The organism is Dyella terrae (genome assembly GCF_022394535.1).
Lineage (GTDB): Bacteria > Pseudomonadota > Gammaproteobacteria > Xanthomonadales > Rhodanobacteraceae > Dyella.
In genome coordinates, this window is sequence record NZ_CP089414.1 from 459,458 (window position 1) to 517,128 (window position 57,671).

43 protein-coding genes, 1 other RNA gene and 2 pseudogenes (2 of these 46 running past the window's edge) are annotated in these 57,671 nt (G+C 63.0%); 29 read left to right on the forward strand and 17 right to left on the reverse strand.

The window, feature by feature from the left end:
* Together DYST_RS23920 and asnB are read left to right on the forward strand one after the other, a co-directional pair.
* A protein-coding gene (locus tag DYST_RS23920; protein WP_275666913.1) for a hypothetical protein crosses the window boundary here: on the forward strand, window positions 1-11 show its 3' portion. 118 nt of this gene lie to the left of the window's left edge; the window shows 11 of its 129 coding nt (coding positions 119-129); its start codon lies off the left edge, out of view; the stop codon is at window positions 9-11.
* A gap of 94 nt (window positions 12-105) precedes the next feature.
* Entirely contained in the window at window positions 106-1,779 is a 1,674-nt protein-coding gene (gene asnB / locus DYST_RS01795; protein WP_239949584.1) for an asparagine synthase B, read from the forward strand.
* A gap of 47 nt (window positions 1,780-1,826) precedes the next feature.
* Here asnB and DYST_RS01800 read toward each other — a convergent pair whose 3' ends face one another.
* The 4 genes from DYST_RS01800 to DYST_RS01815 form a co-directional block, all read right to left on the reverse strand.
* Window positions 1,827-4,322, reverse strand: a complete 2,496-nt coding sequence (locus DYST_RS01800) for a PEP/pyruvate-binding domain-containing protein (protein ID WP_239949586.1) — start codon at window positions 4,320-4,322, stop codon at window positions 1,827-1,829.
* Window positions 4,319-5,176: a phosphatase PAP2 family protein gene (locus tag DYST_RS01805; RefSeq protein ID WP_239949589.1), complete on the reverse strand. Its 858-nt coding sequence runs from the start codon at window positions 5,174-5,176 to the stop codon at window positions 4,319-4,321. The genes DYST_RS01800 and DYST_RS01805 overlap by 4 nt, the downstream gene beginning before the upstream one ends.
* 113 nt (window positions 5,177-5,289) lie before the next feature.
* Window positions 5,290-6,237 carry a 1-acyl-sn-glycerol-3-phosphate acyltransferase gene (locus DYST_RS01810; protein ID WP_239949590.1) on the reverse strand — a complete coding sequence of 316 codons (948 nt, stop codon included), beginning with the start codon at window positions 6,235-6,237 and terminating at the stop codon, window positions 5,290-5,292.
* 155 nt (window positions 6,238-6,392) lie between these two features.
* Window positions 6,393-7,700 carry a retropepsin-like aspartic protease gene (locus DYST_RS01815; protein WP_239949592.1) on the reverse strand — a complete coding sequence of 436 codons (1,308 nt, stop codon included), beginning with the start codon at window positions 7,698-7,700 and terminating at the stop codon, window positions 6,393-6,395.
* A gap of 143 nt (window positions 7,701-7,843) precedes the next feature.
* Between DYST_RS01815 and prfB the strand changes: the two genes are divergently transcribed.
* The 13 genes from prfB to DYST_RS01880 all read left to right on the forward strand — a co-directional run bounded on the left by prfB (window position 7,844) and on the right by DYST_RS01880 (window position 23,398).
* Window positions 7,844-8,969 (forward strand): peptide chain release factor 2 gene (prfB, locus tag DYST_RS01820; protein ID WP_102304725.1). Its coding sequence is split into 2 segments (ribosomal slippage): window positions 7,844-7,918 and window positions 7,920-8,969, totalling 1,125 coding nucleotides; the frame shifts between segments, so codons are not numbered across the junction.
* 69 nt (window positions 8,970-9,038) lie between these two features.
* The gene (locus tag DYST_RS01825; protein ID WP_239949594.1) at window positions 9,039-10,160 is read left to right on the forward strand and encodes a hypothetical protein; all 1,122 of its coding nucleotides are present in this window, start codon (window positions 9,039-9,041) and stop codon (window positions 10,158-10,160) included.
* Window positions 10,161-10,211: 51 nt separating this feature from the next.
* Entirely contained in the window at window positions 10,212-11,732 is a 1,521-nt protein-coding gene (gene lysS / locus DYST_RS01830) for a lysine--tRNA ligase (RefSeq protein WP_239949595.1), read from the forward strand.
* A gap of 4 nt (window positions 11,733-11,736) precedes the next feature.
* Window positions 11,737-12,204: a hypothetical protein gene (locus tag DYST_RS01835; protein ID WP_239949596.1), complete on the forward strand. Its 468-nt coding sequence runs from the start codon at window positions 11,737-11,739 to the stop codon at window positions 12,202-12,204.
* A 61-nt stretch (window positions 12,205-12,265) separates the two neighbouring features.
* A non-coding RNA gene (locus DYST_RS01840) (sX9 sRNA) lies at window positions 12,266-12,341 on the forward strand.
* An 84-nt stretch (window positions 12,342-12,425) separates the two neighbouring features.
* Window positions 12,426-13,691, forward strand: coding sequence for a WD40/YVTN/BNR-like repeat-containing protein (locus DYST_RS01845; RefSeq protein ID WP_239949598.1), 1,266 nt, complete (start codon window positions 12,426-12,428; stop codon window positions 13,689-13,691).
* A gap of 83 nt (window positions 13,692-13,774) precedes the next feature.
* Window positions 13,775-14,080, forward strand: a complete 306-nt coding sequence (locus DYST_RS01850) for a YciI family protein (protein ID WP_102304720.1) — start codon at window positions 13,775-13,777, stop codon at window positions 14,078-14,080.
* Window positions 14,077-14,340, forward strand: coding sequence for a BolA family protein (locus DYST_RS01855; protein ID WP_239949599.1), 264 nt, complete (start codon window positions 14,077-14,079; stop codon window positions 14,338-14,340). The genes DYST_RS01850 and DYST_RS01855 overlap by 4 nt, the downstream gene beginning before the upstream one ends.
* A 256-nt stretch (window positions 14,341-14,596) precedes the next feature.
* The gene (smc, locus tag DYST_RS01860; protein ID WP_239949601.1) at window positions 14,597-18,106 is read left to right on the forward strand and encodes a chromosome segregation protein SMC; all 3,510 of its coding nucleotides are present in this window, start codon (window positions 14,597-14,599) and stop codon (window positions 18,104-18,106) included.
* A gap of 9 nt (window positions 18,107-18,115) precedes the next feature.
* Window positions 18,116-19,162, forward strand: a complete 1,047-nt coding sequence (gene zipA / locus DYST_RS01865; RefSeq protein ID WP_428993951.1) for a cell division protein ZipA — start codon at window positions 18,116-18,118, stop codon at window positions 19,160-19,162.
* Between the two features lie 274 nt (window positions 19,163-19,436).
* Window positions 19,437-21,008, forward strand: coding sequence for a phospholipase D family protein (locus DYST_RS01870; protein WP_239949603.1), 1,572 nt, complete (start codon window positions 19,437-19,439; stop codon window positions 21,006-21,008).
* A 126-nt stretch (window positions 21,009-21,134) separates the two neighbouring features.
* A complete protein-coding gene (locus DYST_RS01875) occupies window positions 21,135-22,796 on the forward strand; it encodes a lipase family alpha/beta hydrolase (RefSeq protein ID WP_239949605.1) in 1,662 nt (553 codons plus the stop codon).
* A gap of 284 nt (window positions 22,797-23,080) precedes the next feature.
* Window positions 23,081-23,398: an antitoxin Xre/MbcA/ParS toxin-binding domain-containing protein gene (locus DYST_RS01880; RefSeq protein ID WP_239949606.1), complete on the forward strand. Its 318-nt coding sequence runs from the start codon at window positions 23,081-23,083 to the stop codon at window positions 23,396-23,398.
* Window positions 23,399-23,418: 20 nt separating this feature from the next.
* Here the strand turns inward: DYST_RS01880 and DYST_RS01885 are convergent, their stop codons facing one another.
* The 4 genes from DYST_RS01885 to DYST_RS01900 all read right to left on the reverse strand — a co-directional run bounded on the left by DYST_RS01885 (window position 23,419) and on the right by DYST_RS01900 (window position 26,848).
* Window positions 23,419-24,990: a PepSY-associated TM helix domain-containing protein gene (locus tag DYST_RS01885; RefSeq protein WP_239949608.1), complete on the reverse strand. Its 1,572-nt coding sequence runs from the start codon at window positions 24,988-24,990 to the stop codon at window positions 23,419-23,421.
* Window positions 24,990-25,262 carry a hypothetical protein gene (locus DYST_RS01890; RefSeq protein WP_239949609.1) on the reverse strand — a complete coding sequence of 91 codons (273 nt, stop codon included), beginning with the start codon at window positions 25,260-25,262 and terminating at the stop codon, window positions 24,990-24,992. The genes DYST_RS01885 and DYST_RS01890 overlap by 1 nt, the downstream gene beginning before the upstream one ends.
* A complete protein-coding gene (locus DYST_RS01895; RefSeq protein ID WP_239949611.1) occupies window positions 25,259-25,528 on the reverse strand; it encodes a hypothetical protein in 270 nt (89 codons plus the stop codon). Before DYST_RS01895 ends, DYST_RS01890 begins: the two co-directional genes overlap by 4 nt.
* A gap of 129 nt (window positions 25,529-25,657) precedes the next feature.
* Entirely contained in the window at window positions 25,658-26,848 is a 1,191-nt protein-coding gene (locus tag DYST_RS01900) for an OprO/OprP family phosphate-selective porin (RefSeq protein WP_239949613.1), read from the reverse strand.
* A gap of 387 nt (window positions 26,849-27,235) precedes the next feature.
* Here DYST_RS01900 and fabV point away from each other — a divergent pair, with 387 nt between their 5' ends.
* The gene (gene fabV, locus DYST_RS01905) at window positions 27,236-28,441 is read left to right on the forward strand and encodes an enoyl-ACP reductase FabV (RefSeq protein WP_239949615.1); all 1,206 of its coding nucleotides are present in this window, start codon (window positions 27,236-27,238) and stop codon (window positions 28,439-28,441) included.
* An 89-nt stretch (window positions 28,442-28,530) separates the two neighbouring features.
* Window positions 28,531-29,946 carry a cryptochrome/photolyase family protein gene (locus tag DYST_RS01910; RefSeq protein WP_239949617.1) on the forward strand — a complete coding sequence of 472 codons (1,416 nt, stop codon included), beginning with the start codon at window positions 28,531-28,533 and terminating at the stop codon, window positions 29,944-29,946.
* 2 nt (window positions 29,947-29,948) lie between these two features.
* Here the strand turns inward: DYST_RS01910 and DYST_RS01915 are convergent, their stop codons facing one another.
* On the reverse strand, window positions 29,949-31,145 hold the full coding sequence (locus tag DYST_RS01915) for a cation:proton antiporter (protein WP_239949619.1): 1,197 nt from the start codon (window positions 31,143-31,145) through the stop codon (window positions 29,949-29,951).
* An 80-nt stretch (window positions 31,146-31,225) separates the two neighbouring features.
* Window positions 31,226-32,701, reverse strand: coding sequence for an MFS transporter (locus DYST_RS01920; RefSeq protein WP_239949621.1), 1,476 nt, complete (start codon window positions 32,699-32,701; stop codon window positions 31,226-31,228).
* A gap of 241 nt (window positions 32,702-32,942) precedes the next feature.
* Here DYST_RS01920 and rnk point away from each other — a divergent pair, with 241 nt between their 5' ends.
* The 4 genes and pseudogenes from rnk to gloA2 all read left to right on the forward strand — a co-directional run bounded on the left by rnk (window position 32,943) and on the right by gloA2 (window position 37,207).
* On the forward strand, window positions 32,943-33,353 hold the full coding sequence (gene rnk / locus DYST_RS01925; protein ID WP_239949622.1) for a nucleoside diphosphate kinase regulator: 411 nt from the start codon (window positions 32,943-32,945) through the stop codon (window positions 33,351-33,353).
* 109 nt (window positions 33,354-33,462) lie between these two features.
* Window positions 33,463-35,854 (forward strand): annotated as a pseudogene (ligA, locus tag DYST_RS01930) (NAD-dependent DNA ligase LigA).
* Complete coding sequence (epmA, locus tag DYST_RS01935) at window positions 35,851-36,807, forward strand: EF-P lysine aminoacylase EpmA (RefSeq protein WP_239949624.1); 957 nt, start codon at window positions 35,851-35,853, stop codon at window positions 36,805-36,807. The pseudogene ligA and the gene epmA overlap by 4 nt, the downstream one beginning before the upstream one ends.
* Window positions 36,808-36,811: 4 nt before the next feature.
* Window positions 36,812-37,207, forward strand: a complete 396-nt coding sequence (gene gloA2, locus DYST_RS01940; protein ID WP_199179067.1) for an SMU1112c/YaeR family gloxylase I-like metalloprotein — start codon at window positions 36,812-36,814, stop codon at window positions 37,205-37,207.
* Window positions 37,208-37,289: 82 nt separating this feature from the next.
* Here gloA2 and aqpZ read toward each other — a convergent pair whose 3' ends face one another.
* The gene (gene aqpZ / locus DYST_RS01945; protein ID WP_239949626.1) at window positions 37,290-38,024 is read right to left on the reverse strand and encodes an aquaporin Z; all 735 of its coding nucleotides are present in this window, start codon (window positions 38,022-38,024) and stop codon (window positions 37,290-37,292) included.
* A 239-nt stretch (window positions 38,025-38,263) separates the two neighbouring features.
* Between aqpZ and DYST_RS01950 the strand changes: the two genes are divergently transcribed.
* Window positions 38,264-39,586, forward strand: coding sequence for an MFS transporter (locus tag DYST_RS01950; protein ID WP_239949628.1), 1,323 nt, complete (start codon window positions 38,264-38,266; stop codon window positions 39,584-39,586).
* A gap of 30 nt (window positions 39,587-39,616) precedes the next feature.
* Here DYST_RS01950 and hflD read toward each other — a convergent pair whose 3' ends face one another.
* From hflD to DYST_RS01965, 3 genes are read right to left on the reverse strand one after another with little or no spacing between them, the layout of a single operon-like run.
* Window positions 39,617-40,240: a high frequency lysogenization protein HflD gene (gene hflD, locus DYST_RS01955; protein WP_239949630.1), complete on the reverse strand. Its 624-nt coding sequence runs from the start codon at window positions 40,238-40,240 to the stop codon at window positions 39,617-39,619.
* Between the two features lie 10 nt (window positions 40,241-40,250).
* Complete coding sequence (mnmA, locus tag DYST_RS01960) at window positions 40,251-41,390, reverse strand: tRNA 2-thiouridine(34) synthase MnmA (RefSeq protein WP_275666914.1); 1,140 nt, start codon at window positions 41,388-41,390, stop codon at window positions 40,251-40,253.
* Window positions 41,387-41,878 carry an NUDIX hydrolase gene (locus tag DYST_RS01965; protein ID WP_239949632.1) on the reverse strand — a complete coding sequence of 164 codons (492 nt, stop codon included), beginning with the start codon at window positions 41,876-41,878 and terminating at the stop codon, window positions 41,387-41,389. The genes mnmA and DYST_RS01965 overlap by 4 nt, the downstream gene beginning before the upstream one ends.
* Before the next feature lie 131 nt (window positions 41,879-42,009).
* On the opposite strand from DYST_RS01965, the gene clpS reads away from it, so the two are divergent.
* The 4 genes and pseudogenes from clpS to DYST_RS01985 all read left to right on the forward strand — a co-directional run.
* Complete coding sequence (gene clpS, locus DYST_RS01970; RefSeq protein ID WP_102304699.1) at window positions 42,010-42,336, forward strand: ATP-dependent Clp protease adapter ClpS; 327 nt, start codon at window positions 42,010-42,012, stop codon at window positions 42,334-42,336.
* Window positions 42,337-42,397: 61 nt separating this feature from the next.
* Entirely contained in the window at window positions 42,398-44,665 is a 2,268-nt protein-coding gene (gene clpA, locus DYST_RS01975; protein WP_239949634.1) for an ATP-dependent Clp protease ATP-binding subunit ClpA, read from the forward strand.
* Between the two features lie 347 nt (window positions 44,666-45,012).
* Window positions 45,013-49,038, forward strand: coding sequence for an ESPR-type extended signal peptide-containing protein (locus tag DYST_RS01980; RefSeq protein ID WP_239949636.1), 4,026 nt, complete (start codon window positions 45,013-45,015; stop codon window positions 49,036-49,038).
* Window positions 49,037-52,063: pseudogene (locus tag DYST_RS01985) on the forward strand (YadA-like family protein); the annotation flags it as partial. The gene DYST_RS01980 and the pseudogene DYST_RS01985, both read left to right, overlap by 2 nt.
* A 268-nt stretch (window positions 52,064-52,331) precedes the next feature.
* Here the strand turns inward: DYST_RS01985 and DYST_RS01990 are convergent.
* Window positions 52,332-53,255: a LysR substrate-binding domain-containing protein gene (locus DYST_RS01990; RefSeq protein WP_239949640.1), complete on the reverse strand. Its 924-nt coding sequence runs from the start codon at window positions 53,253-53,255 to the stop codon at window positions 52,332-52,334.
* 282 nt (window positions 53,256-53,537) lie between these two features.
* Between DYST_RS01990 and DYST_RS01995 the strand changes: the two genes are divergently transcribed.
* Window positions 53,538-54,167, forward strand: coding sequence for a response regulator transcription factor (locus DYST_RS01995; protein WP_239949642.1), 630 nt, complete (start codon window positions 53,538-53,540; stop codon window positions 54,165-54,167).
* An 826-nt stretch (window positions 54,168-54,993) separates the two neighbouring features.
* Here DYST_RS01995 and infA read toward each other — a convergent pair.
* Window positions 54,994-55,212, reverse strand: a complete 219-nt coding sequence (infA, locus tag DYST_RS02000; protein WP_019466733.1) for a translation initiation factor IF-1 — start codon at window positions 55,210-55,212, stop codon at window positions 54,994-54,996.
* Between the two features lie 291 nt (window positions 55,213-55,503).
* Window positions 55,504-55,779, reverse strand: coding sequence for a polyhydroxyalkanoic acid system family protein (locus DYST_RS02005; protein ID WP_239949644.1), 276 nt, complete (start codon window positions 55,777-55,779; stop codon window positions 55,504-55,506).
* A 141-nt stretch (window positions 55,780-55,920) separates the two neighbouring features.
* On the opposite strand from DYST_RS02005, the gene DYST_RS02010 reads away from it, so the two are divergent.
* Both DYST_RS02010 and serC read left to right on the forward strand, forming a co-directional pair.
* A complete protein-coding gene (locus DYST_RS02010) occupies window positions 55,921-56,688 on the forward strand; it encodes an FHA domain-containing protein (RefSeq protein WP_239949645.1) in 768 nt (255 codons plus the stop codon).
* A 99-nt stretch (window positions 56,689-56,787) separates the two neighbouring features.
* A protein-coding gene (serC, locus tag DYST_RS02015; RefSeq protein ID WP_239949647.1) for a 3-phosphoserine/phosphohydroxythreonine transaminase crosses the window boundary here: on the forward strand, window positions 56,788-57,671 show its 5' portion. The gene runs 202 nt beyond the window's last position; 884 of the gene's 1,086 nt are visible here — the first part of the coding sequence; the start codon lies at window positions 56,788-56,790; its stop codon lies beyond the right edge, outside the window.

Below are 57,671 nucleotides of genomic sequence, written 5' to 3' on the forward strand. Positions count from 1 at the left end.
CCGGCGTGTAAGCAGAAGCAACACACATACACACGCAAAAAGGCCCGCTCCCAGCGGGCCTTTTTGTTTTTCAGCCACGCGAAAAATCATCAGGAAATCCAAGTCATGTGCTCGATCTTCGGCATGTTCGATCTGCAACCCGGCGATGATCTGGCGGCCTTGCGCCAGCAGGCGCTGGAACTGTCCCAGCGGCAGCGCCATCGCGGCCCGGACTGGAGTGGCGTCTTCGTCGATGCAGGGGTGATCCTTGTGCACGAACGCCTCGCCATTGTCGATCCCGCCAGCGGCGCGCAGCCCTTGCGTTCGCGCGATGGTGTACTGGCGCTGGCGGTGAACGGCGAGATCTACAACCACCGCGAGCTTCGAGCGGCCAGCGACTACGACTTCACCACGGGTTCCGATTGCGAGGTGATCAACGCGCTGCATCAGGATGGCGCGACGCCTGCCGAATGGGTGTCCAGCCTCAACGGGATCTTTGCCTTCGCGCTGTGGGACAGCGCGGCGTCGCGTTACGTCATTGCGCGCGATCCCATCGGCGTGTGCCCGCTCTATTGGGGACACGATGGCGATGGGCGTCTGTGCGTCGCCTCGGAGATGAAGTCGCTGGTGGGCCTGTGCCATGACGTTGCGCCGTTTCCACCGGGACATATTTACGACAGCGCGGACGGCCAACTACGCTGCTACTACGTGAAACCATGGCGCGACTACGCGGCTACCCAGGGACATGATGTGTCGTTGCCGGCGCTGCGCGAGGCGTTCGAGCAGGCGGTGCACCGTCAGCTGATGACCGACGTGCCCTATGGCGTGCTGCTTTCCGGTGGCCTGGATTCTTCACTGGTGGCCGCCTGCGCCGCGCGCTTCGCGCGTCATCGCGTGGAAGACAATGACCGTGCGGAAGCCTGGTGGCCACGCCTGCATTCGTTCGCGATCGGGCTGGAAGGCTCACCGGATCTCGCCGCCGCACAGATTGCGGCCGACGCGTTGGGTACGGTGCATCACGGCTTTGTCTATACCTTCTGGGAAGGGCTGGATGCGTTGCCGGAGGTGATCCGCCATGTCGAAACCTACGACGTGACTACTATCCGCGCCTCCACACCCATGTACTTGCTGGCACGCCGCATCAAGGCCATGGGCGTGAAGATGGTGCTGTCGGGCGAAGGTTCGGACGAGATCTTTGGTGGCTACCTGTATTTCCACAAGGCGCCTTCTGCAGAAGCTTTCCATGAGGAGACCGTGCGCAAGCTCGACGCACTGCACAGCTACGACTGCCTGCGTGCCAACAAATCGATGATGGCGTGGGGTGTGGAGGCACGTGTGCCGTTTCTTGACCTGGAATTTCTCGACGTGGCGATGGGCATGGATGCACGCCACAAGATGGCGGGGCAGGGACGCATCGAGAAAGCCGTGTTGCGCGAGGCGTTCCAGGGCGCATTGCCGGATGACATTCTCTGGCGGCAGAAGGAGCAGTTCAGCGATGGCGTGGGCTATGGCTGGATCGATGGCCTGAAGGCCCATGCGGAGCAGGCCGTGAGCGATCGCGAGTTCGCCGCAGCGACGACACGCTTCCCGCATAACCCGCCGGCTACCAAGGAGGCGTATCTGTATCGGCGCATCTTTGAGCGCTTCTATCCAGGGCCGGCTTGTGCAGAGACGGTACCGGGAGGCAAATCCATTGCCTGCTCTTCACCTGCGGCGCTGGCGTGGGATCCGGCGTTCGCCGCAGCTGCCGATCCGTCGGGGCGGGCTGTACGTGGCGTGCACCAGCAGGCGCTGGCGTAAGGCTGCGGCGCCACGCTGCCCCGGAGGACGGCGTGGCGCCAGCACATTCAGACGTCCAGACGCACTACCTGGCCGTTGCGCCCATCCACGCGTACACGCTCGCCATTGCGCAGCAAGCGAGTCACGTTGCGCACGCTCATGACCGCCGGTAGCCCCAGTTCGCGGGCCGTCACGGCGCCGTGCGACAACGGCCCACCGCTTTCCGTGATGATGCCGATGGCCTGGTAGAACAAAGGTGTCCAGGCCGGGTTGGTGGTGCGCGCGACGAGGATGGTGTCCTTGGGGAAGCGGGCGAAATCCTCGGGGCCGTTCACCACGAACACGTCCCCTTCGATCACACCGGGGCTGCCGCCCAGGCCTTTCAGGGCATTGCTATCGGTGTCGGGTTCTTCGTGCTCGCCGTGGACCCAGTCGGGTATGCGTTGCCCTGCGGCTTCGTAGCCTTGCTTGTGTTCGGCCACGGCGGCGGGGATGGCTTCCAGATGCTGCTCGCGCATGGCCACATCCAGGATGCGCAGCGGGATGAAGTAGATGTCGGAAGCATCAGTGAGCACACCCGCCTGCACCAGTCGCTCGCCGATGGCGCGCAGGCCACGACGGAGCGGCAAGGTGAGTCGCGTGGTCTGGTAATGCTCCAGATCATCCAGTGCGGTATAGACGCGTGCGAGGCGAATGACCTCGTGCACCAGATAGCGCAGTTCTTCTGGGGCCTCGCTGAGCACGCGATGTTCCATGTCCGCCTGGGCGATCTTCTGTCGTCGTTCGGTGGCGGCGCGATCTTCGTCCGTCCGCTGGCACAGGATTTTCAGCTGATCCAGCACGATGTGCGGTGCTTCGATCCAGGTCGGGTGGTACGCATCGAAATCCAGCTCGCGGTGGCCATGCCGTTGCAGGAATGTCGCGAACTCGCGCGCAAAGGTGGGGTGCGAAGGCAGGAGCTGGACCAGCTCATGCCCGGAAAGGGTTTCCATTGCCTGCGCGAGCGTGGCGTCGGCCCGCGCCAGTCGCGACAGCGCCCACAACTCTGCGTTGACTTGTCCGGTCTTGGTGTCGGTGACAGCGAGCAGGCGGTCGAATACTTCCTGTGCCTGCTCGGGCGGGAGGGCCAGCTTGAGCATTTGCAGCAGACCGGTATACAAGGTGCGCTGGGTGAGTGAGATGGCGATGTTGGGCAGGAAGTAGCGGGTGCCGAGCGCATTGATGCGCATGACGTAATCCCATAGCGCCGGCAGCGGCAGTCCTTCGAGCGACTCGCGCATCAGTGAGCCGATCTCGATGAGATAGGTGTCCAGGTCGCGCATCCATGTCACCGGCAGCTCCTGCACCCAGGCGAACTGGCTGGCGATCTGCGGCAGCGCGGCGCGCACGCTTTCCACGTCCTTGAGCATGCGCGTGGGTGTGCGCCCACTGTAAAGGCGTACGGCGTTCTGGTTGCCGTAGATGTAGTAGTCGCGCATGACAAACCATTTGTCGCCGAACGGCGGCAAGCCCATCAGGCGAAAGCTGTGGTTGAGCGACGCGTGGAAGCCTTCTTCGCACAGGTCCCAGGTGAGTGGCGTCATCGGGTTGGGAAACCGCTCCGCCGATTCGTCACGCGTCCAGCGTGCAGGAACACGGGTGATGGCGCGTGACTGCAGCAGGTACAGCGAACCGTCTTGCCAGGCCCATTCGATATCTTGCGGAAAACCGAAGTGCGCCTCTGCCGCGACCGCAAGACGCGCGACGGCTTGGCGTTGCGATTCGTCCAGCGATGCGCGCTGGCGTTGTTCTGCGGGCAGTTCGACGTGTCGTGTTCCGTTGGCCTCATCGGCTATCAATGCATGGGTCTTCTCGGCGACAGAGGCTTCCGTATCGCCGAAGTCGCTACGGTGCTGGCGGAATTCGTCGACGGGCGACTCGCCCGCGACTACGGTTTCACCTAGGCCGAAGGACGCGTTGATCAGTACCTGATCGAGTTCGCCGCGCACCGGGTCGATGGAGAACGCAACGCCGGCGGCCTCATCCACGCCGACCTGCACTAGCGATTGCACCACCACGGCCATCGCTGCATCCAGGTGGTTCAGTCCCATCCGTTCGCGGTAGGGAAGCACATGCGCGTTCCACAGCGAGGCGTAGCACGCGCGAATGGCCTCGGCGATGGCGGCTGTACCGCGTACACCGAGGAAGGTGTCGTGTTGCCCGGCGAAGGCGGCGCCCGGAAGATCCTCCATGGTGCCGGAGGAACGCACGGCTACCGGGCCATGCAGCCCGGCGTCGTCGATAGCGGTGGCTAACGCTTGTTCCAGACCTGCCGGCAGGGGATGGGCGAGCAGCAGGGCGCGAATGCGCTGGCTGCGCGCGTCGTGATCCAGCTTGTCGTCACACAGTATCCCGGCCAGGTCGTCGCGCAACGGTGCAACGAACGCTCGATAGACATCGCTGGAGACCACGATGCCGGGTGGCACCGGCAGGTGTTGGGCCGCCTGCGCCAGGCTCGCGCCCTTGCCCCCGCTACGTGCGACATCAGTAGCCCGGGGATCGGTGAGGGCGAACAGGTACGTCATACAGAGCACTCCTTGCGATAACGCTGGACGAAGGTGAGCACCACGGCGGCCAGCGTCAGGCCGCACAACACGTCGATGCCGTAGTGATAGCGCAGATAAACCGTGGCAATGACCAACGCCGTCACCACTGGGGCCAGCACTACCGCGATGCGTCGGTAGCCGCCCAATGCGAAGAAGCCAAGAACATAGGTGCCGATGCCGGCATGCAGGCTGGGAAATACATCCATGCCGGTGATACCGTTCTTTACGACGGACACCAGGAACGCTGTGATAGGACCGCCCTGCGGTGGATACGGAAATGTCTGCGGGAAAGCCAGGTACGGCCCACCTGCCGGCACAAGCACATAACCCACGAAGCCCAGCAGGTACATCAGCGTGAGCCCGATGAAGAACGCCTTCGCTTCATTGCTGCGGCGACGCATGCTGAAACCGATAACCGGTAAAAGCACTACGAAGTAGAACAGGAAATAACCCGTGCTGAGGATTTCCGAGAGCCATGCGTGCTCCCAGCCCAGGATGTGTTCGGGCAAGCTGGCGCCGCCCCATAGCCGACGATCCAGTGCGAGTAGTGCGGCGTCCGCCGGATGTGTGATGTAGACCGCGCGGATGGCTTTGAACAACGGGAAGATCAACCAGCATGCGGCGAACTGGAGCGTGCCGCGCCACTGGCGCATGAGCGAGGTGTCGTTTCCTCGCAGAGTCGTCGCCGCCACCAGCCATGCGGCGGCACCCACCACGACCGTGGCGTGCAACATGCGGTCGTCGAGCTGCCACGCGGCGAATCCGCCCGCGAGCAGAAGCAGCAGTAACTCGATTTGAAACAGTATGCCGATCCATCGGCCCCAACGTTCCATCGTCACTTTGTATTACTCCTGAGGAAACATGTGCGGATAGCGCCACCAGCCGATCGCGGCCAGTGCGATCAATGTCAGCGCGGGTAGTGGATGCCAAATCGTTAGCGCCACGATCATCGGCAACCAGATGAGCCCGGCGAAGAACCCCCCCCGGCCATGCGGAAGAACGTCACCGTGTTGCGGGCATCGGCCTTGCTCCCCGTCACTGCTGCCGCCAACGCGATCGGGAGGCAGGTCAGGATCAGGCTGGCGAGCGGCAATGCATCCCAGAGCCAATGCACGTGACTGGACCGTGCTGCTGGCGGAGCAGGTGCGAGTTCTGGCTTTGCCTGTGCGGTAAGCAAGGCTTCCGCATAGGATTCGCCAGCGGCAAGGCGGTGGCGCGCCCACGCTTCGGCGCTGGCGAACTGGGCTTCATCGCGACAGTTCACCGAGATGGCATCCAGTGCGTGGCCGATGGCTTCATGCGCGCGGTTCTCCCACGAGCGCAGGGCTTCACCGTCTTCGCGTGCAGGCAGAGTGATCGCTGGACCCCGCATGATTTCCACGTGCGAGCGAAAGCCGTCCGGTCGCACGTAGTGCAGGCCGACGGGCAGTACCGAGACGGGCGTGCCCTCCACCAACAAACGGCACGCCATGCGGGCGGCGCCGCGTTGATAGGGCAGGGGGCGATGGCCCCATTCGCTGCTGCCTTCGGGAAAAACCACCAGGTCGCCGCCGGCGCGCAGGTGCGCGCAGCCGGCATCTACGGGGTCGTCGAAGGCAGAACGTTGGATGCCATAGCGTTCGCGATCCTTGTCGCGCACTACGGGAATGCCCGTGAACATCCAACGCAGCAAGCGACTGCGCAACAACTGGACGGATATCAGGAACTGGGCGCGTGGAAACGCCCGGAGCACGGTGTAGCCGTCGATGGCGCCGTTGCGGTGGCTGCTGACCACCAGGCGGGCTTTGTTGGCTGGTTGAGCCGCACCAACCACATCGATGCGCCCGAAATAGAGGCTGCGCAACAGCCAGGCGACCAGACGATAACGCAAGGGCAGCGACGCTCCGGTCGCCATGGGGACGGTCTTCCTTGACTTGGTCATTCGGATCCACGAAGCGGCGACGCCGGCATCATGCCCAGAAGCCCGGGGGCGGTTGTAAAGAAATTGCTGGGACGGAATCGCGAGGTGGCCAGTACGCCGGTACTGGCCGGAATCAGGCGCTGGCTTTGTCAGTGAAGGTTATGGTGCACGAGCACGCAGGTGTGCTGCTTCTCGAAATCGATATAGAAGTCCATATCGCCGAGGGCGCCGCTGCCCAGGATATAGCTCCACGCGAGATCCGCATCCGGGAATACGCCAAAGGTCATCTGGATGGGTTGACCGGAAACGATCACATCGGCGCTCGCCTGTTTGACGCGAGCGACATGCTCCGCGCCGATATCGCGGATGCGCATGCTCTTGTGCGCGCTGGCTTGTACTTCATCCATCGCCGCCTGGTTGCCGCTGAGGTAGAACGCACTGCCAGTATCGAGCAGCGTCGTCCGCAAGCTGCCGTTGATGGAAAGCGCTACCACCGGGCGCACGGTGTTACCCCACATGTCCGAGGAGACGAGCATCGGCTCGTTGCAAGCCGGACGGTCGCCGCCCTTGCCATAAACCTGGAGTTCGCGCTGGGTGAAGCGGAACGCGCCGAGCTGACGCAGGATGTCCAAGCCGATCAGGCGACGATTGTTCGGCACGATCTCCACGGGCGCGTTTTCCAGCGTGATCGAGCCGAAGTGAGCCTGTTCCAGAATGCCGTGCGTCACGGGCACGTTCTTGGACAGCAGGCCCCGCGTTTTGCCATCGGTGCCTAGCGAGCGGACGCCGAGTTTCACAGCGGTGTCCATATCCATGATGATCGGGCCGGCTCCCGTATCCAGCGTCATGCGCACGGAAGCGCCGTTAGCGGCTTCCAACATCACCGCGCCGCGCTGGTCATAAGCGGCCTTCAGGAGGGCAAGGGTGAAATCGCCTTCAGGTTTGCCGAGGTGGAAGGGTGGAATGTCGCGTTGCGTGGCCGCGTAGCTGGTCATGCGGTCGAGCTCACTCTGGGGAACGCGGCCCGCGAAGCGCTTGACGATGTCCAGTTCCTCCGCGTCCGCTGCCTTGCCGCCCCGCGCGAGGCGCATGTTGCCGCTGGCGAAGCGGGCGCAGTACAGCGCCACCATGGGCTGCGTGGCGATTAGCTCCTTCTCGCACAGGCGTGCGTCTTCGGTGGCCTTGTCCAGGTTGTAGTGGATGCGCTCCAGCGCCATGGCCGCCAGCACGTGGGCTGCCGGGTCGGGATTCTGCTGGTACATGGCGGCCATGGCCGGTACATCAGCCTTCGCGATGGCGGCGTTGACGGCTCGCACGGCTTGCTCGGCCGTCAGGGTGGCCGGATCAGGGGTGGCGGTCGAGGTGGCCGGTGCCGGCGTAGCGTTCGTCGCGGCCTGCGATGTCCCCATCGTGGCCGTGGCCAGAGCAGCCAGGCCAAGCAGTGCCCAAGACTTCATCCGATGCATCCATGCGGGGTGAGAAGGCCGGAGTATAGGGATTCCCCTATGTCGGTTTCATGCAGCGCCAGGGGTGGAGCCTAGGTCCTGACAGGCCGGGGCTCTGCTATCATTGGCGACCGTTTTCCCATGATTTCCCATCCATGATCGAAACTAATCCGATCCTTGCGCAGATCGCGGACCTGAAGGGCCGCGTCGAGTCGCTTAGGGGGTATCTTTGACTACGCTACCAAGCGTGAGCGTCTCGAAGAAGTAAGCCGCGAGCTGGAAAGCCCCACAGTGTGGGACGATCCGCCGCGCGCACAGGAACTGGGCCGCGAACGCGCCCGCCTGGACACCATCGTCAACGGCATCGATTCGCTGACGGCCGGCCTCATCGATGCCGGCGAATTGCTGGACATGGCTGCCGCCGACAGCGACGAGGACACCATCCAGTCCGTCGTGACCGATCTGGCCGGCCTTGAGGCCAAGGTGGCTAAGCTGGAATTCCAGCGCATGTTCTCCGGCAAGATGGACGCCAACAACGCCTTCGTGGACATCCAGGCCGGTGCCGGTGGTACCGAGGCGCAGGACTGGGCGGAAATTCTGCTCCGCATGTACCTGCGCTGGGCCGAATCGCGCGGCTGGAAGGCTGAGCTGATGGAAGTCAGCGGCGGCGAAGTGGCTGGCATCAAGTCCGCCACGTTCCGCGTCGAAGGCGACTACGCCTATGGCTGGCTGAAGACCGAAATCGGCGTGCACCGTTTGGTGCGCAAGAGCCCGTTCGACTCCGACAACCGTCGCCACACCAGTTTCACCTCGGTGTTCGTGTCGCCGGAAGTGGATGACGACATCGATATCGACATCAACCCGGCCGATCTGCGTACGGACGTGTACCGTTCGTCCGGCGCCGGTGGTCAGCACGTGAATAAAACCGAATCGGCGGTGCGTATCACGCATATTCCGACCAATACGGTGGTGGCCTGCCAGACCGAGCGCAGCCAGCACGCCAACCGCGATCGCGCCATGAAAATGCTGGCGGCGAAGCTGTATGAGTTGGAGGTGCAGAAGCGCAATGCCGAGAAGGATGCGCTGGAAGCTACCAAGTCCGACATCGGCTGGGGTAGCCAGATCCGCAACTACGTGCTGGACCAGAGCCGCATCAAGGATCTGCGCACCGGTATCGAGCGGTCGGATACACAGAAGGTGCTCGACGGTGACCTGGACGAATTCGTCGAGGCCAGTCTGAAGTCGGGCCTGGACGCCGGCGCCAAGCGCATCGATGCCTGATCGCCGGCATGGGATGTAACACGCAGGCAGCCGACGCGTTCTCCGCTCGGCTGCTTTAAAGGACAGGCCATGAGAGCAGCGTCGCGTTCGTTTTTCCTGCTGGCGATTGGCTTGCTTGCTGGCGGCCTGCACGCGGAATCGCTGCTGCTGCGTGGCAGCGTGGGCAAGTACCCGGTCGTGATGAAACTGGACGCGGATGACGGCACGGCGTCCGGCTCGTATTTCTATGAGAAGTACAAGCAGGACATTTCATTGCGCGGGAAGGTCGACGGGCAGAGTTACGCGCTGAGCTCGGCGATCTTCGACGCCGATGACAAGAACGCCGACCACTTCGCGCTGACCCGCACCAAGGACATCGTGAAAGGCACGTTCACGGGCGGCAACGGCAAGTCGTTGCCGGTGGAGCTGCATATCGTTCAACCCGGATCGGTACCGGAACCCAAGTCCGGGCTGCATTTTTCCCGTGAGTTGGGCGACTACGAAAAGCTGCAACTGGCAGACCTGACCTTCGTGCCTGGCAAGAAGGAAACCGTTGGCGGCAAGTACGTCATCCAGTGGTACACGGAGCCGCACTCCAAGGTTTCGATGTTCCGCGTGGTGAGTGGCTACCCGGAACCGGTCATCGCGTCCATCAACACCGTGATCGACAGCGACTTCTACGGGAATCTCAGCGGCTATTTCGGTTGCTCCGACGAGACCGGCAAGCCAGGTACGGACACGATGCAGGTCTCGGACTATTTCCTGAACGACCGCTTCGTGAGCTACGCCGTTTCAAGCAGCTGGTTTTGTGCGGGTGCGGCGCATCCGGATTTCGCGACGGGCGGCACCACCATCGACGCGCAGACCGGCAAGCAGCTGACGCAGGAAGACCTGTACTGGCTCGGCACGGGTGCTAAGCCCGCCCCGAATTCAGATGCTTGGATGAAGTATCACGACAAGGTGTTCGGCCCCGCCATGGTGAAGCTGCTCGGGCGGCTCTACCCGCAAGAGATGAAGCCGGTTGGCGATGAGGACGGTTGCAACTATGCCGATCCGGACGTCTGGAAGTTCGGGTCGTGGTACCTGACTGCCAAGGGCATGTATGTCGGGGCGTATTTCGCACGGGTCCAGAAAGCCTGCGACAATCCCGAGTGGTCGTTCATCCCCTATGGCATCCTGAAAAAGAACAACCCAGCGCTGTTTGGCAACTGAGTCGTCCAGACACGCGGTGCCTTCGCCGGCACCTCCACCCACGGAATTATCATGAGCGAATCGAACGAAACCCTGCCCATCGACGAGAACAAGCTGATCGCCGAGCGTCGCGAGAAACTGAAGGCACTGCGTTCGCAGGGCGTGGCCTTTCCGAACGACTACAAGATCGATGCGTTCACCGGTGACTTGCAGGCCGAGTTCGCCGATGCCGAGAAGTGGACGGCGGAAGCCATCGAAGCGCTGGGTCGTCACGTAAAAGTCGCCGGCCGCGTGATGCTCAAGCGTGACCAGGGCAAGGTTGCCTTCGTGCAGATGCAGGACGTCAACGGCCGCATCCAGCTGTTCATCCACCAGGGCACCGTGGGCGAGGACACCTACAAGGCGTTCAAGACCTGGGACATGGGCGATATCGTGGGCGCTGAAGGTGTGCTCATGCGCACGCGCACCGGCGAGCTGTCGGTGAAGGTGGAGAAGCTGCGTCTGCTTACCAAGAGCCTGCGCCCGCTGCCGGACAAGCACCATGGCATGGCCGACGTGGAGCAGCGTTATCGCCAACGTTACGTTGACCTGATTGTCACCGAGGAAGCGCGCCGCACCTTCGCGCAGCGCTCCAAGATCATCGGCTTTATCCGCAAGTGGCTCGAAGCCGAGCCGCGCCGCTTCATGGAAGTGGAAACGCCGATGATGCACGTGATCCCGGGTGGCGCCACCGCGCGTCCGTTCGTCACGCACCACAACGCGCTGGATATGGATCTTTACCTGCGTGTGGCGCCGGAGTTGTACCTGAAGCGTCTGGTGGTCGGCGGCTTCGATCGCGTGTACGAGATCAACCGCAACTTCCGCAACGAGGGCGTGTCCACGCGGCACAACCCCGAGTTCACCATGCTCGAGCTGTATCAGGCGTATGCCACGTACACTGAGATCATGGACATCACCGAAGAGGTGATCCGCGAGTCGGCGAAGAATGTCATCGGCACCACCACGTTGGTGTGGGAAGGCAACGAGATCGATGTTGGCCCGGCGTTCCGTCGCTGGAGCATGGAAGACGCCGTGCTCGAGTTGAACCCGGAAATCCGCCGCGAAGAACTGCGCGACCGCGACGCCATGGCAGCACACGCGAAGCGCCTGGGTTGCCAGGTGAAGAGTGGGTTCGGCTGGGGTCGCCTGCTGCTGGAAATCTTCGAGAAGACGGTGGAGCACACCCTGATCCAGCCGACCTTCATCACCGATCACCCGGTGGAAGTCTCGCCGCTGGCGCGCGAGAGCGACACGAATCCAGGTATCACCGACCGCTTCGAGCTGTTCGTCAATGCCAAGGAGTTGGCCAACGGCTTCTCCGAGTTGAACGACCCGGAAGACCAGGCCGCCCGCTTCCAGAAGCAGGTGGAAGCCAAGGTCTCCGGTGACGACGAAGCCATGCATTTCGACGCCGATTACATTCGCGCGCTGGAAGTGGGCTTGCCGCCAACGGGTGGCCTCGGTATCGGTATCGACCGTCTAGTGATGCTGCTGACTGGCTCCGCGTCGATCCGCGACGTATTGTTGTTCCCGTACATGCGCCCGGAGGCATAAGCCGATGACGACTCGCTCCCTGCCGCGGAACACGTTGCCCGGCCTGTTCGGGGCGGGTCTGGTCATTCTGGTGCTGGGGGCGTGCTCATCGCCCTCGCAATCGCAGGACGATCATACGGAAGGCGCGGCTTCGCCCGCGCCCGCCGCCACGGTGGCGATGCCGGCAACTGCCGCCAGTGCGGCGGGGACCGACGCCGATGCGGACGCCGATGATGCCGTGATCGAGCGGGTGAGCGTGGTGATCAGGAAGCACAAGCTCACCTCGCTGAAGGACGAGTGTATCGACTACATGGTCGATGATTCCGATGGCGCTACGGTCGATATCGACGTGCACGAAAAGCACGACGCCAAGTGCGGTGGCGACCCCAATACGTCGCCACGCCTGTTCTCGTTTAAGCTGGATCGCGCCAGTGGCCAGTTGACCACCGATGCACTGGATCTGGCCGATGGTGATTTCCAGCCCATCAACTAAGAGCCACTAACAAAACTACTGCGCGGCCGCCAGACGGGCGCGGTCGGTGCTCGGAATCCTCATGTACGACGAGTACACTCCGGCTCCTCCGCGCCGTCCGCACCCGTCTGACGGCCGCTCGCTACGTTTTGTTAGCGGCTCTAACAGGGTTTCGCCGCACGGGAATGCGGTGGTTGGCTGCGCTACCATCCGGTCTCTCTAGCGGCTTTAAGGATGACGCCATGGTGGCATTGCGCTTGTGCTTTGCTTTCGCCGTTGCATGCGGGCTGTGTGCCTGTCAGGCACACGATCAATCCGGGCAGGGCGCATCGGTCAGTGCCAATGCACCCACGCCGGCGCCATCGGCTTATACCTATTGCAAAGAAGACGCCCGCGCTGCGGAGTGCGCGAACCTGCACGATCCGCTGAATCCTTATGAGTTTTCGGCCGTCGACGCGAAGCGCGTCGACCTGCCCTTGCAGGCAGGCGGGCATTCGGCAGTGGCCACCTCGCTTACCGGAAGCCACGTGGCTTTCAACGGGATTATGGTGCAGCCTTCGGGGCGTCTTTATGCTGTTGGCGGACCAGGCTTGGCTATTGCGGCGGCGCCGAGCGATACGGCCACCACATGGCATGTCGCCAGCTATTCCGAGTTTGCCGACATTCTGAATGCGATCACCTTCCTGGACGACAAGCTGGGCTTCGCTGTCGGCGGGGCCGGGCTGATCCTGCGTACCAGGGATGGCGGTGAGCACTGGGAAAGCTTTAACAGCACCTTTGCGTCGTATAAGGATCCGCAGCGTGCGGCGCTGACCTTCGAAGGCGCGGCTTATGCCATCGCCTTTGCCGACCCGACACATGGCGTGGTGGTGGGCGAGCAGCGCATCCTGCGCAGCGCTGACGCAGGGCAGACTTGGGAGCGGGTTGCGCAGCCGCTGGATGGCGTTGCCCTGCAGCGCCTGCAGTTCACCGACAAGCAACACGGTTGGGCCGTGGGCAGCAGCGGAACGGTGTTACGTACCGATGATGTAGGCGCGCATTGGACCGCCGTGTCGTTGGGTGACAGCGAAGTCCACCTGATGGGCCTGAGTTTCAGCGACGCTGCGCACGGCTGTATCGGCGGTGGCTACAAGGTTTGGTGCACGACGGATGGTGGCGTGCACTGGGAAGCTGCCGAACTTGCCGTGCCCGCGAACGTCGATACGTCCGAAAGGATCGCCATCACCCAACTACTGATGCGCGATGCCCAGCAGGGTTGGCTGTTGACCCGCGATGGCCTGATCTTCCACAGCAGCGATGCTGGACGGCATTGGGCGTTGTGGATGGATGTGGTGAAGGCCTCTCAGGGCAAGTTGCAAGGCGTTGAGTTGTGGGGACTGTCGTTGGGTCGCGAGCGTGCCTGGGCGGCGGGCGCGGGGGCCGTGGCGTCGCCTCGGCCGGACGGGAGCGAGGCAGCGATGTCGCTGGATTCATCACCTCTACTGCTGTCCTGGCCCCTGCAGCCGTAACCGCGGACTTTCCCGGGCCGATACGCAGGTGCCCCGCGGCATAGTCGGCTAAACTCAGCGATTGACCTCAGCAGGAGCTCGCCATGTGGTTCGCCATCGTCGGTACCGACGTCCCTGATTCGCTGGAGAAGCGCAAGGCGGCCCGGCCGGCCCATATCGAGCGCCTGCAGAAGCTGCTGGACGAAGGCCGCCTGTTGGTGGCGGGCGCCTTTCCCGCCATCGAATCGGAAGACCCGGGCCCGGCGGGTTTCACCGGGAGCCTGATCCTTGCCCAGTTCCCGTCGCAGGCTGAGGCGGAAGCCTGGGCCAAGGACGATCCGTACGTGGCGGCCGGCGTCTACGCCGGCGTCAGCATCAAACCGTTCCGCAAGGCGTTGCCGCCGGCATGAGCGCGGCCATGGTGGAGCAGATCCGCGAGCGCCTGCAGCAGGCGCTCGATCCCGTTGCCCTTGAGGTGTTGGACGAGGGCCACGAGCACGCAGGACACGCCAACGATGGGAAGGGGCATTTCCACGTGCGCGTCGTCAGCGCGGCCTTCGCGGGCCAGTTATCGATCAAGCGGCACCGCCTGGTGTACGCCGCCCTGCAGGGCCTGATGGACAACGGCATCCATGCGCTTTCCATCGATGCGAAGGCCCCGGGCGAATAAGCGGCTCGGGTGCCCCTGATAGGTCCAGAGTTGGTCATTTTTTGACCAGTCGGTGACCCGGGGCTCGACCATCGACCGCCCCTGCCGGAGCGGTCGATAATCTCTTCTATAGAAACGCTTTCATAACATTGGCTTACACGTCAGTGTTAAAGTGAAACATAGTCACCGAACGCATTGCGGCTGGGACCTGCGTTTGGCACAGTGACCCATCGCCCGATTTCCCTCGGGCCTCACCTATTTGGCTGCTGACGCCCGCATGCGCCTGACCACGATCAAACTCGCCGGCTTCAAGTCCTTCGTGGACCCGACCACTCTGCATTTGCCGACCAATATGACCGGCGTGGTAGGTCCCAACGGCTGTGGCAAGTCCAACATCATCGACGCCATCCGTTGGGTGATGGGCGAGAGCGCGGCTAGCCGCTTGCGCGGTGATTCGCTCACCGACGTGATCTTTTCCGGCTCCAACGCGCGCAAGCCGGTGGGTCAGGCGACGGTCGAACTGATCTTCGACAACAGCGACGGCACCATCCAGGGCGAGTACGGCCAGTACGCCGAGATTTCCGTGAAGCGCCAGGTGACGCGCGACGGTCAATCGGCGTATTTCCTCAATGGCGCGCGCTGCCGCCGCCGCGACATCACCGACCTGTTCCTCGGCACCGGCCTGGGCCCGCGCAGTTACTCGATTATCGAGCAGGGCATGATCAGCCAGATCGTCGAGGCAGCGCCCGACGAACTGCGCATGCATCTGGAGGAAGCCGCTGGCATCTCCAAGTACAAAGAGCGCCGCAAGGAAACCGAGAGCCGCATCAAGGCCACCCGCGAAAACCTCGACCGCGTGCGCGATGTGCGAGATGAGGTGGACAAGCAGCTCGAACACCTCAACCGGCAGGCTCGCGCCGCCGAGCGCTGGAAGGCCCTGAAGGAAGAGCAGACCCGCAAGGAAGCCGAACTACGCGCACTCGAGTACCGCGGCCTGAAGGGCCAGCACGACAAGGAAGGCTCGGGCCTCAACGCGGCTGAGGTGGAGATCGAAAAGCACGTCGCCCAGCAGCGCCATCACGAGGCGCAGATGGAGACGGTGCGCGAGCGCCACACCGAAGCGACCGAGCATCTGAACAAGGTGCAGGCGGAGGTCTATAAGGTTGGCGCCGAGATCGCCCGCGTGGAGCAGCAGGTTCGCTTCAATCGCGAAACGGCCGACCGCCTGCAGCGTACGCAGGGCGAGACCGAACGCGAACACGCCGAACTGGCCGAACATATTGGTAATGACCGTGCGCAGGTGGAAACGCTGCGCATGGCGCTGGCCGAAGGTGAGCCCAAGCTCGAAGCGCTGCAGCAGATGCAGGACGACACCTCTGAGTCGCTGCGCGAAACCGAAACCAAACTGGCGGACTGGCAGCAGCGCTGGGACGTACATACACGCACCGCGGGCGAGTCCAGCCGTGCCGCAGAAGTGGAGCGCACCAAGCTTAATTACCTCGACCGTCAGGCCGTCGACCTGTCGCGTCGCCGCGAGACGCTGGAAGCCGAACAGAAGGCCACCGACATCGCCGCGCTCGATGCCGCCGCCGAACAGCTGGATACCGAGCACGACACGCAGCGCGAGCGCGTGGAATCGCTGGGCAGCCTGCTGGATCAGCACAAGCTGGCGCACGAGAAGGTTCAGGACGAAGAGCGCCAGGTACAGTCCGCGCTCAACGAGGCGCGTCAGCAGTTGCAGACCGCGCGTGGCCGTCAGGCCTCGCTGGAGGCACTGCAGCATGCGGCGCTGGGTCAGGAAGAAAGTGCAGCCAGCGGCTGGCTGGCGCGGCTGGGGCTGGACAAGTCGCGTCGTCTCGGCGAGTCGCTGCAGGTTGAGGCCGGCTGGGAAACCGCGGTTGAAACGGCACTGGCCGGCTTTCTCGATGCCGTGCTGGTGGACGAATCGCACGCGCTCGCGGCGGAATTCGGCGCGCTGGAGAATGCCGACGTCGCCCTGATCAACATCGCGGAAGGCGGTGCCAACACGGCAGGCACGCTGGCGGCGCATGTGCGTGGTCCGGCGGCTGCGCTGTCGATTCTCAATCATGTGCTGACCGCCGATTCCATCGAGCACGCGCACCAGGTCGTCGCCGGCCTTTCCGCGCTGGCGCCGTACCAGTCGGTGATGACGCGCAATGGCGAATGGATGGGCCCCGGCTGGGCACGCGTGCGTCGCGCGCAGGGCAATCAGGTGGGCGTGCTGGCACGCGAACGCGAGATGCGCACGCTGGCCGAACAGATCCTCGTGCTGGAAGACCGCATCGAAGAGGCCACCAACACGCTGGACGACCTGCGCACGAACAAGTTCGAGGCCGAACGCGCGCGCGACGATGCGCAGCGCGAGTTGTACAACGCACATCGCCGACAGTCAGAACTGGCCGGGCAGTTGCAAAGCCATCGCGGCAAGATGGAAACAGCCCGAGCCCGCGCGGAAAAAGTGACCGGCGAAATCGTTGATCTGGTCACCCAGCTTGACGAGCTGCAAACGCAGACACGCGAAGCGCGTGCGCGCCTGGATGAATCCGTCGGCTACATGGGCGATCTGGAAGATGAGCGCCGCGAGCTGGAGAACGAACGTCGCGCACTGCTTGAGGCCCGTGAAGAAGCACGCATGAACGTGCGCGAGGCGGCCGATCAGGCGCATGCATTGGCGCTGTCGATGGAGTCCAAGCGCTCCTCGCTGACCTCGCTGGAGCAGTCGCTGGCGCGTATGGACGCGCAGCTGCGCCAGATCGAGGCACGTCGCACCGAAATCGCCGAACAGCTGGCGGCAGGCTCCGACCCCATCGCCGAGCTGGAAGCCGAGCGCCAGACCTATCTCGATCAACGCCTTTTGGTCGACAAGCAGTTGGTGGAAGCGCGCCGCGCGCTGGAAGACTGCGATGGCGAATTCCGCCGCCTGGAGCAGGAGCGCCAGCGCGTCGAGCATCTGCTCAACGGGCTGCGCGAAGGCCTTTCGCAGAAGCGTCTCGCCGCACAGGCACTGCAATTGCGCGCCGAGCAGTTGGCCGAGGCCATCGTCGCTTCCGGTCTCGAGCTGGAGCCCCTGCTGGCGGAGTTGGCGGAAGACGCCGATGCCAGCCAGTGGCGCACGCAGTTGGTCGACATCGGTCAGAAGATCGTTCGCCTGGAGCCGGTGAACCTTGCCGCGATCCAGGAGCATGCCGAGCAGAGCGAGCGCAAAACGTATCTCGACAACCAGCTCGCCGATCTGGTCAGCGCTATGGAAACGCTGGAGGCAGCGATCAAGAAGATCGATCGCGAAACGCGCCAGCGCTTCAAGGAAACCTTCGATCGCGTCAACGCTGGCGTGCAGGAACTGTTCCCGCGCCTGTTCGGCGGCGGCCATGCCTATCTGGAACTGACCGGCGACGACCTGCTCGATACCGGCGTGGCCATCATGGCGCGCCCGCCCGGCAAGCGCGTGTCCAATATCACGCTGCTCTCTGGTGGCGAAAAGGCATTGACCGCAGTGTCGCTGGTGTTCGCTATCTTCGGCCTCAATCCTGCGCCGTTCTGCCTGCTGGACGAGGTGGATGCGCCGCTCGATGAGGCCAACGTGGGCCGCTTCTCCAGCATGGTGAAGGAGATGAGCGAGAAGGTGCAGTTCATCTTCGTCAGCCATAACAAGGCCACTATGGAAGCGGCTTCCCAGCTATGCGGCGTGACCATGCGCGAGCCGGGCGTATCGCGTTTGGTGCAGGTGGATCTTGCCGAAGCAGCTAAACTTGCGGGCGCAGCTTGAGGAATGAATATGACCGCGCAACCCGTACTTGCCTTTGCCTGGAATGCCGCCGTTGGCATTCCGATGTTTATTCTTGGCTTGATCGTCCTCGCGGCGATGTGGTTGTTCGGCCAACCTAGGAAAGAGCAAGGCAAGCGGCGCGTGGTGGCGAATGCGGCAGGTGAGCGTCGCGAACCGACGTTCGGTGGTGAAGGCGAGGAGCCCGGTGAGCCCGCATTCAACGCACGAGACGACTTCCACATGGATCCGCTGGATGTTCGCAACCCGAAGCAGGGCGAGCTGGATGTCGGCTTGCGCGAAGAGCTGGAACGCCTCGGTGCCACGCTCGCCGGCGACAAGGGGCGCGTAGAGCCCGCAACGATCGGCAAGCCGCAGGGTATGGCCGCCTCCATCGTCGACGCTTTACGCGCGCCACCCGAGCAGTTCGAGCAGAGCCTGGCGCAGGCGACGGGTGCGGACCACGTCCACCTGCCGCGTGCATCGGAGCCCGAGCCGGTGGCAGCGCCGGCGCCCGCACCGGCCCCCGTTGCTGCGCAGGCTCCGGCTCCTGAGCCGGAAGCGCCACGCGTCGCGCCGCGTTCTGACGTTGGCCGTCGACCGGAGCGTATGCCGGTCGAACGCATCGTCACGTTGTTTGTGGTGGCGCGTGAGGGCAGCATTTTCAATGGCGCCGACCTGATCGTCGCCGCCGAGAAGGCCGGTCTGGAATTCGGTGACATGGGCATCTACCACCGCTTGGTGGATGGCAAGCGCGAACTGGGGCCGATCTTCAGCGTGGCCAATATGGTCAAGCCCGGTAATTTCGACGTGACCCGTGTCGACGCCATGCGCACGCCGGGCCTGAGCTTCTTCATGACGTTGCCGGCGCCAATCTCTGCGCTGGACGCGTGGGACGCCATGCTGCCCACGGCTCAGCGCTTGGCTGAGTTGCTCGACGGCCAAGTGCTGGACGAGGAACGCAATGCCCTGGGGCGCCAGCGCGTGGCGCACATCCGCGACGAATTGCGCGGCTGGGACCGCGACCACGAAGGCAAGGAAATCACCTTCGGAAAGTGAGCTCTCCGGAGGGGCTGCTTGTGGGGCGCGTCGGCTTTACTCGCCCGTCATTCCGGCGCAGGCCGGAATCCAGTGGCGGCCATGCTGGACTATCGAGATACCGTTCGGGCCGGTAACACTGAAGCGAAGACCTATCGACTCGGCTACTGGATTCCGGCCTGCGCCGGAATGACGGGTAGGTGAGGCTAAGTGGCATGTGGCATCAGGCGCCGGGTCGAACGCCGCTGTTGCATTGGCTCCCCGCCTCGGACAGAGTCCAATCCACGGAGGGAACATGGCCTGCACTTTGCTGCGTCGCCTTGCCTGTCTTGGGTTGCTGGCGCTGGCCGGCTGCACCCATTCGGACCTGCGTCCCGATTATCCGCGCGTCCCAAGTGCCGTCCTGCCGGCTAAGCCGGATGCACCGCTGGCGGGGTATGCCGCCCGCATCACCGCGGGACACGGCAGCGACAGCGGCGTGCGCCTCATCAGCGACTCCAATGATGCACTGCTGGCCCGCATCGCGCTCGCGGATCGCGCCATGCACTCGCTGGACCTGCAGTACTACATGTTCCATAGCGACGCCACCGGCGGGCTGCTGGCGCAGCGCCTGCTGGCGGCGGCCGACCGTGGCGTGCGCGTGCGCTTGCTGTTGGATGATCTGCACGTAGCGGGCAACGACAACGTGCTGCGTATCCTGGATGGCCATCCGAATATCCAGATCCGCCTGTTCAACCCGTTCCTGGAACGGAGTCCGTCGCTGTGGGGCATGGGCAAACAGTTTGCCGGCGATTTCTCGCGACTTAACCGCCGCATGCACAACAAGGCGTTCATTGCCGACGGGGCGATGGCCATCGTCGGTGGCAGGAACATTGGCGACGAGTATTTCGACGCCAACGACACCCTCAATTTCCGCGACCTGGACGTCCTGACCGTCGGCCCGGTGGTGGCGGAGGTGGGGCAGATGTTCGATCGTTACTGGAACAGCGATCAGTCGTATCCGATCGGCGCCTTCCATCACCGCACACCCGGTCCCGGGGAACTGGCCCAACTACGCAAGACCATGGCGGCCAATGCACGCCAGTTCAGTCAGAGCAGCTATGCGCAGAGTCTGGTGGCACGCGTGGGCGACCTGGCGCATGAGGTGCCCGCGACCGACTGGGCCTGGGGGCCAACGACCTATCTGGCCGACGACCCGGACAAAGGCAATCCAGCGGCCGACAGCAAGGACTTGCACATGGCGCCCGAGATCCGTGCCTGGCTGGATAGTGCACAGCATCGCCTTACCCTGATCTCCCCGTATTTCATCCCTGGCACCAAGGGCGTGGCTTATCTGCAAGGCATGCGCGAGCGCGGCGTGACGATCGAGGTGCTGACCAACTCGCTGGCGTCCACGGATGCCGGCGATGTCTACCAAGCCTATGCGTCGTATCGGGTGCCGCTGCTCAAGGCCGGGGTGGAGCTTTACGAGCTGAAGCCAGATGCGCGGCGCGGCCGGCACAGCAGTCATTTCTTCGGCTCGTCGGCCGGTAGCAACAGCCTGCACGCCAAGGCCATGGTGGTGGATGAGCAACATGCCTTCGTTGGCTCCATGAACCTCGACCCGCGTTCCATGCACTTGAACACGGAAGACGGCGTGATCGTCGATTCGCCCGTGCTTGCCCACGCGCTGTTGGCGATCTTCGCCGACGCCACCAAGCCCATCCACAGCTATCAGGTGCAGTTGGACGACAAGGGGCGCGTGTACTGGGAGGGAAAGGAGCCGGATCAACCCTTGATCCGTTACGACCATGCGCCGGATACCAGCTGGTGGCGTCGTTTCAAGGTGAACATGGGCGGTCTGTTGCCGATCGAAAGTCTGCTTTGACAGCGCAGTAGGGTGGGAGATGCATCAAGCGGGCGAATGGCGTAGCGTGACGCGGCGTTCCTTTGGCTGCGGGCCTGTCCAGACAGGTCTGCATTGGCTGCCACCTGTCCGGTAACGAGTGCCTGCATGCGCGGTTCACGTGTTCCTGGCAAACCGCACTCGCACCGCTGGTGGCGCACCGGCTGGGTTGTCGGCGTGGCCTTGTTGGCGGCGTGCAGCGGAACGCTGCGACCCGCGGGTCCCCCGAAAGAGGATCAGCTGCTCGTCGCTCGCCGACTGTGGCACGACACTGCGGAAACCCAGCGTCGGGACATCGCGGCGCGCAACTGGCTGCGCTGCGCCGTGGCAGCCTATCGTGCGTCGGATTCGGACGAGGCCGCACGCCAGGCGGAAGCCCAATCCATTGCCGATGGTTGCACGCACCAGCTGATGGGTTACTTGCTGGACCAGGAGCCTGGAGCCTGGCGCCCCCACACCATCCAGGTCTTGGATGAGTCGGTACGGGTGGTGTTCCGCGATCTGCCGAGCAGTCTGGACGATGGTCCGCTGGCCTTGGCGCGTGCTGACGAGGTGACCGTTCCCGTCGTGATGGGCGAACGTTACACGTCACCGGGTTACGGCGTGGCCCTGGTGGGATGGCAGGCGCAGTGCCATGACCGGCCCATCTGCGTGCTCGACCCGCCCGATGGCGTGACGCGGGCGCTCACCGCCTGGGTGGAGCCTGGTGACGACGGTGTTGCGCAGTTGGTGGTGGCCGGTACGCGCAAGCATCCGGCCATCACCATCGGTCACCGCGATGTGCCGCTGGCGGCGGATTTCTCGGCCGCCTACGCCGCCCTGTTCGATCGTTCGCACATCAACCGTGCAGCGGTGTGGAGCCTTATCGGCGGCCATGAATTCGCGCAGCGCCAGGGGCTCTATCTGCTGGAAGACTACGACCCGGCCAAGACACCGCTGATCATGGTGCACGGCCTGGGGCGCAGCCCCATGATCTGGGCGAAGCTGACCAACCTCATCGACGGCTCGCCCGAACTGCGCAACCGTTACCAGGTGTGGCACATCGTCTACCCGACCAATACGCCCCTGTTGCTCGACCGCTTATACGTGCAGCGCATGATGGATAACGCGTGGCACATCCTCGATCCTGATGGCACAGCGCCAGCGCACCAGGACATGGTGCTGATCGGCCACAGCATGGGTGGCGTGATCTCGCGGCTGCTGGTGTCTAACAGCGGTGATGTCGTGTGGAATGCGGTGTTCGATATCCCACCCGATCAGTTGCACGGTGCGCCCACGGACATCGCCACGCTGGAGTCGGTCACCCGCTTCCAGGCCTACCCCGGGGTGACGCGGGCGTTTTTCCTGGCGTCGCCGCACCTGGGCAGCCCTTACGTCGACAGCGTCGTTGGTTGGCTGGCGCAGCGCGTGATACACGCGCATACGCCGGAACTGGATGCCTTGCTCCGCGTGGCGGCTGAAAACCGCAGCCACGAAAACCCGCTGCTGGCGGAGGACTACGAGCGCAACGGTCTCAGTAGCATCAGCACGCTGCGCTCCACGCAGCCGGTCAGCCGCGCGGCCCAGTCGCTGATGCCCGTGCCGGGTGTGCGTTATTACACCTTCGCAGGCCACTTACCCGGCACGCATCCGCCCAGCGACGGCTTTGTGCCGCTGGCCAGTGCGCTGATTCCGGGCGCCACCTCGACGACTATCGTGAAGGACGGCCACCAGCTTTACCTCAACGACGAAGTGCTGGAGAAGATCGTGGAGATTCTGCGTCAGCCTTGATGCGCGGCAGGCGGCTGCCGGCTCTGTCATAGGTGGGGTCCGCATCGTTCGGATACACCCCAAAAGTCGTAGATGGATAAGCCTTCGAATTCACGCAATTTCAGCATTTGCTTGAGCATGATCGGGCCGCATGGTGAGCGCCCGCTCGAGTGGGTAGGCACCATGCATCGAGCACTGCGAGGCTCAGGGAAGAGCGATAGGAGTCTAGGCGCTGCTCACACGCCGAGGCGGCGGCGACCCGGACGACGTGATCTGACGGCGTGGAGGAAAAAGGGAGTGAACGCATGCGCAAGGTTACGATCAGGTTTCAGGATGTCGCCACGGAGCTAGCCCAGATCAACGCGTTGCGGGACGACGTGATGGAGCGGGCGTTTGTCGTGCTCGAGCAGCGTCATGGCACGCTGGCGGCCATGCTGGTGCAGAGCCTCGGCGAGCGTCAGCGCGCAGTGCGCTGGATGTGCCGTCACCAGAACGCCTTCAGTGGGCGCACCGCGTACGAACTGCTCGCCGATGGCGAGGAGGACACCGTCTGGGACGAGATTGCGCTGCTGAGCGATGCGCCCGCATCGGCACGCATGAGCCCAGCGCGCATGGCGTACTGAGCCGGTTTGTGGCTGAGGAATCAGGGCTTGGCGTGAGCCGTGTCTCGCAGGGCCCACACGCTGTTGGCGTCGCCTGTGCGTGCCCGCCGGGACGCAGCGCGCGCGAACAGGGCGAATACGATGCCCAGTGCGATGCCCGTCAGGTCTACTCCAAGGACACGCCATGCAAGTGGAGACCCTGTCTGCGTCATGGCCGATGCATTGCATGCCAGATCGACCACCGCCATCACGATAGTCAGCACGGATGTGGTCCATAGCAATTCGATCGTTGCCTTGGCGATGGGGCGCAAGCAGGCATAGGCGCAGGCCCCCAGGAACAGCCCGTAGCACGCCACGCGTTGCGGTATGGCCGCTTCGACCCCAAGACGCATGGCGATCCAGGTCGCGACGAATGCCCCAGTGATCGCCAGGCATGTGCCGATGCATACGCCGATGGTGGCTCGCGCCATGACCAGCGTCTTGCGTGGTTGGTCGAGGTGTCTGCGCTTGCGGCGCGACTCGATCCACAACAGGTTGCCGGAATAGAACAGGAAGGCGCCGGCGAGGCCGAGAATGAAGTACAGCCATTGCACCGTGCGGCCGCCGAAGCTGCCGAAGTGCAGGCCGAACAGCGAGGCGTAGCTGATGCCGTTGAGGCTGTAGCGGTCGCCGACATGCGTGGCGAGTACGGTGCCGTCATGCGCGGACATGGCCACGGTGCCGTAGGAGCCCAGCGTGTGCTGCGAGAGCCCGCGTACTTCCGCGACAGCATTGCGGTCGCCGTAGTGTACGAAGTGCATGTAGTCCGGCTCGAACGTAGTCACGCCGTTCTTCAGGGCTTCGGCGCGGGCGCGTTGAATCAGAACATCGGTGGACAGCATGGTGGCCGGTGTGCCGCTGACGGTGACGGTTGGCGTGGTTTCCGTCGCCTTGGCAAACGCCTCGAACAGCTTGCCGTCGAACGCGACAGTGTTGAGCGCAGCGAGCGTGATGGTGAACAGGCAGAACAATGCGCCCGTGACCGCAAAGATCACATGGAAGGGAAGGCTGATGACGCCGATGGCGTTGTGCGCATCCTGCCAGAGTCGCTTGATGTTGCGTCCCACGCGCATGGCGAAAAGATCTTTCACCAGTTGCGGCAGGTGAATCAGGATGCCCGACAGCAACGCTAGCCCGTACAGCACGCTGACGATGCCCATGAGGTACAGCCCGACCACTGGCAGACCCAGCGAGTCATGCAACGCGTAGACAAAATCGGCGAGCTCGTTCTCGGCGCCCTCTGTGCGCGGCGCTTCCACCTGGCTGGCGGTGGCGAAGCGGCTGCCGTCCTTTGCCTGCCAATAGGCGTAGGCGGCGTGCGAGCTGTCATGCGCCAAGATGATGCCAAAGTCATCGCGGGCATCGGGATGACGCGCGAGCAGGCGATCGACGAGAGTGTCGATCGGCACGTTGGCGTCGGCCACTGCGCGCCAGGGCGGGTTCTGCCACGCAGCGATGTCGTCGTGGAATACCGTCAGCGCGCCAGCGTAGAACGCGACGAACAAGGCAAACCCGGCGAGCAGTCCCGTCCAGGTGTGCACCGTTTGGAATGTGCGGATGGTGGAGGCTTTCATCAGGAACGTCCGTGTATCAGCCGGGTAGGCGCAGTAGCCACAGCACGGCGAACACAGCCATGTTGGCGCCCCCCCATCACCAGCCATGCGCGAGGGCCGCTGCGGAACATGTAGGCAGCGGCCATAAACACCGTCCACAAGGGGAAGAACAGGATCAGCGCGGGAATCAGAAAAGCGTCGCCGTGGTTGGGCAACATGTGCAACAACAGGGCGAGCAACAGTGCAGCGAGCGGAAAGCCGAGCAGGGTGCCGGCAAGGCAACGGGCGATCATTCCACGGTGTCCCTCACCGCGGTACGCCACCACGCCGCGTAGGGCAGGGCGACCCAGCAGAGCATTAGCATCGTCAGGGCGGCCGTAATGCCCGCACCCATGCCGGCCTCGTAGCACCAGCAGGCCGTGCCGCCAGCCACCAACAACCAGCCAGTCAACCTTGCCATGGCTGGCAGGCTGGACGCACGCAGTCGCTGCTGGGCGCTGGCGAGGTAGATCAGCGCAGCGCCCGACAGGGTCAATAACAGGGCAAGCAGGGTGATCACATCGGGGCCTAGACGCCGGGGTTTTGCATCGCAATATTGAGAATTATTCTCATTTGATGGCAGGGCTGTCAACCGCGAACCGCAAGTAGCTTGCGATGGATGCATAACCGAGCAGCGTTGAAGAACGCCTCAGAACTGGTACTGGAAGCGCCCCACGATGGCCGTTGGGTGCGTGCCATTGTCCGGATTGCCTGGCTTGTTCAGGTCAATGGCGTGTACCAGGTTGGCGGAGAGACGCACGGATTTGTCCAGGTACCAGTTAATGCCGACCGTGACATTGGTTTCCTTGCCGCCGCTGATGTCGCGATCGTTGAGGTCAGTCATGCTCAAACGTGCGCCTACTTCCAGCGCACCACCGGCGTGCCCGTTCCATGACGCGTGGGGCACGACCGGCCCGAATGTCGCATTGCTCTCGTTGTAGTTACGGCTTTCGCCGGTGAGCATCCAACTGGCATAGCCGTACCAGCCGCGAAACCGTAGCGAGGGCAGGCCGTCACTACGTTCTAGATGGGTTTCCATGTACTCGGCCTGCCAAGAGAATGGGCCGCTGACATGAGCCGCCTCCAGGCCGTAGCGCTGCACCCGGTTGGAGCCGGGAATGCTATGGGTGTCGAGAAAATCGGGGCCGGATTGCAAGGCGACTTCAGGCGGAGAGTCGAATCGTTGATCGTTGCCCGGGCCGAATCGGCGGGTCGAGTAGGACGTCGCCAAGTGGTAGATGCCGCCATCGGTCTGGAAGATGTGCGCCAGACGACCCGTCAATGCCGCGCCGCGCTGCTCGCGACCCTCGTCACGGGGGCCGGCGGTAAAAAAACCGTAGCTCCACACCCATGGGCCATGAAAATCACTGGAAGCGATGCCGACGCTGCGGCTGGGGGCCAATGCGTTGGTCGTCGCCCGTTCGAGGAAGGTGGTGTTGCGGAAGCTGCCGTACTGCTCGAGCCCGAAGGGTTCTTGCTGGTTGCCGATGGTGATAGCGCCGAGGTACTGCGTTTTCTTGCGCACGTAGACGTTCTTCAGCTCCACGTGACCGTCGTTCAATTGGCCATCGAAATAAAACAGCCAGCCGAACTTCAGTTCACGCTCGAGAATGATGTCGGCGCGCCGAAGGCTGAAGTCGGTATGGCCAAGTCCGCCCCCTCCGTTGTGGTTGGCCGCATCGATCATCACGTAGCCGTGGATCTGCATATGGGTCAACGGGGTGTCGATGCCGCCTTCGAAGGGGCGCATCAGCGACAACTGGCGCAGGGCATCCACCGTGGCACCACCATCGCCCACCGTCGATGCCGAGGGCACCTGCGCCTGAGTCGGAGCTTGCAACGTCGTCTCCACGGGCGTCGATGTCTTCGGGGCCTGGTGGACACAACCTGCCGCAGTGGCGCAGGCCAGGCCGGCAACGATGGACGCCAGGCCGTGACCTGTCAGCGTCTTGCGCCTGCTATCAACCATGGTGCCCGACGTCCTCTTGCCACATGCCGCCATTGATCCTGCGCGCCAGTGCTCCACGCCCGGCCGTCCCATGTCCATAATGTCGGGATCGTAAGGCTTTGGTCTGTAAGAGCGAACCGCAAAATTACTGCTTTGCCGTCTCTTTCGGCTGTCGGTAAACAGGCGGGCTGACCCCCGGAACGAAGCTCCCTACGGAAGCGCATGGCAAGGCGCGTAGGTTAATATGACGGTTTGCAATGCCCTCTCAGGAGTCTTCGAGTGATCATCAATCCCAAGGTGCGTGGTTTTATCTGCGTGACGGCCCATCCGGTCGGATGCGAGCGCAACGTGCTCGAACAGATCAACATCACCAAGGCGCAGGGCGATCTGGGCGAAGGCCCCAAACGCGTGCTGGTGATCGGCGCCTCCACCGGCTATGGCCTCGCCTCGCGCATTACGGCGGCCTTCGGTTACGGTGCCGCGACCCTGGGTGTGTTCTTCGAGAAGCCCAGCAGCGACACCAAGACCGGCACGGCGGGCTGGTACAACTCCGCTGCGTTCGACAAGTTCGCCAAGGATGCGGGCCTGTATAGCCGCTCCATCAATGGCGACGCGTTCTCGAACGAAACCCGCGAGCGCGCCATTGAGATGATCAAGAACGAGATGGGCGGCAAGATCGATCTCGTCGTCTATTCGCTCGCCTCGCCGGTGCGCAAGCTGCCGGATACGGGCGAAGTGGTGCGTTCGGCGCTCAAGACCATCGGTGAGACCTTTACGGCCAACTCGATCGACACCAATCGCGACACGGTGGTGCAAGCGTCGGTGGAGCCGGCGACCGAGCAGGAGATCAAGGACACCGTCACCGTGATGGGTGGCGAGGACTGGACGCTCTGGATCGACGCGCTGAGCAAGGCCGGCCTGCTGGCCGACCACGCCAAAACGGTCGCCTACAGCTATATCGGTACCGAGATCACCTGGCCGATGTACTGGCACGGCACGCTAGGCCAAGCCAAGCAGCACCTGGACAACACCGCCAGGCAGCTGGTTGCCGAGCACAAGGCGGAGCATCTGGACGCCTACGTGGGCGTGATGAAGTCGGTGGTTACGCAGGCGAGCGCAGCGATTCCAGTGCTGCCGCTGTATATCGCCATTTCCTTCCGCGTCATGAAGGAAATGGGCATCCACGAAGGCACCATCGAACAGATCAATCGCCTCTTCCGCGACCGCATGTACCGCAAGGATCACACGGCACCGGAAACCGACAACGAAGGCCGTCTGCGTTTGGACGACTGGGAGCTGCGCGAAGACGTGCAGAAGGAATGCAAGGCGTTGTGGCCGACAGTGACCACTGAAACACTCAACGAACTGACCGATTACGCTGGCTACAAGAGCGACTTTCTGCGCCTGTTCGGCTTCGGCCGCAACGATGTGAACTACGAAGAAGACGTCAATTCGGATCGTCGCTTCGACGTCGTCGAGCTCTGATCGCTGGTTGCCGGATGCCGCTTAAGTGGCATCCGGCCCGATCCGCGGGCAAGGCATACAAGGCCGCCCGCTCCCGCTAAGCTGCCGCGATGAGCACTGCCATCGTCTGGTTCCGCCGCGACCTTCGTCTTGCGGATCACCCCGCATTGAGCGCCGCCTGCGAGGCGTTCGAGCGGATCATCCCTGTCTACATTCATGCGCCGCACGAGGACGATCCGTGGCCAGCAGGCGCCGCGAGTCGGTGGTGGTTGCATCACTCGCTCTCCCGCCTTGACGCGCAACTGCGCGGTCATGGCAATGCCTTGCATCTGGCGCAGGGCGACAGCTTGCCGGTGCTTCGCGACCTGATCGAGCGCACGGGCGCCACCGCGGTTTTTTGGAACCGATGCTACGAGCCGGCTGCCATCGCACGCGACAGCGCCGTCAAGGCTGCGCTGCGTGAGCAGGGCATCGAGGCACACAGCTTCGGCGGTTTGCTCTGGTACGAGCCCTGGCAGATCGAAACGAAGCAGGGCGAGCCTTATCGCGTCTTTACGCCGTTCTGGAAGAATCTGCGTCAGCGTCTCGATACGCAGCGACCGTTGCCGATCGCTTCGTCATTGCGTGGTGTGGATATCGATGGAGGCCTGCCGATCGATGCACTCGGGCTGCTTCCCGGGATTCCCTGGGATGCCGGTCTGCAGAATGCATGGCAGCCGGGAGAAGCAGGAGCGCAGGAGCTCGTGGACATTTTCCTGGACGATGCGATCAGCGACTATGCGAAAGCGCGTGATTTGCCCGCGCGGCACGGCACATCGAGGCTGTCGCCGCACCTTCATTTCGGCGAGATATCGCCTCGGCAGATTCACTATCGGCTGACGGAACGGGTTGCCGCCACCGATGCACGTCGACGACCGGACATCGAGCCGTATCTGCGCGAGCTGGGCTGGCGCGAATTTGCGCATCACTTGCTGTATCACTTTCCCGGAACGCCCACAGAGAACTTCAATGACCGGTTCAACCGGTTTGCGTGGGCTGATGACGACGTCGCGCTCGAGCGCTGGCAGCGGGGTCGCACGGGCATTCCACTAGTGGATGCCGGCATGCGCGAGCTTTGGCATACCGGGTGGATGCACAACCGCGTGCGTATGATCGTCGCCAGCTTTCTTACCAAAAACCTCCGGCAGCATTGGCGCCACGGCACCCGCTGGTTCTGGGACACGCTGGTCGATGCCGATCTCGCCAACAACACCATGGGTTGGCAATGGGTGGCGGGTAGTGGTGCCGACGCCGCGCCTTATTTTCGGGTGTTCAATCCGGTGACGCAGGCGCAGAAGTTCGACCCGGAAGGGCATTACCTCCGTCGTTGGTTGCCTGAACTGTCCTCCGCGCCATTGCCGCTATTGCACGAACCATGGAAGGACGCCGGGCTGCTGAAACGCAGCGGTTACCCCGCGCCGATGGTCGACCTTGGCGGGACGCGCCAGTCGGCGCTGGACGCCTATCAGCGTATGCGGAACGCGTAGCCTCACACTGTCTCGTCGGTAGCCGCGGTGCCTTTGTCGCGCCGTAACATCCAGGCGAGCACGGGCGGCGTCACCATCGCGGTGAGCAAGGACATGGCCACGATGATGGCGTAGATGCGGTCGCTGAAAACGCCTGCGGTCAAACCCAGGCTCGCGATCACCACGCCGACCTCACCACGCGGCACCATGCCGAAACCCACCATGGTTGCGCTGCGTGCGCCGAGCGACAGCGAGCCAAGGAAGCCGCCGATCAGCTTGGATGCAATGGCGATCACCGTGACTACCAATAGCATGATGGCCGCGTCCGCATTCATAAGTTGATGCAGGTCGATCTTGCTGCCGGTGATGACGAAGAAGAACGGCGTGAGCAGAGCGAGCAAAGGCTGCGTCTGTTTCTCCAGCGTATGCTGCTGGCGCGTTTCCGACGCGATCATGCCGGCAAGGAAGGCGCCGATGATGGCGGCCAGCCCAAATAGCGTGGACACGTAGGCCAGGCCCAGGCACAGCGCCAGCACGATGGCGAGCGCCGAATGCGGGCTCTGCGGCTTGTCGAGCCAGCTGGAGTTCCAGCGCATCATGCGTGCACCGCCAATGCCGATGATGGCGATAAAGCCGATGGCGCCCGCGAGCACGGCGATCAGGTGCGTCACGTCGATCCCTTCGCCGCCTTGGACCGATACCACGACACCAAGCAGCAGCATGGCGAGGATGTCGTCGATGACGGCCGCGCCCAGGATCACCTTGCTCTCGGTGCGCTGTAGCGCACCTAATTCCTGCAGCACGCGTGCCGTGATGCCGGCCGAGGTCGCGACGAAAGCAGCCGCGATGAACAGTGATCGGCTCCAATCGAATCCGCTCGCATGTGCCCATACGCCGCCCATGCCGAATGGCACCAGCACGCCCAGCACGCCAACGAGAAAGGCCACCTTGCCGACTTTCTTCAAGTCTTCGAGGCGGGTTTCCAGGCCTACGGAGAACAGCAACAGCACAACGCCGATCTCCGAGAGCACGTCCAACGGCGTGCCCGCGGCAGTCAGATCCGGAGTGATCCAGCCCAGCAGGGAGGGGCCAACCACGCAGCCCGCGGCAATCTCGCCCACGACGCCGGGCAACTTCAGTCGTTGCGCGATCTCGCTGCCGATCTGCGCGGCGAGGAAGACGATGAAGAGTGTGAGCAGGATGTCGCTGGCGTGGTGCATGGAAAGAGGCGGCCTCCGTGTCAGGTCCGTTGCATGCTACATGCTTGACGCGTGGCACGTCCCCATAGGGTTAACAGGCCCTATTCGGCGGCTCGTCCCGAACGCATGGGGCTTTCATTCTTCAAGCAACTGAATACCCAGCTTGCGGTGGCCGTCACGATGGCAAGCAGCAGTACGGTCCAGCGGAAGGCGGGGATGTAGTCGTCGTGAGCATGGCCTTGCAGCAGTGCTTCCATCAATAGCGAGGCCAGCGCAATGCCGAAGCTCATGGACAGGTATTGCGCCGTCGATGCCATCGACGAGGCCTGCGAGGCGAACTTCACATCCAGGTCGTTGTAGATCAGCGTGTTCATGGCTGTGTACTGCATGCCCATGAAGCCACCGTAGACATACACCATCAAAGCGATCACCCACATCGGCGAACCCTTGCCGAGCAGTGCGAACGACCCCAGTAGCGCGCCGACGATCAAGGTGTTGGTAAACAGCAGTCGCCGATAACCGAAGCGTTGCAGCAAGCGGTTGATGCCCCATTTGGCCGTGATCGAACCCAATGCCTGCGGCACCATCATCAGGCCGGCCATTAGCGGCGACCAGCCGCAGCCGACCTGCAGGAACAGCACCAGCAGCAGGAACATGCCCGATACGCCCAGGCGTGTGAACAGGTTGCCGGCCAGCGATACCCACACGCTGCGCACACGCAACAGGTTGAGATCCGCCACAGGGTGGTCGGTGCGGCGGCTGTGCCACACGTAAGTCGCACCGAACACGATGGCGAGCACGCCATAGATGGCGATGCGCACCCATTGGCCACCGCCGCCGCTGGCGACTTCTGCGGCCGTGAGCAACATGGCGGAGGCGGCGGCGAACAGCAGGAAGCCCATCAGGTCAAACGGATGGACGTCGTCCAGTCGGTAATCGGGCATGTCGCGGCGATTCATCCACATGCCCACCACGCCCACGGGCACGTTGATCAGGAAGATCAGGCGCCAGGAGGTGTATTGAGCCAGCGCACCGCCGAGCAGTGGACCCAGCACCGAGCCGAGCAGGCCTACTGTGGCCACCGTGCTCATGGCTCTTACGAACTCGCGCTTGTCGATGCTGCGCACGAGCACATAACGACCGACCGGCATAAGCGCTGCACCACCCAGGCCCTGCAGCACGCGTGCCGCGACAAGTTGCGGCAACGTTTGTGCGAGGCCGCACAACAGCGAGCCGATGGTGAACGTGGCGATGGCAGCGGCGAAGATACGCCGCGTGCCGAAGCGGTCGCACAGCCACGGACTGGCGGGAATGAAAATAGCCAGGGTCAGCACGTAGCTGGTGAGCGCGGTGCGCATACCTAGTGGCGTGACGTTGAGCGCTTCGGCCATCGCCGGCACGGCCGTGTTGACGATGGTCGAGTCCAGGGCCTGCATGAAGAAGGCGGCGGCCACCAGCCAAATGAGCCCGCGATAACGGTCTTGTGAAGATTCCGTGGGCGGTGCCGGAACCGCTGCTTCCTCGCCGGGAGGCGTAACAGGAAGGTTGGTTTCGGTGGCGGCTAAATTCTCGGGCATCTCTGTCTATGATAACTGCTATGGCAACTTGCTTTTGTGGGTCGCCGCGTCCAAAGTCCGCTCAGTTTCATCTTTGACGTTTGGCTGTGCGGATGATGTCAATCGCGCGGCAGCCCGACTTGCACGGATGAGCGACAAACAGCGAAGGAATGAACGCGCCGGGGCGGCATCGTCCCGGCGCGTCGTCTTTTGCGAACCCCTATGGTCGATGCATCACCCCGTTCGGACGACAGGAGTCCCCATGAGCAGCAAGCCCGCCATCATCATTTCTTCGCTGGATCTGCAGCGCATCGAAGCGTTGCTGGAGCGTATGCCGCCGACACAGGCCGCGCAGTACCAGGCGCTGCGCGGCGAACTGGACCGGGCGGACGTGCTGGAGCCGGCGGACATCCCGGCGGACGTGGTCACCATGAACTCGGTCGTCACCTTCAAGGACGACGATTCCGGGGACGAGCTGACGATCAGCCTTGTCTACCCCTCGGGGGCGGGTGTGCCGGGTACGGTGTCGATCCTGGCGCCTGTCGGCAGCGCCTTGCTGGGCCTCAAGGTCGGCCAGCCTATCGAGTGGCCCACGCCGGATGGTCGCCGCCGCCAGTTGCGCGTGCTCGAGATCGAGTACCAGCCCGAAGCATCCGGCGATCTGCATCGCTGATTGACGCGCGCTCGCGTCCACGTGTTCTTCACATCGTGGACGCGATGGGCTGGTTTATAGGCCGAAATCCGCTGGGACTCGGTAAACTTCCGCTCATGAGGATACCCGCATGAGTCAGAGCCCGGCCCACGACTGGCGCACCAAGGCCGCCGAACTGCGCGAGAAGATCGATCGCGCCAATTACCGCTATCACGTACTCGACGATCCCGAAATGACGGACGCCGAGTACGACCGCGCCATGCGGGAACTGGAAGCGCTTGAGCAGACCCATACTGAGTTAGCCACAGCGGACTCGCCCACGCGGCGCGTCGGCGCGCGCGCGCAAGGCGGTTTCGCCGAGGTGCGGCACGTCATCCCCATGCTTTCGCTCAACAACGCGTTCGAGCAGGAAGGCGAGGGCGATCGCGAGCGTTTCCGCGAAGTAGCCGAGTTCGAACGGCGCATCGAGCAAACACTGAGACCGCCGCGCCCCCGTGTTTTCGGTGGAGCCCAAACTCGATGGGCTGGCCATCAGCCTCCGCTATGAGAACGGCGTATTTGTGCAGGGTGCTACGCGTGGCGACGGTGAGACCGGCGAGGATGTCACCGCGAACCTGCGCACGGTACGTGCCATCCCGTTGCGGCTACGTGGCGAAGGCTGGCCGCGTGTGCTCGAAGTGCGTGGCGAAGTGATCATGCTGCACAAGGATTTCGAGGCGTTCAACGAGCATGCCCGGGCACGTGACGAGAAGACGCTGGCCAATCCGCGCAATGGCGCGGCCGGTTCGCTGCGCCAGCTCGATCCCGCTATTACCGCCCGGCGCAAGCTGAGTTTCTTCGCCTACGCGGTGGGCGAAGTGCAGGGCGGCGAGTTGCCCACCACGCACTCGACGACGCTGGCGAAACTCCGCGACTGGGGTTTTCCGGTGTCGCCGGAAGTGGATACGGCGAAGGGCTTTGAGGGGCTCCTTGCCTACTACCGCCGCATCCGTGCCAAGCGCGACAAGCTTCCGTACGACATCGACGGCGTGGTCTACAAGCTGGACGACTACGAAGGCCAGCGCGCGATGGGGTTCGTCTCGCGTGCACCCCGCTGGGCCATCGCGCACAAGTTCCCTGCACAGGAACAGACCACGACGGTCGAGGCGATCGAGATCCAGATCGGGCGCACCGGTGCGGCCACGCCCGTGGCGCGCCTGAAACCCGTGCAGGTCGCTGGCGTCACGGTGACCAACGCGACGTTGCACAACGCCGATCAAGTGGCCCGCCTGGATGTGCGGGTGGGCGATACGGTGGTAGTGCGGCGCGCGGGCGACGTGATCCCCGAGGTCGTGCGCATCATGCCGGACCTGCGTCCCGCCCATACCCACCCATGGCATATGCCCACACACTGCCCGGTGTGCGGCTCGGCACTGCTGCGCGAAGAAGGCGAGGCGGCCTGGCGTTGCTCCGGTGGTCTGGTTTGTCCGGCGCAGCGCAAGGAAGCCCTGATCCACTTTGCCGCGAGGCGCGCGATGGACATCGAAGGCATTGGCGAGCGCTTTGTCGATGCCTTGGTGGATTTCGGTTACGTGCATACGCCCGCCGATCTCTACACGTTGACGCTTGACGACTTCCTGGAGATGAAGCGGCGCGCAGACGAGCGCGATGGCACCACGCCCGAGACGGTAAAGCAGGGCAAGGTGGCCACCAAGTGGGCCGAGAATCTGATCGAGGCTATCGAGGCGAGCAAGCGCACCACGCTGCCACGCTTCCTGTTTGGACTCGGCATCATGCATATCGGTGAAAGCACAGCGAAAACGCTGGCGGCGTGGCTGGGTAGCCTGGCCATGATCCGTCGCATGCCGGCAGCGGTGTTGCGTGTGTTACCAGACATCGGCGACGAAGTGGCGCGCTCGACTGCCGGCTTCTTTGCGCAGGAGGGTAACCAGAAGGTCGTCGATGCGTTGCTGGCGTCCGGCATCGTGTTCTCCGACGAAACCCATCCTTCGGCCAAGTTGCACCAGCGCCTCGACCTGGCGGTGCTGCTGGATATGGTGGGCATCAGCAAGCTCGGGCCGAAGAGCACCAAGTTGCTGGCCGGCCATTTCCCCTCGCTGGACAAGCTCATCGCCGCCGGCCCTGCACACTGGGTCACCGCGGGCCTGCCCTCGGCGGCGTCGACCAATCTGGAGGCATTCCTCCACAACAAGGCGAGCCTCCAGCAATTGCGCGAGGCGGATGTGGCGATGTGGGAATTGCTCGACGCGATTCCGAAATCGACCAAAGCCGTCGCCGCGCCGTTGGAGGGCCAGACCATCGTGCTGACCGGAACACTCACCTCGCTGAGCCGCGACGAGGCCAAAGAGCGCCTGGAGGCCTTGGGTGCCAAGGTCGCCGGTTCGGTATCCAAGAAGACCAGTTTCGTGGTGGCCGGTGAGGCCGCAGGCTCCAAGCTCGACAAGGCGCAGGAACTGGGTGTGGAGGTGTGGGATGAGGCACGCCTGATCGAATTGCTCGCCACGCATGAGGGCGGTGCATGAACCTGCATATGGCCGGTCGCCTGCATCTGCGCGCACGCGTGTACGCGCTGATCCGCGCGTTTTTTGCGGAACGCAACGTGCTTGAGGTGGAAACGCCGATCCTTTCTGCGGCCGGCAACACCGATCCGAACATCGAAAGTTTCAGTACGAGTTTCAGTGGGCATGTGGATGCCGGTGCACGCGTGCGCTGGATGCGCACGTCACCGGAGTATCCGTTGAAGCGCCTGCTGGCTGCGGGCGTGGGTGACTGCTACGAACTCGGCCGGGTGTTTCGCAATGGCGAGGCGGGTGGTCGCCACAATCCCGAGTTCACCATGCTGGAGTGGTATCGCGTCGGCTGGGATCATCGCCAGCTGATGGAGGAGACCATCGCGCTGGTCGAAGTGGCGCTCGCCATGATGGGCACGCGCGCGGAAGTATGGATCGAAGGCTATCGGCAGCTGTTCATTGACGAACTTGGCATCGATCCGGCGCATGCACCCATCGACCAGCTGCGGCTTCCGCTCGACGAGTTCAACATCAACCCGGATGGCCTCACGCGCGATGATTGGCTCGACCTGCTTATCACGCATCGGCTGCAGCCCTTGTTCCCGGCCAACCGCATTACCGTGATCCACGACTATCCGGCGTCGCAATGCGCGCTGGCGAAGGTACGGCCGGGTGATCCACCGCTGGCCGAGCGCTTCGAGTTGTTCTTGGGGCGCTACGAGCTGGCGAATGGCTACCACGAGCTCAACGATGCCGCTGAGCAGCGTCGTCGTTTCGAACGTGACAACGATGTGCGTCGTTCGCGCGGGCAACCCGTCGTGCCGATGGACGAGCGTCTGATCGAGACGCTCGATGCTATGCCCGATTGCGCGGGCGTGGCGCTGGGCATCGAGCGCCTGCTGATGTGCCTGATCGGCACGGATGCCATCGCTGATGTGCTGACGTACCCGTTTTCGGAGGCCTGAGCGGATGGCATCTACCTTGTTGCCCGCGATCCATCACGTGGCGCTGATCTGCTCGGACTACGCTCGGTCGAAGGCCTTCTACAGCGAGACGCTGGGTTTTCGCATCATCCGCGAGGTTTACCGGGCGGAGCGCGATTCGTGGAAGCTCGATCTGGAAGTCTCGCCCGGGGTCAGCCTGGAGCTTTTCTCGTTTCCTTCGCCGCCGAGTCGCCCGTCCCGGCCGGAGGCTCAGGGCCTACGCCATCTGGCGTTCGCCGTGCCCGATGTCGATGCGGTGATCGCCACGTTGCAAGCACGGGGCGTTACGTGCGAGCCAGTGCGCGTGGACGAATTCACCGACCGGCGCTTTACCTTCTTTGCTGATCCGGACGGTTTGCCCATCGAACTATACGAAGCGTGACGCTTCGCGACCGGGCCTGAAAAAGAAGAACCCGGCGGCTCTCACGAGCGGCCGGGTTCTTCTTAGGTGAAGCGGGATGCGCTCAGCTTTCGCGTGAGTCGAGCAGGTGTCGATAGATCAGTCCGCCCACCGCGCCGCCGATCAGCGGAATCACCCAGAACATCCAAAGCTGCTGGATCGCCCAGGTTCCCTGGAACACCGCCACCGCCGTGCTGCGAGCGGGATTCACCGAGGTATTGGTGATCGGGATGCTGATCAGATGGATAAGCGTCAGGGTGAGGCCGATGGCCAGCGGGGCAAAGCCCGTGGGCGCCAGCTTGTGGGTGGTGCCATTGATCACGATGAGGAAGAACGCGGTCAGTACGAACTCCGCAACGATGCACGCTTGCAGCGAATAGCCCGTTTTCACCAGCGAACCGTTTTCCCAGATGGCGCTGGGCGAATGATCGCCATAGCCGTTGGACGCAAAGCCCGCCACGGCTTCAAAACCCGGCTTGCCACTGGCGATAAGGTAAAGCACGGCGCCGGCCACGAGGCCGCCAATGACCTGGGCTATCCAGTACGGCACTACATCTTTGAGAGGAAAGCGCCCGCCGGCACACAGGCCAAGGGTTACTGCGGGGTTGAAATGACCACCAGAAATGTGGCCCACGGCGTAGGCCATGGTCACGACGGTCAGGCCGAAGGCGAGGGCGACGCCCGCAAAACCAATACCCAGATCAGGATAGGCTGCAGCGAAGATCGCGCTACCGCAGCCACCGAACACCAACCAGAACGTACCGAAGAACTCCGCTCCCAAACGCTTGCCCATACTCATGAGGATCTCCTTGCCAGATTTTCAGGGGGTGGCCTGGGCGGCGTCCCTGCGTGACTTTCACGACCATCCCGAGTTGAAACAGGCTGCTAGTGCTGGGCCCAGGTGTCCCTAGGCTGAGCAAAACTGTTCGGTCGGGTTGCGATCGCGGCGCATGCTAGTGGCTAGGTCGATGCATTTGAATCGGAATTGTCTGGCTATATGCTGCCCCGTCGCACTTATCTGCCTTTGCGGGACCACCGATGACGCAAGCCTTGCCGACCACCGCTGCACTGGTATCTCCCGACCGCCGCCTGGGTGCGCGCGACATCCAGACGTTGTTTCTGGCGTCCCTGGGCGGCGCGTTGGAGTTCTACGACTTCGTGGTCTTCGTGTTCTTCGCGCTGCCACTGAGCCACCTGTTCTTTCCGCCGAACACGGCGCCCTGGCTGGCGCAGTTGCAGGTCTACGGCATTTTCGCGGCGGGCTACCTCGCCCGCCCGCTCGGCGGCATCGTGATGGCGCATTTCGGTGACAGGCAGGGACGCAAGCGCATGTTCACGCTCAGCGTGTTCCTGATGGCGCTGCCCACGCTCGCGATCGGCTTGCTGCCGGTGTACGCCAGCGTTGGATTGCTCGCTCCATTGCTACTGCTGATCATGCGCGTGGTGCAGGGCGTGGCTATTGGCGGCGAGGTGCCTGGTGCATGGGTATTTGTGGCCGAGCACGCGCCGCGCGGTCGCGTGGGTTTTGCCTGCGCCTGCCTGACCTCCGGCCTCACGGTCGGCATCCTGATCGGCTCGCTCACCGCAGCATGGATCAATCACCACCTGACGCCAGCGGAAGTACTGGCCTGGGGCTGGCGTGCACCGTTCCTGTTGGGCGGTGTATTTGGCTTTATCGCCGTGTGGTTGCGTCGCTGGTTGAGCGAAACCCCGGTGTTTGCCCAGTTGCGCGAGCGCAAGGCGCTTAGCCGCGAGTTGCCTCTACGCAACGTGTTGGCCAGTCATGGCGGCAGCGTGGTGCTTTCGATGGCCGTAACCTGGATGCTTACCGCCGCGATTCTGGTGCTGATCCTAATGCTGCCGAGCCTTGTGCAGAAATCGTTCGGCATGGCGCCCGATGTGGCTTTTCTCGGCAACAGCATCGCGGCCTTCAGTCTGGGCGTGGGCTGTATCGCCTTCGGCTGGCTGGTCGATCGCATCGGCGCCGCCTGGGCCTTGTTGCTCGGTTCGGTTGCCCTAGTGGCCGTGACGTACGGGCTGTTCGGCGATCTGGCCGCGGGCGGCGCGCATTTCCTGCCGCTCTATGCGCTCACAGGCTTCCTGGTCGGTACGGTGGCGGTGGTGCCGACGATCATGGTGGCCGCGTTTCCCGCACCGATCCGCTATTCCGGCCTTTCCTTTGCGTACAACGTCGCCTACGCCGTGTTTGGGGCGAGCACGGCCACCTTGATTGGCTACCTGGCCGAACGGGCTGGGCGCATGGCGCCGGCCCACTATGTCGCCATCACCGCCGTGGTCAGCGTGCTGGCGGCGCTCTGGTTGCTCGGGAATGGCCGGGGCAGGGGCGAGCTGACAGATTGAGTCAGCAGCGCCCCGTATGACCGGGGACCGTCAGGCGTTATTGATGGTCGAGCCGGTCAGCAGGCCACGGGCCAGCATGCTGCACTGCTTACGGTAGAGCAGCATCTGCCACTGACGCCCGCCCACCTGACGCCACAGCACGGCGGAGCGCACGGCGGCCAGCAGATTGGTTCGCACCTTTTCCACAACAGCCGGTTGCTGGAGCTGCTGCGGATTGCCCGTAACCATCACGCGGGGCTTCAGTGTGGACAGCGTATTGGCGTAGAGCTCGGCCAGGCGTTTGACCACCTGCGGGGAGTCCGGGCCGAAGTGCTCGACCTGTCGTTGTGCGGCAACGACACCCTGTTGCAGGCGGTCCAGCAGGTCGCTGTGACGGGACAGGCTGCGCTCCAGGCGCATGACGGTGAAGGCCATGCGCGTCACCGCGACATCGCGGTTGCTCTCGTCCAGCAAGGTGATCAGTTGGCGCAGGCCGAGTCGCACGGCGGATACGTCGCCGTAAACGCCCACCACGGATGGCGCGTCGATGCGGAACACGCTGGCCATGCTCGCCGCCATGGCGATGTCATCGCAGCGGCCGTCATTGGCCAACTGCTGGGCAAGCGTCGTGGCCTGAAACAGGCCGGCCAGCGCCAGTACGCGTTCTTCGTTCATGGCAAAAGCGTCAAACACCGGATAAGGACTCACACGTGGTGGGGAGGGAGGCGGCATCATTCCAGCCGCCGAAGGGAGCGTCGGTGCGGTCGATCACGGCGCCACCCAGACAGGCCTCGCCGTCGTAGAAAACCACCGATTGACCAGGGGTGACGGCACGCTGTGGTTCGTCGAACACCACCTCCAGGCCGTCGTCCAGCAGGAACACTTCGCAGGCTTGGTCGGGCTGGCGATAGCGGGTCTTGGCCGTGCAGCGGAAGTGCTGCGCGGGCGGCTGGCCAGCCACCCAGCTGGGCGGCTCGGCATGCAGGCGGCGCGAGTACAGCCAATCGTTTTCGCCGCCCTGTGCCACGTATAGCACGTTGCGGGGGACGTCCTTGCCAACCACATACCAGGCCTCCCCACTGGCGCCGTGGCGGCCGCCGATACCCAGGCCATTGCGCTGGCCTAGCGTGTAATACATCACGCCCTGGTGCTCGCCCACGGTTTCGCCACCAGGCGTGCGCATGGGGCCTGGCTGGGCCGGGATGTACTGGGACAGGAAGCCGCGAAAATCGCGCTCGCCAATGAAGCAGATACCGGTGGAATCCTTCTTGGCATGCGTCGGCAGCGCGGCATCCAGGGCCATCTGGCGCACCTGTGGCTTTTCGATCTCGCCGACCGGGAACAGCGTGGCCGCTAGCTGCTGCTGACCAAGGGCGTGCAGGAAATAGGTCTGATCCTTGGATGCGTCGACCGCCCGCAGCAAGCGATATTGCCCCTCGTGGAAGTCGACGCGGGCGTAGTGGCCGGTAGCGATCTTGTCGGCGCCCAGCAAGCGCGCCTCGTCCAGGAAGGTCTTGAACTTGATCTCGCGATTGCACAGCACGTCTGGATTTGGCGTGCGGCCTGCGCGGTATTCCGCAAGGAAGTGCTCGAATACGCCGTCCCAGTACTCGGCGGCGAAATTGCGCGCATGGAAGGGAATACCCAGTCGTCCGCACACGGCCACGGCGTCCTTGCGGTCGATGTCGGTGGTGCAGGGGCCGTCACGGTCGTCTTCTTCCCAGTTCTGCATGAACAGGCCTTCCACCGCGTACCCCGCCTGTTGCAGCAGCAACGCCGCGACCGAAGAGTCCACGCCACCGGAAATACCCAGCATCACCTTCACGGGTAACGGTCCTCAGCAAGCAGGCTCTGCAGCAGGTCCAGTGGATAGCGCTGACCAGCCAGCCAGGCATCGATGCTCATCAGCACCAGCGGACTGCGCAATTGGTCACCTAGTGCCACTATTTCGTCGCGAGTGAGCCACAGGGCACGGCGAATGCCGTCATCCAGACGCCGCGCCGGATCGTGGCTGATCGCACGGGCAGCGAAACTGAAGCGGATGACGCCGTCGCCGTGCTCGGTGCTGCGCCACTGGTGCACGCCGAGCAGGTGATCCAGTGCCACCGTCCAGCCGGTTTCCTCCAGCGTTTCTCGCACGGCCGCAGTGGCCAGACTCTCGTAGTCATCCAGGTGGCCGGCCGGCTGGTTATAGGCAACGCGGCCGTTCACCTCCTCTTCGACCATGAGGAAGCGGTCACCATCGACAACCACGCAGGCCACGGTCACATGTGGGCACCAGACTTGCAGGGGAATAGGGGCGGGATCGGCCATTGAGGACATATGGCGGCGAATGCGGCACTGGAAAAGCCGTCATTGTGCCATTACCTGAAGGCGATCTGCCTTTGACGATGCCCGCAGGGCCTGGGCGGTATACTTCCCCCAAGGAAATTTAACGTAGAACCATGGCTCACGAACCCGAACACGAACAAGGTAATGGTCACGGTCTGGCGCTTGAAACCTCCCGCCCGGAGGTGGCTCGGCCGCCACTCTTTCAAGTGGTGCTGTTGAACGACGATTTCACGCCGATGGATTTCGTGGTCGACGTGCTGCGGAGCTTCTTCAGCCTGGATCAGGAACGGGCGGTGCAGGTCATGCTGCACGTCCATACACGCGGAAAGGGAGTCTGCGGGGTGTTTACCCGGGAGGTTGCTGAAACCAAGGTGACCCAAGTGAACGAATATTCACGTGCCCATCAACACCCTTTGTTGTGCACTATGGAAAAGCTCTAAACGACCCCATTTTGGTGCCATCGCGGCATTGCCGCCGTGCCACATAGCGGAGTAGGTCCGGATGTTCAGCAAGGATCTCGAAGTCACCATCGGCCAGTGCTACAAGCAGGCCCGCGAGCAGCGTCATGAATTCATGACGGTGGAACACCTGCTGCTCGCACTTACCGAAAATCAGTCGGCCTTGGGCGCTCTGCGTGCCTGCGGCGTCGACCTGCCGCGCCTCACGCGCGAGCTGGAAAAGATCATTGCCGAAACCGTACCGGTACTGCCGCACGGGGACGAACGTGATACCCAGCCCACGCTGGGCTTCCAGCGCGTGCTGCAGCGCGCGGTGTACCACGTGCAGTCCTCGGGTCGTAAGGAAGTCACCGGCGCCAACGTGCTGGTGGCGATCTTCGGCGAGAAGGATTCCCATGCGGTCTATTTCCTGCACCAGCAGGAAATCACGCGCCTCGACGTGGTTAACTACATTTCGCATGGCATCGCCAAGATCGGCGACGAGCCGTCGCAGAGCATGCCCGGCTCCGAGCGCGAATCGGAAGACGGCGAGCCCAAGGGCAATCCGCTCAGCGAATACGCCAGCAACCTCAACGAACTGGCGCTGGAAGGCAAGATCGATCCGCTGATCGGCCGCCAGGACGAAATTGAACGCACCATCCAGGTGCTTTGCCGTCGCCGCAAGAACAACCCGCTCTACGTGGGTGAGGCGGGCGTGGGCAAGACGGCGCTGGCCGAAGGCCTCGCCAAGCGCATCGTGGATGGCGACGTGCCGGAAGTGCTGGAAAACGCCACCATCTGGTCGCTCGACCTGGGTGCGCTGGTGGCTGGCACCAAATATCGCGGCGATTTCGAGAAGCGCCTGAAGGCGGTCATCGGCCAGCTCAAGAAGCAGCCGGGCGCCGTCCTGTTCATCGACGAGATCCACACGATCATCGGTGCGGGTTCTGCGTCGGGCGGCACCATGGACGCAAGCAACCTGATCAAGCCTATGCTGGCCTCGGGCGAGTTGCGCTGCATCGGTTCCACCACGTTCCAGGAATTCCGCGGCATCTTCGAGAAGGACCGCGCGCTGGCCCGTCGCTTCCAGAAAATCGACGTGGTCGAGCCGACCGTGGCCGATAGCCTTGAGATCCTCAAAGGGCTGCGTTCGCGCTTCGAGGAGCACCACAACGTTACCTATACCAGTGAGGCCCTGAAGGCCGCGGTGGATCTGTCGGTGAAGCACATCCCCGACCGCCTGCTGCCCGACAAGGCCATCGACGTGATCGACGAGGCCGGCGCCCGCCAGCGCCTGCTGCCGGCCGACCAGCGCACGGGCAAGGTGGACGTACCCGAGGTCGAGTACATCGTCGCCAAGATGGCGCGCATCCCCGCCAAGCAGGTGTCGGCGTCGGATCGCGACGTGCTGAAGAACCTGGAGCGCAATCTCAAGATGGTGGTGTTCGGCCAGGATGCAGCCATCGAAGCGCTTGCCGCCTCCATCAAGATGGCGCGTTCGGGCCTTGCCGATCCATCCAAGCCGATCGGTTGCTTCCTGCTCGCCGGCCCCACCGGTGTGGGCAAGACGGAAGTCACCAAGCAGTTGGCCATGCAGTTGGGCATCGAGATGATCCGCTTCGACATGTCCGAGTACATGGAAGCGCATTCGGTCTCGCGTCTGGTCGGCGCACCTCCGGGTTACGTCGGCTTCGATCAGGGTGGCCTGCTTACGGAAGCGGTCACCAAGCATCCGCACGCGGTGCTGCTGTTGGACGAAATCGAGAAGGCACATCCGGATGTATTCAACATCCTGCTGCAGGTGATGGATCGCGGCGTGCTCACCGACACCAACGGCCGCGAAGCCAACTTCAAGAACGTGGTGGTGGTGATGACCACCAACGCGGGTGCTCAGCAGGCCTCGCGTCGCGGCATCGGCTTCGTCAAGCAGAACCACTCCATGGATGCCATGGAAGTGATCCGCCGCAGCTTCACGCCGGAATTCCGCAACCGCCTGGACGCGATCATCCAGTTCAATGCACTGGATTTCGATCACATCCTGCGCGTGGTGGACAAGTTCCTGATCGAACTGGAAGCCCAGCTCACCGAGAAACACGTGAGCCTGGATGTCGATGCCGATGCCCGCCGCTGGCTGGCCGAGCATGGTTTCGACCCGCAGATGGGCGCACGTCCCATGGCACGCGTGATCCAGGAAAAGGTGAAGCGTCCGCTGGCCGACGAGCTGTTGTTCGGCAAGTTGGCCGACGGTGGCAAGGTGCGCCTGAGCGTAAACGAGGGCGAGCTGACCGTAACCACGGAAGCGGCGGAAAAGTTGCCCGCCACGGTTAGCTGACCGCCGCGACACTTCTCGCAATAGCCAAAAAAAAGGGCGCCCAAGGGCGCCCTTTTTTGTTGTCCATCGTTCGCCTGCGGCCTGCGTTGAAAGCCACTCACTTCTCTCTGGTGAAGTAAATGAGAGTTTTCGAGTAAGTAACAAAAACTATGTTTTCGGCTTGCGTTGAAAGCCACTCACTTCTCTCTGGTGAAGTAAATGAGAGTTTTTCGATTAAACAAAAAAGCCTGTGTTTACGGCTTTTTGAGATGTCTCTGATGTTGATTCATCCGACGAATACCTAATCTTCCGGGCCATGAAAGCGGGGGCTTTTCCTCGCTCTATGTCATCTCTGCCTGGGTATTTATATGAACAAGATTTACCGCATTGTTTGGAACGCCACTACGTGCCGTTGGGTCGTCGCCTCCGAAATGGCCACGGGCCGCAAAAAGTCCGGCTCGGCGAGTGTGAGCAAAATAGGCGCAGGTCTATTCGCTATCGGTATGGGCATCAGCGGCATTTCGCTATGGCCCAGCGCCGCCATGGCTGCCGGTATTTGCGTCACCAACGGTGGCTCCCCTAAAGCGCTCGATAGCAATTCGGGCGTTACCAACACCTGCGGAGCGACGCCGGGCTGGTGGGACGGTACCAACCAGGCGAATGACAACGCTTCACAGATATACGCGGGCAATACGCAGTTCGACCTCAACGGAACCAAGCAGACCATCACGCTTGCGCCGAACCAAACATCGATGCTGACGATGAGCGCCGTGGGTAATAACGTTCTTCTGAACGGTGTGGCCGCCGGTGCGATCAACGGCAGCAGCGTGCAGGGTGTCAACGGCTCGCAGTTGTTCAATACGGCCTTCACGACAGCATCTGCCCTGGGCACCACGCTGGGCACCAACGGCGCGATCAATGCGCCGAGCTATGCGCTGACCAACGCCAACACCATCGCCGGCACCAGCGGTGCGGCCACCGACGTGGGCACGGGCTTCGGCAAGGTCGATGCGGCGCTGGGTACGCTCAACACCAATATCGGCGCAGTCACCACTACGGTGAACAACATCACCAATGGCGGCGGCATCAAGTACTTCCACACCAACTCCACGGCGGCCGATTCGCAGAACCTGAGCAGCAACACCATCGCGATTGGCGGCGGTGCGGTCGCCGGCGTAAGCGTTTCCAGTTCTACCGGAGCGGGCGCTATGGCCATTGGCAATAATGCCAACGCCGCTTCAGCGAACTCCATTGCCCTCGGCACCAATGCGGTCGCCAATAACTACGCTGCTCCTGAAGGGAACAACCTGATTTCGATTGGCACCAATGCCACCACGAGCTACGGTCACAGCATAGCCATCGGCGGTAACGCCAGTGCGTCGCCGTCTCCGAATGGCTCGAATGGGCTAGGCTACGCGACCGCACTGGGTGATGGCGCCGCCGCCAATGTGACTGGTGGCACGGCCGTGGGTGCGAACGCCGCGGTGACGAAAGATTACTCCACCGCACTGGGTGGCTGGGCCACTGCCAGCGGCAATGCCTCCACCGCCGTGGGCAACTCCGCCTTGGCATCGGGCTCAGGCAGCCTGGCCATGGGCGGTGCCAGCGCGACAAACAACAATGCCGTGGCCCTTGGTCAGGGAAGCCAGTCCAGTGCCGCCAATTCAGTAGCGCTGGGCGCCGGTTCCACCACCACGGCCAACCTGACCCTCTCCGCCTATAACCCCGGCAGTGCTGTGCTGTCGGGCACCGCTTCAACGGTCAACGGCGAAGTCTCGATCGGCAAATCCGGCAGCGAGCGCCGCTTGACCAACCTCGCCGCGGGCTCGGCGCCGACCGATGCGGTCAACGTGAGCCAGTTGCAGTCGCAAGACGCCGAGGTGGATAACCTCGGTGCGACGACGGCGACGGCCCTGGGTGGCGGCGCGAGCTATAACGCCACCACCGGCGCGATCAGCGCGCCGAGCTATGCGCTGACCAACGCCAACTCCATCACCGGCACCAGCGGTGCGGCCACCGACGTGGGCACGGGTTTCACCAAGGTCGATGCGGCGCTGGGTAAGCTCAACACCAATATCGGCGCAGTCACCACTACGGTGAACAACATCACCAATGGCGGTGGTATCAAGTACTTCCACACCAACTCGACGGCGGCCGATTCGCAGGCCATTGGCAGCGAGACGATCGCCATTGGCGGTGGTGCGGTTGCGGGTTCTGCTGCCACTCTCCCTTCGGGGGCGCTGGCCATAGGTAGCAACGCGCTCTCTCCTGCAGCGAACTCTATCGCGATCGGCACCAATGCAAAGATTGGTACCTCCATTTACCCCAACACGGCCGACCTGATTGCGCTGGGTACCAATGCTCAGGCGAGCTACGGTCACAGCATTGCCATCGGCGGTAACGCAAGTGCATCGCCGTCTCCGAATGGCTCGAATGGGTTCGGGTACGCGGTCGCTCTGGGTGATAGCAGCACCGCCAATGCGATTGGTGCCACGGCCGTGGGCGCGAACACCGTTGTGTCGGCGGACAACGGCACCGCGCTGGGCGTGGGCGCCAAAGCCTCGGCTACCAATTCGGTGGCACTGGGTGCCAATTCCACCACCACGACCGACCTGACCAAGGCGGGCTACAACCCGGGCAGCGCTGCGCTATCGGGCGCTGCTTCGACCGCCAATGGCGAAGTCTCCATCGGTAAGTCGGGTAGCGAACGTCGTCTGACTAACCTGGCTGCCGGTTCGGCGGCGACTGACGCAGTCAACGTCAGCCAATTGCAGTCCGAAGACGGCAAGGTCAACCAGCAAGGCACGACCACAGCTTCGGCCCTGGGCGGCACCTCTGCCTACAACAGCACCACCGGCGCGATCAGCGCGCCGAGCTATGCGCTAACCAACGCCAACAGCATCGCCGGCACCACCGGCGCGGCCACCGACGTGGGCACGGGCTTCGGCAAGGTCGATGCGGCGCTGGGTACGCTCAACACCAATATCGGCGCAGTCACCACTACGGTGAACAACATCACCGGCGGTGGCGGCATTAAGTATTTCCACGCCAACTCGACGGCGGCCGATTCCGTGACCAATGGGGTCGAGACGATCGCCATCGGCGGCGGCGCGGTCGCCGGCACTGGCAACCTGACCCCCGGGGCCATGGCCATTGGCAGCGGCGCCTTTTCCGGCGCAGCAAACTCCATCGCCATTGGCACCGGTGCAGCGGCTACGGTCGCTGCTTACCATACCCAAACGCAAAACTTGATTGCGATCGGTGCCAATGCCACGGCGAGTTACGGCCACAGCGTTGCCATCGGCGGTAACGCCAGTGCGGGGCAGCTCTCGGATGGCCCGGATGGACTGGGCTACGCGACCGCACTGGGTGATGGCGCCACCGCCAACGTGGTCGGTGGCACGGCCGTGGGCGCGAACACCGTGGTGTCGGCGAACTACGGCACCGCGCTGGGTATCGGTGCCACTGTCAGTGGCGTGAACGGCACGGCGACTGGCACGGGCGCCAATGCCTCGGGGCAAAACAGTTCGGCATTTGGCAGCAACGCCAACGCCGCCGGAACGTACAGCTTGGCGATGGGCGGTGGTGCCAGTGCCTCTAACAATGAATCGGTTGCCGTAGGTTATGCCTCGACCTCGAGTGGTAACTTCGGTACGGCCCTTGGCTATGCAACCAATGCGGCGGGCGATCGCTCTGTGGCGCTGGGCTCCCAGGCGTCGGTCGCGGCCGGAACCAACCTGAGCATGGCGCTGGGCCGTCAGTCGGCCGCCACCGCCAACAATGCCGTGGCGCTGGGTTCCAACGCGGTGGCCGATCGGGACAACACCGTCTCGGTGGGCAGCGCGGGCGCGCAGCGTCAAATCGTGAACGTGGCCAAGGGCGTACAGGGCACTGATGCGGTGAACGTCTCGCAGCTCACCCCGGTGGTGAGTGCACTGGGCGGCGGCGCGGCCATCGACCCCACTACGGGCGCGGTCACCGGCCCGAGCTATGCGCTCACCAACGCCAATAGCATCAACGGCACCACCGGCGCAGCCACCGACGTGGGCACGGGCTTCGGCAAGGTGGATGCGGCATTGGGCAAACTCAACACGCAGGTAACCAACACCAACACGCTGGCAACCAACACCAACCGCTACTTCAAGGCGGGTGGTCTGAATGATGGCACGGACAATGCTGCGATCAGCGGTGCATCTGTAGGCATTGGTGCCAACGCCAAGGCATACGGCACAGCTTCTGGATACAACCCCACCAGCTACCAGAACTCTGTGGCCATCGGCAACACCGCGACCACACAGGGCGGGGGCGCCATCGCCATCGGTGACCATGCTAACGCCAATTTCACCAACATCGCGATCGGCGCAGGTGCTGACGTTTCCGGGGGGCAACCGTAACGCGATGGCGTTGGGGACTGGGAGCCAGGCCACGGGTTCGAACGCGGTTGCGCTCGGTTCGATGTCCGTCGCCGACCGTAACAACACGATTTCGGTGGGCTCGTCCAGCAATCTGCGTCAGGTCGTGAACATGGCCGCCGGCACGCAGGACACCGACGCGGTCAACGTCTCGCAGCTCATGCCAGTGGTCACTGCGCTGGGCGGCGGCGCGGCGTTCAACGCCACCACCGGTGCGGTCACGGGTCCGAGCTATGCGCTGACCAATGCCAACACCATCGCCGGCACCACCGGTGCGGCCACCAACGTGGGCACGGGCTTCAGCAAGGTCGATGCGGCGCTGGGCACGCTGAACACGCAGGTGACGCAGAACACCAGCGACATCGCCGGCAACACCACGTCGATCAGCAACCTCGACGGTCGAGTGACGCAGAACACCACCGACATCACCAACCTGCAGAACAACATCAGCACCGGCACTGTCGGTCTGGTGCAGCAGGCGGCGGCCGGTGCCAACCTGACCGTTGGCAAGGATACCGACGGCGTAGCCGTGGACTTTGCCGACAAGAACGGCGCCACCCGTACGCTCAAGAACGTGACGGCCGGTGTGGCTGACACCGATGCGGTGAACATGTCGCAGCTCAACGCGACCAATGCCAACGTGACGCAGAACACCAGCGACATCGCCGGCAACACCACGTCGATCAGCAACCTCGACAACCGTGTGACCACCAACGAAGGTGACATTTCGACCATCAACAGCACCATCAACACCATGAATGGTCAGCTGGGCGATGCCGTGATGTACGACTCGGCCGCACACGACAAGGTCACCCTGGGCAACGCCGGTACGCCGGTGCAGCTGACCAACATCAAGAACGGTGATCTGTCGGCATCCAGCAGCGACGCGGTGAATGGCTCGCAGCTGTACGCGACCAATCAGCAAGTGGCACAGAACACCAGCGACATCGCCGGTAACACCACGTCGATCAGCAACATCACCAACCAGATCAACAGCGGCACGATCGGTTTGGTGCAGCAGGCCTCGGCCGGCGCCAACCTGACGGTGGGCAAGGACACCGACGGTGCTGCTGTGGACTTCGCTGGTACGGCGGGTGCCCGCAAGCTGATCAACGTGGCTGATGGCACGGTGGCCGATGGCAGCCTGGACGCAGTGAATGGCGGTCAGTTGCATGGCGTGAGTCAGTCGGTGGCCAATGCCATCGGTGGTGGTTCGACGGTGAACGGAGATGGTTCCATCTCGGCGCCGAGCTACACGGTGACCAACGTCGACGGCTCGACCAGCACGGTCAACAACGTGGGCGATGCCATCACCAACATCGATGGCCGCACGTACGGCAACACCACGGCGATCAATAACGTCACCAACCAGATCAACAGCGGCACGATCGGTCTGGTGCAGCAGGCGTCGGCCGGTGCCAACCTGACGGTGGGTAAGGACACCGATGGTGCGGCCGTGGACTTCGCCGGTACGGCGGGTGCGCGCAAGCTGATCAACGTGGCCGATGGCACGGTGGCCGATGGCAGCCTGGACGCAGTGAACGGCGGTCAGTTGCACGGTGTCTCGCAGTCGGTGGCCAACGCCATTGGCGGCGGCTCCACGGTGAATAGCGATGGTTCCATCTCGGCGCCGAGCTACACGGTGACCAACAACGACGGCTCGACCTCGACGGTCAACAACGTGGGCGACGCGATCACCAACCTCGACGGCCGTACGTACAGCAACACCACGGCCATCACGGACCTTAGCCAGACTATCGACAACATCACCAACAACGGTGCGGGCATCAAGTACTTCCACAGCAACTCCACGCAGGCCGATTCGGTGGCCAGCGGCGTGAACGCGGTGGCGGTGGGTGGCAATGCCCTGGCGTCGGCCAGCAATGCGGTGGCGGTAGGTAGCGGTGCGCAGGCCACGCAGGCCAACAGCGTGGCGCTGGGTTCGGGTTCGACCACGTCGACGGTGACGGCCACCACGGGCGCCACCATTGCGGGCACCAGCTACACCTACGCGGGCGGCACGCCGACCGGTACGGTGAGCGTGGGCAGCGCGGGCAGCGAGCGTACGGTGACCAACGTGGCCGCGGGCCAGGTCTCGGCCACCAGCACGGACGCGGTGAACGGCAGCCAGCTGTACGCCACCAACCAGGCGGTGAACCAGCTCGATGGCCGCATGGGTAACGTCGAGAACAACCTGAGCAACGTCACCAACACGGTCAACACCATCACCAACAACATGTCGAGCGGCCAGAGCGGTATGTTCCAGGTCAGCGCCGAGAGCAACAGCACGCAGCCGGTGGCTTCGGGCACGCGCTCCACGGCGGGTGGCAACGGTGCGGTGGCGTCGGGTGCAGGTAGCACGGCGGTGGGTAACGGTGCGCAGGCCACGGGCAGCAACAGCGTGGCGATCGGCACGGATTCCGTGGCCGACCGCGACAACTCGGTGTCGGTGGGCTCGGCAGGCAAGGAGCGTCAGATCACCAACGTGGCGGCCGGTAAGGCCGACACGGATGCGGTGAACGTGTCGCAGCTGAAGTCGGCAGGTGTGATCAACGGCGACGGTTCGACCAACAAGACCGTGACCTACGACAACAACACCGACGGCAGCACCAGCGTCACCATGAACTCCGGTGGCGACCCGGCCATCATCCATAACGTGGCGGCCGGTCAGGTGTCCTCGGATGCGGCGACGGTGGGCCAGGTGAACGACGCCATGCAGCAGACGGCGAACTGGGCGAAGAACTACACCGACCATCAGGTGGCCAACGTGAGCCGTCAGGCACGCGCGGGTAGTGCTTCGGCCATCGCGGTGGCCAGCTTGCCGCAGGCGTACCAGCCGGGCCAGAACAGCGCGGGTGTGGCTTTTGGTACGTATCAGGGTCAGAGCGCGGTGTCGATCGGTATGTCTGCCATCTCGGAAAGCGGTCGTTACATCTTCAAGGTCAGCGCTACGGGTGCCCAGCACTCTGGCGCGGGCGCGGGGATTGGCGCCGGTATGGTCTGGTAAATCCGGTCTTTGCATATCGGAAGAGGGCGGCGCCGTAGCGATACGGCGCCGCTTTTTTTGGGGCGGCTCAAAGGCGCGCCGTCGACCTCTCGCCTGTCAGTGTCACGTAGATCTAGAGGCCTTCGGCTCGTTTCGATGTCGAAACCCAGTGGGCATCAGTTCGCCCAGGCTGTCATGGAAAATGTTTGGGTTGTCGTTGGGTAACCGCTGCTCGGTGCATTCGCGAATATTCGGGTGCTCGTGGAACAGGGGCAAGATCATCGCTGCCTTACGGCCTCGGATCGTCCTCCGTGGGAACGACGTTTGCTGCATGCTCATATAGGAAATCGATGAGCTTGCGAACCGCCGGCATAAGCGCGCTGCGAGGGGAGAACAGCGCATAGACGATGTTCGTCAGCCCTTTCCAGTTGCGTAGTGGTTCGATCAGCGTCCCATTGGCCAGTTCAGCGTGAAGCATGTAGTCCGGCAACATCGCGGCACCTAAACCGGACACCGCGGCTTTTTTTAGTAAGGGTAGATCCCTCATGATGAGACGTGGCATGTGCCGCACTATCTGGATATGGCCGTCAGGATTCATGAGTCGCCATACATTTTGATTGTCATCCGAGCCTCGGTCGAGCGTATCGATCCGCAACAGGTCAGCCGGATCGCGTACCGGCCCTTGACGCTCCAGTTGCGCAGGACTGATCACCAGCAAGGGATGAATCACGTTTAGCTGTTTGACGGCTAACATGACGCTATCTTCGATCGCGGATCGCACGCGTATCGCAATATCAACCCCTTCTTCCACCAGGTTGACTGGCCGGTCGATGAGTCGCACGTCGAGATGCACGTCTGGATACAGCGCCATATACCGCAACAGCAAGGGACCTATGGTGGTTCTCGCCAGCGTGACGGGACACGTGATGCGCACCGTGCCGCTCGGCGTGCCTTGTAGCTGCGCGATGACTTCTGTTGCCGCGACTGCGGCATCGCGCATATCCCTGCAATGTCGCAGGTACATTTCGCCGACGGGGGTTAGCGATAGCTTTCGCGTGGTGCGTTGTAACAACAACACACCCAGTCCGCGTTCGAGTTCGGCGATGCGCCGTGATAAGCGTGATTTCGGAACTCCCAGCACGCGACTTGCCGCGGCGAATCCACCACGTTCGGCTACTTCGGCAAAGAAGATCATGTCGTTGAGGTCCTGCATGATCGATTGTCCTATGGCTGGGACAGTCAAAACCGGACGCGGCGTCTTATCAAACTATTCGCAAGCGCTAGACTTTATACCGTGCAGAGGTGCTCATTCATCACCGCGTGGCCATGCTCGCATACGAGCATCGTGTAGACTTCACTTCGACATCGTTTTCACATGATGCATACGGTGATGGAGTTCGCCGGTCAGGTGTGGAGTTCCGTTCTTCACGCCGGTTATGGACGAAGCTAATCGATGCCGTTTTAACTTTAAATTGCAGTTCATGAGTAACGTACCATGCGTGTAATCATTGCAGATGATCACCCCGCCGTACTGTTGGGGCTTGCGGAGATGTTGCGCTACCGCGGAGCCACCTTCCGGGTAGAAGCCGAGGCACATTGCGGCAAGGATTTGCTCGACAAGCTCAAATGTAACCCGTGCGATTTGCTGATCACTGACTTCAGCATGCCCAACGAGGCGGACTCCGACGACGGTCTGGCATTGCTGCGAAAGCTACGCAGTAACTACCCTAAACTCCCGATCCTGGTTCTCACCATGATCGACAATGCCGAGTTGATTCATAGCACCATGCGGCTCGGCATACAGGGCGTTGTCAACAAAGCGGCGGTGGCCACTGAGTTGTTCACCGCCATCGATACGGTCATGGAAGGACGGCCGTATATGAGTGAGCGAACGCGTCAGCAATTGCTGGAATTTTCTTCGGGGCGACGCGGTGGCCTGTTGTCAAACCGCGAGATAGAGGTCATTCGCCTCCTGGCGAGTGGACTAACCGTATCGGAACTTGCCCGTCGCTCAAATAAATCGGTGACCACCATCAGTTCGCAGAAGCGAGCGGCCATGAAAAAGCTTGGCTTGAGCAGTGAAGTACAGTTGTTCGAGTATGCGCGCACTCAGGGTCTCGTCTAAGTACCGAACAGATCGGCGCCGATGCATCACATGTGCGTTGGCTGCTGCCCCGTGCAGAGAGTACGGCCCAAGAGCTGAAGTACATCGCCACTACCCGCGATTGCTGGATCAGTCGGTATGGAATTTCTTGACCTGGTCGCTGAGGTCGCCGGTGATCTGCGTCGAAAAGATGTAGTCAATCAGGCGGTGAGTTCAGCGGTGATAGTGGCCCGATGTCATGCTGGCCTGACGGATGCCGGCAGTGGCGAAGCTGGCGCACTATGCGGTCATTGCTCTTTATAGAACTGCGGCTGCCGCTCGGTAAGCACCTTCGCCCCGGTGCACTCGCGGTTGAGCCATTCAACACGCGGCTTGCCATGGATGCATTCGACGAAGCCGTTCTGTCACGGACCTCCCCTCGCGGTGAACGCCGGAGTGATAGCGGCATCGCGCGGCCGGCGCATGATCACCGTCCCCGTGAACTCCACGCCGCTGTCCGAACGTATCGTGGTCTCTCTGCCTTGGTCTTTGGATCCACGGTAGATGCCATCGTGCTGCGCCGTCATCACGAGCGAGTTTGTCGGATGCTCACCAATCAGCATTAAGGTGCCGCATGTCCGGTCAGCGGCTGTCGTGAAGCGCTTCTGGCTTTCACGCGGATGACGAATGGCGAGAAGGGACGTTTTGAGCAGGCAACCAGGACACGTCACGGAAACAAAAAAAGGCCGCAATGCGCGGCCTCTTTTTTCTCCTGCAGAAGCGCACCCTGTGCGCGACCTCCGGAGCATCGGTTTCATCGTTGCCTTGTGGGCAGCTCCGCGTTCAACACGGGCTCCACAGGGCAGGATTACTTCATGCGGTAGGTGATACGGCCCTTGGTCAGGTCGTACGGGGTCATCTCCACCTTCACTTTGTCGCCGGTGAGGATGCGGATGTAATGCTTGCGCATGCGGCCGGAAATATGGGCCGTGATGACGTGGCCGTTTTCCAGCTGCACGCGGAACATGGTGTTGGGCAGGGTCTCCTGGACCGTGCCTTCCATTTCGATGACGTCGTCTTTGGCCATGCGTTCCGGTGAGGGCAGGGGGCAGCCGTCATGGCCGCGCAAGCCGTCGATTATGCCACGGAAGTTCGCGGGATGCTCTTCTTCTATTCAGCCCGGGCCTCAGCGGCGCTTTTCAGCGGCGGGTCATGGCCGCCTTTCGGGGAGGTCCGTCGCCGGGATACGGGCTGGCCGAGGCGAGCCAACGTATTGATATCAAAGCCAGGTATCGCTTATTTCGACTCATGTCCGTACCCGGTACGCCCCACGGCCTGTGCTGACTGAAGCTGGGCATGCCGTGGGGTTAAACCGTCATCAGCCGAAGTGCTCGTCGAGCTTGCGACGGATCTCCTGCTCGACCATGCCCTTCAGCGGCGCGAGCATCATGCCGAGCTCGGCGGTCACCTGGATGGCTTCACTGCCCACGGCAATGCTGCCGTTCACGCCCGGGCGAGCGAAGCGCAGCGTGTCGCCTTGCCACTGTCCCTCCATGCCGAACTTTTCCTGCATGCGCGCCGCCACTTTGTCGACCACCGCACGAGCCTCGGCCACGGAGAGCTGGTGCGGGCGGTGGATATCGATCTTGGGCATGGACGGGTTCCTCTGGAGGCGAAACGGGCATGGTATGTCAGATGGCCGATCGTAGGCTGACTGCCGTCCTATTGCCTAAAACGAGCACTTAATCGCGCAGGCATCTGCTAGAGTCCCGGCCGTCCATCGACTGGTTCACTGATGCGCATCGAGTTTCCCAATTCGCCCCGCGAGGACTTTCACTGGGACGGCCCTGCGTTGCGCATCGGCAGTGCGCCGGACAACGATCTGATTCTCGCCGCGCATCAGACGGGCGCGTACCACCTGCGCATCCAACTGGATCGTCGCGGCTGGATACTTCAGGTGCTTCCGCAAGGCAATCGCATCTACGTCAACGCGCGCCCAGTGCGCGAGAAGGCGTTATTGCGCGCGGGCGACGTCCTCAGCGTGGGCGATTGCCGCATGTTGTTGCGGGCCGAAGAAGGGCCTGCGCACAACCTGCCCGTGACGGTGCCGGCCGAAGGGCGCTGCACGGTAGCTTTGCGTGCCGTGGCGGGGCCGCTTTCCGGTCGCGTACTGTCGCTGCAGGAGAAGCTGGAACTGGGCCCGCACGGACGTATCCCCCTCGAATTGCCGCAAGGTGAGACGGCGTCGCTGGCGGTGTTTTGGCGTGACGGTCAACTGATGCTGGAGGCAGGGCAGCAGTCCACGCGTTACCCGCTACGCGTGAATGGCGTACCCGTAACGCAGGCGACTCTGCGGCCCGGCGACCAGGTCGGCCTCGGCATGCATCGTTTCGTGGTCGATGCCCCGGGCTTGGAGCCCGAGCCGGAGATCGCGGCCCCTGAGCCCGAGAAGCAACATCTGCCCGAGGAAGACGCCGGTCCACGTGGCGAGGTCTGGTGGCTGATTGCCACGGCGGCCGTGCTGGCGCTGGGTATTGCAGTGGTTTTGTTGGTGCGCTTCTGAGGTCGCTTGCGGGCGATTTGCTGGCCTCTCTATCCGGGTTAACGCTGCGTTGCTGCGACGCGGCATAATGCGGCGACCATCCTGTCAAAGGCGTCGTCAGTGAGCAGACTCTGGAATTTCAGCGCCGGCCCAGCCGCGCTGCCGCAACCGGTACTCGAACGCGCCCAGCGCGAGCTGTTGGACTGGCAAGGTTGCGGTGCCTCGGTGATGGAGCTTTCCCATCGCGGCAAACTGTTCATGGGGTTGGCGCAGCAGGCCGAGGCCGATCTGCGGGATCTGCTGGCGATTCCACAGAACTACGCCGTGCTATTCCTACAGGGCGGGGCCACCCAGCATTTCGCCCAGATCCCCATGAATCTGGCGAGCGAGGGCGACAGCGCGGATTACGTCGTCACCGGTCACTGGGGTGAAAAGGCCGCCAGTGAAGCGGCTCCGTACGTCAGGGTGAGTGTGGCAGCCAGCAGCAAAAACGAGAGCTACTTGCGAGTGCCGCCACGCGAGACGTGGCAGCTCGATCCGTGTGCGGCCTACGTACACTACACGCCGAACGAAACCATCCACGGCGTGGAATTTCATGACATTCCGGATGTCGGCGACGTGCCGCTGGTGGCGGATATGTCATCGGACATACTCTCCGGCCCCGTCGACGTGTCGAAGTTCGGCCTGATCTATGCCGGCGCGCAGAAGAACATCGGCCCCTCGGGCCTAGTGATCCTGATCGTGCGCCGCGACCTGCTTGAACGTGCCTCGCGCCCGATGGCGCGCATCTTCCGCTACGCCGATCACGCAGCGAACGATTCCATGCTCAACACGCCCAATACGTGGGGCTGGTATCTGGCTGGCCTGACCTTCCAATGGCTCAAGGAGCAGGGCGGGCTGGCGGCAATGCGCGAGCGAAACCTGGCGAAGGCCGCGTTGCTATACGACGCGATCGATGGCTCCGGTGGCTACTACCGCAATCCGATCGAGCATGCCTCGCGCTC

Bases quoted from the DNA above. Each gene is read 5' to 3' on its own strand.
- asnB (WP_239949584.1), top strand. From the start codon at position 106: ATGTGCTCGATCTTCGGCATGTTCGATCTGCAACCCGGCGATGATCTG.
- DYST_RS01800 (WP_239949586.1), bottom strand. From the start codon at position 4,322: ATGACGTACCTGTTCGCCCTCACCGATCCCCGGGCTACTGATGTCGCA.
- DYST_RS01805 (WP_239949589.1), bottom strand. From the start codon at position 5,176: ATGGAACGTTGGGGCCGATGGATCGGCATACTGTTTCAAATCGAGTTA.
- DYST_RS01810 (WP_239949590.1), bottom strand. From the start codon at position 6,237: ATGGCGACCGGAGCGTCGCTGCCCTTGCGTTATCGTCTGGTCGCCTGG.
- DYST_RS01815 (WP_239949592.1), bottom strand. From the start codon at position 7,700: ATGAAGTCTTGGGCACTGCTTGGCCTGGCTGCTCTGGCCACGGCCACG.
- DYST_RS01825 (WP_239949594.1), top strand. From the start codon at position 9,039: ATGAGAGCAGCGTCGCGTTCGTTTTTCCTGCTGGCGATTGGCTTGCTT.
- lysS (WP_239949595.1), top strand. From the start codon at position 10,212: ATGAGCGAATCGAACGAAACCCTGCCCATCGACGAGAACAAGCTGATC.
- DYST_RS01835 (WP_239949596.1), top strand. From the start codon at position 11,737: ATGACGACTCGCTCCCTGCCGCGGAACACGTTGCCCGGCCTGTTCGGG.
- DYST_RS01845 (WP_239949598.1), top strand. From the start codon at position 12,426: ATGGTGGCATTGCGCTTGTGCTTTGCTTTCGCCGTTGCATGCGGGCTG.
- DYST_RS01850 (WP_102304720.1), top strand. From the start codon at position 13,775: ATGTGGTTCGCCATCGTCGGTACCGACGTCCCTGATTCGCTGGAGAAG.
- DYST_RS01855 (WP_239949599.1), top strand. From the start codon at position 14,077: ATGAGCGCGGCCATGGTGGAGCAGATCCGCGAGCGCCTGCAGCAGGCG.
- smc (WP_239949601.1), top strand. From the start codon at position 14,597: ATGCGCCTGACCACGATCAAACTCGCCGGCTTCAAGTCCTTCGTGGAC.
- zipA (WP_428993951.1), top strand. From the start codon at position 18,116: ATGACCGCGCAACCCGTACTTGCCTTTGCCTGGAATGCCGCCGTTGGC.
- DYST_RS01870 (WP_239949603.1), top strand. From the start codon at position 19,437: ATGGCCTGCACTTTGCTGCGTCGCCTTGCCTGTCTTGGGTTGCTGGCG.
- DYST_RS01875 (WP_239949605.1), top strand. From the start codon at position 21,135: ATGCGCGGTTCACGTGTTCCTGGCAAACCGCACTCGCACCGCTGGTGG.
- DYST_RS01880 (WP_239949606.1), top strand. From the start codon at position 23,081: ATGCGCAAGGTTACGATCAGGTTTCAGGATGTCGCCACGGAGCTAGCC.
- DYST_RS01885 (WP_239949608.1), bottom strand. From the start codon at position 24,990: ATGAAAGCCTCCACCATCCGCACATTCCAAACGGTGCACACCTGGACG.
- DYST_RS01890 (WP_239949609.1), bottom strand. From the start codon at position 25,262: ATGATCGCCCGTTGCCTTGCCGGCACCCTGCTCGGCTTTCCGCTCGCT.
- DYST_RS01910 (WP_239949617.1), top strand. From the start codon at position 28,531: ATGAGCACTGCCATCGTCTGGTTCCGCCGCGACCTTCGTCTTGCGGAT.
- DYST_RS01915 (WP_239949619.1), bottom strand. From the start codon at position 31,145: ATGCACCACGCCAGCGACATCCTGCTCACACTCTTCATCGTCTTCCTC.
- DYST_RS01920 (WP_239949621.1), bottom strand. From the start codon at position 32,701: ATGCCCGAGAATTTAGCCGCCACCGAAACCAACCTTCCTGTTACGCCT.
- rnk (WP_239949622.1), top strand. From the start codon at position 32,943: ATGAGCAGCAAGCCCGCCATCATCATTTCTTCGCTGGATCTGCAGCGC.
- epmA (WP_239949624.1), top strand. From the start codon at position 35,851: ATGAACCTGCATATGGCCGGTCGCCTGCATCTGCGCGCACGCGTGTAC.
- gloA2 (WP_199179067.1), top strand. From the start codon at position 36,812: ATGGCATCTACCTTGTTGCCCGCGATCCATCACGTGGCGCTGATCTGC.
- aqpZ (WP_239949626.1), bottom strand. From the start codon at position 38,024: ATGAGTATGGGCAAGCGTTTGGGAGCGGAGTTCTTCGGTACGTTCTGG.
- DYST_RS01950 (WP_239949628.1), top strand. From the start codon at position 38,264: ATGACGCAAGCCTTGCCGACCACCGCTGCACTGGTATCTCCCGACCGC.
- hflD (WP_239949630.1), bottom strand. From the start codon at position 40,240: ATGAACGAAGAACGCGTACTGGCGCTGGCCGGCCTGTTTCAGGCCACG.
- DYST_RS01965 (WP_239949632.1), bottom strand. From the start codon at position 41,878: ATGGCCGATCCCGCCCCTATTCCCCTGCAAGTCTGGTGCCCACATGTG.
- clpS (WP_102304699.1), top strand. From the start codon at position 42,010: ATGGCTCACGAACCCGAACACGAACAAGGTAATGGTCACGGTCTGGCG.
- clpA (WP_239949634.1), top strand. From the start codon at position 42,398: ATGTTCAGCAAGGATCTCGAAGTCACCATCGGCCAGTGCTACAAGCAG.
- DYST_RS01980 (WP_239949636.1), top strand. From the start codon at position 45,013: ATGAACAAGATTTACCGCATTGTTTGGAACGCCACTACGTGCCGTTGG.
- DYST_RS01990 (WP_239949640.1), bottom strand. From the start codon at position 53,255: ATGCAGGACCTCAACGACATGATCTTCTTTGCCGAAGTAGCCGAACGT.
- DYST_RS01995 (WP_239949642.1), top strand. From the start codon at position 53,538: ATGCGTGTAATCATTGCAGATGATCACCCCGCCGTACTGTTGGGGCTT.
- infA (WP_019466733.1), bottom strand. From the start codon at position 55,212: ATGGCCAAAGACGACGTCATCGAAATGGAAGGCACGGTCCAGGAGACC.
- DYST_RS02005 (WP_239949644.1), bottom strand. From the start codon at position 55,779: ATGCCCAAGATCGATATCCACCGCCCGCACCAGCTCTCCGTGGCCGAG.
- DYST_RS02010 (WP_239949645.1), top strand. From the start codon at position 55,921: ATGCGCATCGAGTTTCCCAATTCGCCCCGCGAGGACTTTCACTGGGAC.